We start from the raw sequence: 56,883 nt of genomic DNA on the forward strand, positions 1-56,883 counted from the left end.
CCAGTGCGATAGCGATATTCGCCCTGATCTGGCTGCTTTCCAAGCCTGGCATGCAGCTCTTCGAAGCCAGCCGGCTATCGGTGATCAGCGTCTGGACGGGCGCGCTTGCCATACTTTGCCTGGTCTACATCAAGCGCTACGCGCTGGCGATCTGGCTGCACGGCGCCCTGGCCGCGTGCTTCTGGACCCGCATCTTCGCCGGCGCAGACCGCGAACGTGCGCGGGCGTTCGGACCGTATGGCCTGGGCGAGCAACTGAGCTGGATCATCACCGACGACCTCTTCCCGCTTTTCTGCATCGCGACGCTGACGAGCCTGATGCTGGTCGCGGCCAGCATCGGCAGCGTAAAGCTGTCTCGCCGGGCGAGCAGGGGGACGCCGTGATGCTTACAGGATTCACGTTCTATCACTACTGGATGGTGGCCGGTTACGCGCTGCTGTTCGTGGCGGTGCATTTGCTGCTGGTCTTGGCGGCGTTGCGCTATGCCGGCCGACGCACGCCGGCTTGGCCTTTTGGCGCGGGCGCTGCGATGCTGGCGGTAGCGATCGCCGGCTTGTCCTTCAGCAGCATGCAGCGCGACGGCTTGGCGGCCGGACTGGAAGAGCGCATCGGCCCGGAGCTGGGAGGCGTCTGCCGGCAAGCCGAACAACTGATCGCGGACATGGGCGGCGACGCCTCGCCCGACGACGAACCGCTGCGCGAGAAAATCCAGCAGGCCCTGCGAGCCCATTTTTCACAATCGGCCCGACAGCGTTTTGAAGACGACCGGTTTGCCCCCGCGTCGGTGGTGGAGTCTGGACAGGATCCGAAATGGGGCGATCTGGTCATTGCACTGCGAACGCATGGCGCCGGCCGCGACCCCGTGCATGTCGGTTGCTACAACCAGTACGAGCATCGCTACAGCGGCTTTTCGGGCGCCACCAAGCCGTATTGGCGCTGGGACGCCGATCCGATCCCGTTCGAGAACATCGTGTTTTTCCGTCAGGACCCGCGTAGCCAGCCTGTAGTGAGCTATGAGGCCGCGGGGCAATAAGGGGATGCAAATGAATCGGCAAGACTATCAAGCCGCGCTGCGGCGCGTGCTGGACCGGCATTCCGAGAAGGCGCAAGCGCGCTTGGCCGCGCTGATCGCGGCCCTGCCTGAGAAGGCCCGCGAAATCCGTGTCGGCATCTTCCCGGACCAGGACGGCGAGGGCACGTTCTCTGTCGTCGTCAGCCTTGAAGGCCCCGATCTTTATGTGCTGAACAAGGCGGTGGATGCGCATCGCATCTTGTTCGACGTCCGCCACACCGCCAGCGGGGTAACCCCGGCCGTGCCGACGTTCGGCTTGGACGAGCCCGACTTTGTCGTACAGGACGCCATCGTCGATACGGCGGCGGACTGGATCGAAGTGCTGTGGGCAAACGTCGGGCGGGGCAAATCGCCGTTGCCCGGACTCATCTATGGCGATGAAGACGCCGGCACGTCGATGCCGCGCGAACTGCCTGTTTGAGGCAAGCTCCAGCGCGCCGGCACGCCACACAAGGGTGATGCGGTGGCTGGGGTATAACGAAACCCGTAGTTCAGAGCAAAGGAATCTCGTGTCGAGCAAACTCGGGGCAGGTCGCTTTTTCGCCGCGACAGCTGGGCTCATCCGACAACAGGGCCGGTCCATGCTGGCCGCCGCGCCGTGGTCGCTTGCCGTGTTCACGCTGTCGCTGCCGTTCGCCTTGGCGGACACCCCGCTATATCAGCTGACGGATCTGGTGTTTGTCGCGCTCACGCTGATCAACCTGATCGCGTTCGCGCGCATGACGTTCGCCTGGCATCGGGTCGTCGTCCTGGGGAACGTCCCGCGCGACACCACCGCGCGCGGCGGCACTGCAGAGGCCAAGCACCTGGTGTTGCTCGGCGCGCTCACCATCGCCGTCGCGGCCCTGGGTCGTGCGACCGGCGATTTGCCGTTTGTGGTCTATGTGCTGCTGAACGGCGCGGAAGACATCCGATTCTGGGGCGCGTTGATCGCGTCCGCGGCGATTATCTGGCTGCCTGTCTTGTACGCGCTTGCGACGTATGGGCTGAGCCTGTCGCGCGTCGCGACGACGGGAGAATATGGCTTTGGCCACATTCGCGCGGCCATGCCCTACCCGCGTTGGCCGCTGATGCTCATGCTGCTGGCGCTGGTCGTCGTGGCCGGCTTCACCGCGAGTGTGCTGTCCCCGCTGACGTACACGTTCGTGACGGGCGCTGATGTGGCCTATGCCGCGTTGGGCGTCGTGCTTAGTGTCCTGGCTACGTTCGTCGCGACGGCTATGTATGCGGTCGCGTATCGCGATGCGACGGGCAGGGCGGGCGAAAGCGCGTGACGGCTTCGGGCCCGCAGCGGCCCGATCAGGTTTCCTGGAATTTTTTGCGCAGTGTGCAAGGTCCGCAACAGGCGCCTTGCCTCATTGCCCGGCGGCACCATGGAAACACTCCCATGCGGCCTCCTCGATGCCCTGAATCACGTTGCCGTCTTCATCCGTGATCGTGAACGCCTGCTGGCTGTCCCCGATGCTGGCCTCCCCGTCCAGACCCAGCAGCAACGCAACCATCGTGTCTCTGACGACGGCGTCGAGGACGCCCTGCATCTGAACGGATTGCCCGGCTGACAACCCCATTGCCCGGACTTTGGCGGCGACCTCGCTGGTTGCCTCCGGCGCCGTAAAGGCCGCCAGCAACTCCGCCCTTAGCGCATTCCAGTTGGCGACGAATTCCTTTGCGTCCATTCCGCTTCCATTCAAATCTTAGTCCGTCCCCACGGCCCGGATCTGATTCGGCGTCGCCTCGGACGCAGGCTTGTAGTACAGCGTGGGCGCCCGGTACCTCAGGTCACGCAGCGCCGCATCCAGCTTGGGCAAATTGAAGCTACCCGCGCTCGGCGCCTGCCGGAAATCTTCCAGGCTGGCGGGCAGGCGCGTCAAGGTCAGCGAATCCATCGTGCAGGTGGGGCCGAGGGAAGTCTCTTCGCACGAATCCGGCGTCATGACCGGCTGATCGACGGGCAACACGAAACCATCCGTCAGCACGGCCTCGCCCGCTTCGAGTTTGATGGCGGCGATCGGCGAAAAAATCAGTTCGGCGTCGATGCCGGGCGTCGGCGCGGCATCGGCCTGGCCCGCATTGAATGCGATCTCTCCGTTGATGCGCCAGCGCACCTCGCGCGCCGCTTCGTCGCAACCGCCGCCGGCCCGCAGCACCACCTCGCAACCCTTGCCCAGGCCGTCTTCGTCCTCTTTCCCGGATGGCGGTTTTGGCGTGGTCATCTTGAACTCGCGATCCACCGCGTAATCCAGCGTCGCGATGCCGATCTTCTTCAACCGCTCCATGGCGCTTTGCGGCGGTACCGTTGCGGGCAGCTCGGTGCGGGGCTGGTGATAGGTGATGCGGTTGAGCCTGTATTCGCCCGGCCACACCGGAATCACCTGATACAGCAGCTTGCCGCGCACCGTCTGGAACTGCGGCCCGGGGTCGCCCGAATTCATCTTGTGATCCCCCGCGCCGGCGCTGATCGCGGTGTCCTTCTCCGACTGGTGGTTCCAGTGCACGAACGTGCTGCGCTGACGCACAAAGCGATCGCGCGTCGCGTCATCCTCGAAATCGCGCTGGGGTCCGACGTCCAGGTTCAGGGTTGGAATCACCAGCAGCGCCATTCCCTCCTGCCGTGCGTTGCCCAGCAAATCATCCACATTCACGCGATGGCGCTCCACCAACGCGGCGGTGCGCGCGGCGAAATCCGGCTCGACAGGCTGGGCAAGCGCCAGCGCCGGGGCGAGAAGGGCAAGCAGGCTAACGCGGGCAAGCGTGGGGAAAAGCGGCATCGTTCTGGGTTCCTGTGTCCGAGGCGGGAAGGAACGGGGCATTGCACGCGGCAGAGCCAGGCAACACCCCGACGGGGAAAGGCCAGGCCATGATATCGCGTCGGCCCCGCCGCTTGCTTAACTGCCGGTCTGCGTGGCCAGCCACACCGTCGCGCCGCCGCACGCCGGATCTTCCTGCAGATGCCGGACCATCAATCTCGCACGGCACATTCGTCTATACCAAAGACCGAAGGCGCAACCTTCCTTTCTGCAAGGATGCGCGCATCCTCGATCAGTTCGAAACCGCGCGCACGCCGCCTGCGACGCTGAGACCGATTGCGCCCTGGGCGCGGCAAGTTGCGTTGTCACCAGGAACGTACCTGCGAACAGACTGATCACTAGAAATCCAGCCAAACTGATCCGGTCGATTGGCGAATAGCGCAGGTACGATTGGGAGCGTATTGCCCGGCCACGAGTCGTAAATGAAGCTGCTGAAGCGGCGTTTTGAGGAAATAATGAATTTTTGGGTCCCTGTAATCTTCGGTACATTCAAGCTCCTCGTGTTGGGCACGGGCATGTTTCTCGCCATCAAATCTCACTACGATGGAGAGAAAAAGGAGAAGCAAGAAAAGGAGGAGAAGAGGAAGGCACCCTGATGAAAGGGGTCAGCGCACTATCGAAAGCACCGCGCAAGCCAGAACCCCGCCGCAATACTTATCCCCACCCACAGCAACACGATCATCGCCGCCCCGCCCAGACTGCGCGGCGTCTTGCCCTGCGACTGCATCCAGGCATCCGCCTGGCCCCGGCATTCCTTCAGCACGTCCGGCGGCAACAGCTTGATGGCCAGCCAGATCAGGCCGGGCAATAGCAACACATCGTCGAGGTATCCCAACACAGGGATAAAGTCGGGAATCAGATCAATGGGACTGAGCGCGTAGGCCACGACAAACAGCCCCAGCGCCTTGGCGTCCCAAGGCGTGCGGGCGTGCTTGCTGGCAAACCATAGCGTCAGGCCGTCGCGCTTAATGCGCTTGGCCCAGGCTTTTAGGCGGTCGCTGACGTTCATGGTGCGCGGTAAGCGGATCTTGTGCGGGAAGATCCACAAATTCTAGAACGGACGGCCGCCCGACTAGAACCGCCCGCGCAACGTCAACGTCACGCTGCGCGGCGCGCCGTAGTTGTTGCGGTTCTCGACATAGCCCGGATACTCGTAATACACCTTGTCGAACAGATTGTTCACGTTCAACGCCGCCGTCCAATTCGACGTCACGTCATACGCGACCCGGGTGTTCCACACGCTGTAAGACGGCCGGCGCACCTTCGAAATGCTGTTGGTCAGCGCGCTCTGCCAGTTCACGCCCGCGCCCACGCTCAGGCGGTTCAACTGGCCGGGCAAGCGGTATTCGCTCCACAGACGCAACAGGTGCCGCGGCGTTTCCTCGCTGAAAGTCTGGCCTTCGCGGTCCGGGTCGCTCAGGTACTTGTTGCTGTTGAAGGTATAGCCCGCCGCCACTTGCAGGCCCCGCATCAGCTCGCCGCTCATCTCCGTCTCGAAGCCCTGGCTGCGCACCTTGCCCGCGGCGCGCGAGCAGTAGCCGCCGTTGCACACCGGCCCGGCCTCGTAGTCCTGCACCGCGCGGTTCTTCTGGTCGATGCGGTACAGGGCGAACGACGTGTTCAGCTTGCCGTCCATCAGCTCGCCCTTCACGCCCACTTCGTAGTTCGCGCCGACGATGGGCTTCAAGATGCTGCCGTCCAGCGTGGTGGCCGTTTGCGGCTCGAAGATATCCGCATAGCTGGCGTAGGCCGACCATTGCGGCGTCAGCGCGTAGACCAGCCCCACCATGGGCGTGAACTCCGCGCTGGCCTTGGCGGTGCTGACGTCGTCCCACGTCGCGGCCTGCGTGGTGTAGCGGCTTTCAAACCAGCTGAAACGCCCGCCCGACACCAGCGTCAGGTCTTCCGTCAGGCTGCTGCGCAGCTGCGCATAAATGCCTTTCTGCACATGGGGTTCATAGCGCGACGTGCGCTGAGAATCCGGAAAGCTGTCTGGCTTGGGCACATGCGGATTGGGGTGGAACACATCCAGCGGCAGATAGTTGGACGCGTACTCGATGCGGTCCGTCGACGTCAGCCGCGACAGGCTCACGCCCACCGTCAGGTCCTGCGCCATGCCCAGCACCGTGAAGCGCCCGTTCACATTCGCATCAAAACCGATGTGCTCCGCCGACTTGTCGTAATTCCACGCGTTGCGCATCGGCCCCATCAAGGTCACCGGGTCCACCGCGCCCGTCGCGTCCAGCGCCGAAGTCAGGCTCGTCTCCTTCACGTAGGTGGCCGCCACGTTCACGCGCCAATCGCTGTTGAAACGATGCGTCACGTCCGCAAACAGCTGCGTCTCGTCCCGGTCCCACTGGTTCCAGTCCGCGCCTAGAAAGGTCGACCGCTTCAGCCCCAGCGAACTGCCATCGCTATAACGCGGCAGCCCGCCGAAGAACGGCGTGGACCGCAGGCGCGACACCAGCACGCCCGCGCCCACCGTCGTGCTGGGCGACAGGTCGTAATCCAACGCAAAGTACAGATTGGTGTTGCGCTCCTTCACCACATCAATGAACGACCCCTTGGAATCCAGATCCAGCACCGCCCGCGCCCGCAGGCTGCCATCCGCGTTCAAGGCCCCGCCCGCATCCAGCATGCCGCCCACGTGGTCCCACGAGCCCGCGCGCGCCTCCAGCAACACCTGCGTCTCGGCGGTAGGGCGCTTGCGCACCAGGTTCACCGAGCCGCCAGGCTGCCCCGCGCCTTCGAACAGCCCCTGCGCGCCGCGGAACACCTCCACCCGGTCCAGATACGCCGTGCTGCCGGTAAAGCTATTGCCCACGGCATAGAAACTGCGCGACAGCGGCACGCCGTCGTACTGGATATTCGTGATCTTGAACCCGCGAGAGTAGAAATTGCGCCCGCCGTCGGCCACCTCGCTGATCGTCACGCCCGTGGTGTTCTCCAACACCTCGCTGATCGTCGACAGGTTCTGGTCATCCAACCGCTTGCGCGTCACCACCGTGACCGACTGCGGAATGTCCTTCAGCGCTTGCTCGGTCTTGCCGATGGTCGCCATGCTGGAACCGTAAGACTGCGTGCCCTCGGTCTGCGCATGATAGGCGCCCGTCACCAGCACCGGCGCCAGCGTGCTGGTGACGGACGGCGGCTCAGCCTCCACACGGATGCCGCCGTCCACATTCACCGCGCGATAGCCCGTGCCCGCCAACAGCGCGCGCAAGCCCTCCGCCACGCCGTACTGGCCATTCAGGCCCGCGCTGCGCGCCCCGCTCAATTGCGACGAGGAATACCCCAGCGAAATCCCCGCCTGCCGCGCAAACGCGGCCAGCGCGTCATTCAACGGCCCCGGCGCAATCGCGTACACGCGGGCAGCATCGGACTGCGCCGCCCTGGCCGGCGCGGCCTGGGCGTAGGAGGGCGGCGGCGCCGACAAGGCGGCCAAGGCCGCCGCCAACGGCAGCAGCACGGTAAAGAAGGGATGGGGGCAAGCGCGCAAGCAAGCCCGCGCGCCGGACGACGGCGTCGCGGCCCGGAGACGATGGGTCTTCACGAAAGGGATACTCCAATGAGGGTCGGTCGGTGCTGGGCAGTGCGCACTGCTACAACCGGTATGACGAACGAATTCGCCCATCCCCTCAGATTTTTTTGTTGCCGGGCCGCCCCAAGACAAAAAGCGCCCCCTCGGGGGGCAGCAAGCCGCAGGCGCAGCGTGGGGGCATTTTTTGTTTGTTCAGCCCCGTGCCCGTTCCGGCGCCCGTGCGCGTGCCCGAACCCGCGTCACCCGCCCGCCCCACCACAAGCGCCCCGCCTGCGGCTCCACCGGCAGAATCTGACGCAGCAGCGCCAGCACCTTGCGCGTATCGTCCAACTGGAACACGCCCGACACCGGCAACCGCGCCACCGCCGTATCGCACTCGATCGCCCCGTGATAGCGCGACAGCTCCTGCAAGAAGGCGTCCAGCGGCATATCGCGCACCGACAAAGCCCCCTCGACCCAGGCCCCGCCATCCATCACGCGCCCCTCCACCGGCGCCAGCGCCCGCACGCCTTGCGGCGTCATCCGCGCAGACTCCCCGGCCCGCAGCGTCGCACCCGCCGCCTCGCCCGCGCCATCGCGCGGCAGCAACGCCACCGCGCCTTCATCCACTGCCACCTCGCTGCCGTCGTCCCACTGCCGCACCCGATACCGCGTACCCAGCGCCTGCGCCCGCCCGTCGCGCGTCTCCACGAACAGCGGCCGCGACAGCGGGTCTTGCCCGGAGATCAAATACACCTCGCCCGCCAGCAAACGAATGCGCCGCACCGGCCCGCCATAATCGATATCGACCGCCGTCTCCGTATTCAGCACCAGCGTGCCGCCATCCGGCAGCGTGACGCGGCGCCGCTCGCCGCGCGACGTGGACACATCGGCCAACGCGTGCCGCACCGCAGGCGCATCCCCCGCCCGCCACGCCACCCAACCGCCCGCCGCCAATGCCCCCAGCGACATCAAGGCCTTGCGGCGCGACCGCCGCGCCTGCGCCGCCTCTGTCTGCCGCAGAATCTGCGCAGCCGCCTCGCCCGGCATCTCCGCCGCCGGCCGCTGCAAACGCGCGCCCAGCGCCTGCAAGCGCTCCCACACCAACGCATGCGCCGGCTGCGCCCGCAGCCAGGCATCGAACGCTTGCCACGCCGACGCGTCCGCCGTGTTGTATTGCAGCTTGATGCGCCAACGGATGGCCTCGTCCAACACCGCCCGATCCGCCGCGCCCTCCGCGCCGTCCTCGGCGCCGTTCTCCGCACGGGCGCCTGGCGCCCCGGGCGACACGCCCGCCCGATCAAACCCCATAGACCAGCCGATAGCAGTGCTGCAACGCCTGCGCCAGATAACGCTCCACCGTCGCCACCGACTTCCCCACCTGCCGCGCAATCTGCGGGCACGTATGCCCCTCCATCTGCGCCAACAGAAATACCTCGCGCACCTCTGGCTTCAAGCGGCCCAGCATCTGCGCCACCTGCTCCAGCGACTCCAGAATCAACAGCCGCGATTCTTCCGAGGGCCAATGGCTCTGCGGATAAGTCTGCAACACCGCCAGATAACTGCGCTCGATCTCCAGCCGCCGCCAATGGTCCACCAGCAAGCGGTTCGCAATGGTGCGCAGGTAGGCCCGCGGCTCGCGCAGCGCGGTGTCAGAAGGGGAGGTGGAGTTTGCCGACAGCAGGCGCACGAACGTGTCCTGCGCCAGATCCGCCGCGCGATGCGCATCGCCCAGCTTCAGCCGCAGCCAGCCGTGCAGCCAGGAATGATGGTCGCGGTACAGCGTCGCGATACCGGCGTCGGAACTGGCGCTGGGGGTGGCGGGCATGGGATATTTTGGGAATGGGAATTGTTTCCATTATATCCAGACGAATACTGGCCCAAGCCCAGCGTTCGTCCCCCATGCCCGCCGGCGCGGGCGGGGCTTTGTCTTCGGGCGGGCGCCTACTGCAACGACGCCGGCGCGTCGTGCAACACGCCGCAAGGGTCCGCATCCGCGCCGCAAGCCCGCGCCTGCTCCAGCATGGCGTCCGCCAAGGTCCCCAAGTGATCGCACAAGCCTTCTACCCCACCCATCAACGCCGCCACCGTCCACGCGTCTAGCGGCTGCCCGCCGGTTGCGTCGGGCTCGGATGCGCTGTTGCCGACCATGCGTGCCATGGCCGCGATGGCGTAGCGGGCTCGGTCGATTTGGTAGAGAGGGGATAGGGGGACCAGGCCGTACTCGGGATCGGTGTCGACGGACCAGGGGTTTTGGGTGAGGGGGTGGGATTGCATGGACTTCCTCCGACGATGTGGGAAATCCCGCTACCCCACTTCCAAATGGGGTGGGCGGGCACAGGACAAGGTTGGAAGACCGGAATCGTCGGAAACCGGCGTGCGGCTAGCGCACCCCTGCCAAGGCCCGCCCATTGGGCGTGCAAAGGCATGCGGACCCAAGGTCCGCACCGACGAATTTACCGGCTTCCAAACCGGGCTACCGTTGTGAGGTAGTGGGGGGAGTATACGGCGATGGCGGAGCCCTTAGCGGTCAGGAGAGACAATTTGGCGACAGTCAGTGCCGAATGCTCATTAAGGCTGGTCTGCTATCGACTGTGCATTCAACCGGTCGTAAGTAGTCTATTGCCGTAGACTGCTTCCGGCCAATAACGGTCGTCTATTAACTTTAATTGCACAGCCTCCCTATTTATTTTCAAATCGAATTGGCAAGATTTTTTGGAGCATTGCGTGAACGAGCATTTCCCTCCCTCGGACTTACATGCCTTCTTTGATGCAATGAGCGAACAAACTACTTGGGCAAATCTCGAGCGCTCGTTTGATGATATAGCGAAGGACAACGCTATGGTTGTCGCCGAGCTTGCCAACTTTGAGCGAGACAGCACGGTGGCTTTGCTCGCTAGCCTTCTCACTCTCCCTGCACACCAATCCGAGTGCTTGCGCTTCGAGTTCCTAGCGGCCCTTGCCCTTATCTACTGCCAAGGCAAGCAGATTGCCACGGTTGATGACGCGCGGCGCTGGCATGGTGCCGTCGGCGAATCGAGCAGTGCCATTGGAGAAGATCCAGCAGAAGACGTATTCGTTTCCCTAGTCGGAAACGCGAGAGGTGATTACCGCGTACTGGAAGGGGTGTGGGAGGCCGCGGGTTTTTATACCCAGCTGATGGTCAATATTGTCAGCGACATGCCGAATACCCGTCGATATCATTCACTTAAGCGCGCTATACAGGCGCTTCTTCGCCTCTCAGACGTCGTTTGCGCACGCTCAGGGCTACATCGCTTTCAGTCCGGAGGGGACGACACCCCTATCTCGCTTGACACTGGTGGGCTTGATGCGGACGAGCTCTGTTCACGTGTCCTGTTGCCCGATCGTTTGCTTCGAGCAGAGGGGATAGTAGTTGCAGACCTTGCACTTTTCATGCTTGATCCGTCACAGATAAGCAAGCTTGGCAGTCAAACACCTGGGGCCGGAATACTTGAGGAGCGACCGCTGCTTCGCACGCCAGGTGGCCTTGTAGTTGTGTTCCCTACGGCTATCACCATTGCCCTTCGCCACGCTGTGATTGCGTTCGCCAATCGAACAGGCGAATTGAGTAGTTTGGACCAAGCGCTGGCAAACACCTATGCGCGAACCTTCTTCGAGATGCCGGTCTTCGGCAGTGGCGGGCGGTTGAGATTGTCTTGGCAGAAGTACAGGACGATCCGAACAGCGATTGCTATCTCCTCCGTCGATGTCGGCCACCTTATGGTGCTCCAGTTTGTCCTGCCCTCTACACAGCAGCACACGGACACAGGTTTCAGCAGCATGCTTCAGCTCGACGAGGTGACCGCGCAATTCCTAGACTCTTCTGTCATGAACGCCACAGTTAGCCTCGCCAAACAACCCGGCTTCCAGCGTGGCATGGTTGTGCGCGTGGGCTGCGGATGGGGTGCGGGTTTTGCAGGTATGGCTCCCAAATTGTCCGATGGCTGGCAGTTTGAGGGGATGTCTGGCGCGGATTTTGTCCGGCTAGGGTCGTTGTCCGAGATGTCACCGCTTGTCTTTTGGCGTGTGCAGGATGCGGAAGAGAGAGTCGCGCAAGCCGGGGTGCGACTCGTCAACATGAACGGAACCCTCAACCTTGTTGGCTGGATACGTGCCAATGAGGGCCACATGATTCCTCACGACCAATTGCCAGAGGAGCGCATTACGCCCGAGCGCCCGCTGATGCTGATGATTCCGACGAATTTACTCCGTGACGTGCGGATAGCGGCAGACATAGGATACGACCGACATCGCACTAGGGACAACAATGGCAAATGGCACCGAGTGATGAGGCCTTCAGCAGAGGATTTTTTCCCGACCGAACGGGAGAGCAAGTGCTACGTATCCATTGACGAACTTGATGCGCAACGTCTGACCTGCGTGTATGAGGGGCAGATCAATCCTTGGGTGACGATTGAAGCTCCCGACATGCAAGATCGCGGGCTCGTCATCGAACTTGCCAAAATGGTTCAAACATGGCTTGGGCGGATTGGTGAAGCGCTGGAAGCCATGAGTGAGCAGTCAACAAGGAAGTCACTAAAAGTCTATCTGCATTTTGCAGGTAGTGACGACATTGGCCGCTTCGAAGGGCAGAAGCCGCTTGAGGATCTGAATACCTTTTGGCAACTTGAACGTATCCGTGAGCACAGAACAATTCGGGTAGTTTTCAAAGATGGGTATCTTGCCGGCTTTCGTGCGCCGGACAACCGTGCAGAGCGCGCTCTGGTGCGCGCACTCGGCACCGCGTTTGCCACGCTTCTTCGGATGGATGCGCCGGTCGAAAAAGGGGTCATTGTCGAACAGATGGCAGTGCCCAATGACGCAGCGCGGAGCTTCCACCTCATGTTGACATTTGACTTCAGTGTCTATCTGCGCAGTTCGCTGACCCGGCGCCTTTTGACCATTGAAGACATCGATTCGGCTGCAGCACGAATCGAGCTCGGATGGCGGGCAGTTGCTGCAGACGCGCCCGCACGGTATGAAGGAAAGAAAGCGGTTGGAAAGCTCCTCAATGACGTGGTTGATGTGCTCCTCCAAGACATGCAGAGCGAGCTCTCCCGCTTTGATCGCAAGCAGACTGTGCTGCGTCTTCTCGAAAATTTCGCACGGGCACGCAGCGACGAGAACCACTGGTATCGTACGGCAGCAGCCGTCCTCGGCCTGCATGCAGGGGAGGATGGTGTTGAGGCGACGATTGCTAGGCAAATGGCCCGCTATGCGGGTGCAGCGCTGACTTCCCGGCTAGTCATTGAACTGGCTCTCTGCGCATGTCCCATAAGCGACGGAATTGAGCCCTCAGATATGGCACTCGGTCGGCTCCTTGCACGTGCATCATTGCTCTTCCGCATCGGTGGCATGTCGGATGCAGTGCGTTTCGGTGCTTTGCCTGCCGATGTCCGCATCTCTCCCTTAGGAGACCTTCTCTTTCGCGATGAGCTCGGAGAAATGGTGCTTGAGCCACTGCTGTCAAAAGCAACCAACGAACAGTTTGAGGCGCAAGCCGCACGATTCGAACAGAACTACTTTAAGGCTAGCGAAGTGGAAGATGTGGCCGCCAAAGAAGACCTAGCAGGTGTCGCAAAGGTCGGCAGCGACACCGAAACTTTCCTTGCATTCTGGAAGGCAGAGATGGGCTTTGTTATCGAGGATGGCATGCGATTTGTCCAAGCCCTCGAGTCAATCGGAATAGAGCAGCATTCGATGATCTTCGAGATGAATCGGAGCCAACTAGAATATGTCGGTAAATCGGCCGGCCTCGACGAGGACGTCATTGCAGCGTTTATCAATCAATTCGTGCTCAGAACGCGCCCGAAATGGAATGACGTTCCGGATGGGTTTGATCTTTCTGATATCTATCCCTGGCGGTATGGTCGGCGCCTTTCTGTTGCGGCTCGGCCCTTGTTGCAGATTGACGAGAGTCACGATCCATTGATTGTCGTCGCACCCGGACTGCTGAATATGTCCCTGAAATATATTTTCGAAGGGGCGTATACTGGACAGTTAAAACGCGACTTTTTCCGCACAGAAGGTATGCGAGATACCTGGCTGGGGGAGGCACGGGAAGGACACACGTTCGAGAAAACCTTGGAAATAGAACTCCGTGAAGCAGGCTGGACGGTTCGACGCGGAATCGGTTTCCCTGAAATCCTTCGCAGAAATCTACCAAACAACCCTGGTGACATTGATCTTCTCGCTTGGCGATCGGATCGTGATCAGATACTCATCATCGAATGCAAGGATCTGTCTCTTGCTCGGAACTACTCGGAAGTCGCTTCGCAGCTCTCCGAATATCAAGGTGATCACATAAAGGGCAAACCAGACAAACTAAGAAAGCATCTGATGCGCGTGACGCTCGCAAAGGAGAACATCGCCGATATGGCTCGGTTCACATCCGTGGACAGTCCTCAGCTTACGTCATGGCTTGTCTTCAGTGGTGTCTCCCCCGTCGCTTACGCCCAGTCGCAGATTGAGGCACTAGAAGGCACCTATGTCGGGCGCCCAGCCGATCTTCTGAAATTTTGATGATGGATGTCGGATAATAGCTATGCGACTAAACCTCTTGAATATCGCACCTATGGATTCTCTCGTTGAAGGCCAGTACGCCCACGATGTCGATAAAGCAGATCGCTTGGAACGCCAAACCCTTTGAGGGTTAGACCACCTTGGTCAGTGATAAATAGACAGCCATCGGGAGTGGGGTATTGCTTGCCATTAAACAACCTTCGGACTCCGATCACCAGCAACCACTAAGCGGGCGTTCAAATTCTTACCACGGACGGCACTGCGTACTGAAAGGGATACCAGGCTTTCACTTCAGAGAATTTGCCTGCCAAAACCATATTCTGAGGTCCGTTCTTTAGAGCGCGAAAGCCCTCACTCAGGACTATGTAACTCCGCCGCACGGGCTTCCTCCTGAATCGCTCTCAGATCCACATAGGAACGATTCGCCCAACCGGCGTATCGACCGTCCAGGAACGCTGCCTCACCCAATAAGCCTGCTAGCTTCCTTTGCAGCAACAGCCGTTGCTGCACATCTGCAGGTGCATGCTTGGCGATCGCCGATGCGATGGCCCTTGCCTTCAAAAATCGAGCATGTGGAACTTTTATTTCATTATCTGAAATAACAATACCGGTTACATGTTTGACTTGATTGCTTCGAAAAAATCGAGTCTTCTCCTGAGCAAGGGTATGCCCGCATGACTCCACCATTTTTGTCACAAACTGCGAAAGTCCTCGAGGGAGCAAAGCTCCCGAAAACGTCAGATCATCCACATAACAGGTAAAGACTAATTTGTGGCGTCCAGCATAATGATACAGTGCATCAAAGAGTGGTTTATTTGCGTATAGCGACAACAAGGGGCTCAACGGGCTTCCTGTAGGTAACCCGAGAAGTGAGCTCGCCTCTTTGACATTCCTATAGCAACACAACCGAGCAAGTATGTCTGCTACATCAGGCGCACAGCACAACTGATCGGCAAAGAAGTTCCTGACGGCGGAGAGTGAGGTGGAAGGATAAAATCGCCGCACATCAAATGTCGCGACACGGCGGCCGTTAATATGGGCCTCGGCGTTCGAACGGTAGGAACGACCTCTAACAGCTGCATGCCCATATTCAGGAGGACGTACACGAGAGAGCAGCTTGTGAATGCGCTCATGGACTCGACGCAATTCAGGCTTTGGTTCCTGCACTAACCGCTCTTTTCTAACCTTGCCCGTAAATTGGCACACTTCCTGTGGCAAGGGAAAAACCCTGTAGTTCTCCAAACTATTAACCAGAGCGAGCAACTTAGATTTCGGCACTCCAATAAGTATAGAGAGTCTGGTCTTGGAACCTAGTCTATACAGCGCACACTGATTAATGTCATACAGTTCACGCTTGGCCATAGCCTATTCTTCTCTAGATATTGGACTTTGGTTTCTTTTGCTCCACCCATTGCAAAAGTGACACCACTTTACGAGCAACCCCAACGCGCAGTCTATCCGTTACTTTCTTACTATCCAGTGACTCAGAGAAGAACATTAGAGAAGACACTGGCACGTCAAATCTAACGCTGTACTTATTCAACAAGTCTAATGAAGGTGATTTTTTACCTGATTCGATTTCGGACAAATAAGAATTCGAAATGCCTAACTCCGAGCACAGTTGGCTCTGAGACAGATCATGATAGGCACGTATAAGACGTAGGGCTTCGTTAAGCATAACGATCTCCCAAAGGAGTAATAAGGGCGGGGTAAGCCCCTACGAAAACAAGTCCGCGACAAAGCTCCTCAAAGGCTCACTCTTTTGCCAGAGTTTTTCAACCCAATCAAATAGAATGACACACCATTTGACCAACTTCAGTGCAGACTTCAGCACTCCCAATAGGGAGCGCTCCTTTTTCGCACTAGGCGAACGCAATTCAGCGGGTTGTTTATTTGACATATTTACTGCTCCGGTTGCGACCCAAAATTAGGCCATCTCGCATACAACCAGGACTGTCAAATACGGAGCGAATTGCGTCTTTCCCCCTACCTAATCACCCGTTTTCGGTTCTCGCCGAAAACGGCTTATCCCCTCGCCTCTGCAGCATGTCGTCATCCATGACGGAGCACCGCCAGCTGCCAGACGCGGGAATGGGCAGAAGCCGAAGCCTCCACGGGGCCGAAACCCCCACAACCGCGAGAAAAAATCTCCGTTTACCGCTGAGTGGATAATATGGCATCTTTCGCTCAATAGTCAAATTTTTTCGCTACCAGCGAAAAAAAGCCATCACCCGTCCCTAAATTTTTCATGATCACGACCAATTACCGCCTACTTCTGATCAGGAGGGTCCGACGTATGTTGTCGTACTACAACTTTGGCATGATCAGAGCGGCCAACTAACATGACATTTCGCTCCCATAGAAATCCGGTTCCCACTACCGCAACACCCCAACATCCATCACCTCCGCCCCACACCCCTCCACCAACTCCCCATCATGGCTCGCAAACAACACTACCCGATCCTTCCCCCAAGCCTTAAATAGCTCCGCCAGCACCGCCCGCCCCCGCGCATCGAACCCATTGCTAGGCCCATCCCCGATCACCACCGCCGGATCGCCCAAGGCCGCCGCCGTCACGAACACCTTGCGCCGCGTGCCGGTCGACATCTGTTCAAAGCGCTTGTCCAGATGCGGTTCCAGGCCCAGGTCATAGGCCAGCTCCAGGGTGGCCTCATCCAGCGCCACGTTCTTTTCCGCCGCGACCTGTTCCAGCAGCCCGCGCCCCGTCTGCGTGGGGAACGCGAGGCAGTTGTCGGGCACGTAGGCCAGGCGGGCCTTGGCTTGTTGGGGCGCGTGGGTCAGGGAATGCCCGTCTATCCACACGTCTCCGCTATCGGGCGCGATGACTCCGGCGATGAGGTTCAGGAGGGTGGATTTGCCGGTGCTGTCTTCTTCGCATAGGGCCACGCACCCGGGCGTGAAACGGTGGGTGGGGCCCTGGAAGACGAGGTAGTCGCCGTAGCGTTTGCTGAGATTGTCGAGTCGTAGCATGGCGGGGGGTTTACGTAGGAACAGGGTGGACTAGAAGCGGGGGGTGGGACTAGAAGCGGCCGCGCTCGCTATGCAATAATTGATAACGATTCCCATTCATTGATAGCGCACGCCGTGGACTCGACACGCGATAGCCGGTTTTCCACCATTTATAAGAATGACCACCCGTGGCTGGAGCGGCGGCTGCGCAATGGGTTGCGCAACCGCGAGGACGCGGAGGATGTGGCGGGCGAGACGTTTACGCAGTTGCTGTGCCTGCCGGCGCTGGAGCAGTTGAACGAGCCGCGGGCCATGCTGGTCACTATCGCCCGGCGCATCACGTGGCGGCTGTGGCGGCGGCGCGAGCTGGAGCAGGCCTGGCTGGAGGTGTTGCGCTTGCAGCCGGAGCCGCTGGAGCCGTCGGCCGAGGAACGGGTGCAGACCTTGCAGGCCTTGCAGGCGCTGGATACGGCGCTGGACGTGCTGTCTGCCAAGGCGAGGATGGCGTTTCTGTATAGCCAGCTTGATGGGATGACTCATGTGGAGATTGCGGCGCGGCTGAAGGTGTCGCCGACCATGGTGCGCAAGTACATCGTGCAGGCTTTGCGCCGTTGCTGCGAGGTGTTTGGGATATGACGGCCTTGGATGCGCGCACCCGCGAGGCGGCGATTGAATGGCAGGTCTGTTTGTCCAGCGGGCAGGCCAGCGATGCGGACCGCGCGGCGTTTGATCGGTGGCTGGCGGAGAGCCCGAACCATGGCGCGGCGTGGCAGCGGCTGAATGCGGCGCTGAACGGTACGTTGCATGCGTTGCGGCCGGGGCTGCTGGCCGATGGCGATGCGCTGCGGCGTTCGCTGGTGGGGCCGCAGCTGGCGCAGCGCCGGCGGCTGGGGAAGCTGGCGCTGGCGGGCGGGGCGCTGCTGCTGGGCGCGGGCGTGGCGGACCGCTATGTGCCGTTGCAATCCCTGGCGGCGGGCTATGTGACCCGCACCGGCGAGCGCCGATCGGTGGCCTTGCCGGACGGCAACACGATGGAGCTGGATGCGCGCAGCGCGGCGTCGTGGGAGGGGCCGCAGGTGGTGCGGGTGTCGGCGGGCGCGGCGATTTTTGAGGTCGAGGGCAGCCAGGGGCTGCAGGTGCGGCTGCCGCAAGGCGAGGTCAGGCTCGGCCAGGGGCGCGCCATGGTGCGCTGCGGGGCTGGGCGCAGCTTCTGTCTGGCCTTGAGCGGGGCCGCCAAGGTCACCACGCTGGCGGGCGTGCGCCAGCCCTTGGCGCCGGGGCAGAGCGTGTGGTTCGATGCGCGGCAGGTGGATGCGGTGCAGAACGGCCAGGAACACGCCGCCGCTTGGCAGAACGGCGAATTGGAAGTCCATGACGAGCCGCTGCAAACCGTGGTGGATGCGCTGGCCCGGTACCGGCCGGGCTGGTTGCGGATGTCGCCGCAGGCGGCGCGGCTGCGTGTGACGGGGCTGTTTCCGCTGGACGATGGCGACCGGGCACTGGAGGCGCTGAGGAATACCTTGCCGATCCGGGTGCAGCGGTTGAGCGGCTGGTACGTGATGATCGATCTGGCCTGAACTTTTTTACGCGCCGGGTGTTTTTTTGATGGCGCCGATGCACATACAGGGAACGCGTGCTCACGCATCCACGGAGTGTTCCATGCTTTCCCTGAGGTTTCCGGCCGCCTGCGTCATCGCAGCCGCCGCCTGCACCGCCCATGCCCAGGCGCTGCGCCAATACGATTTGCCCGCGGGCCGGCTGGATGTGGCGCTGACCCAGATCGCGCGCATCGCGGGCGCGGTGATCTCGTTTCGGGCGGATCTGGTGGCGGGCAAGTCCGCGCCGGCCGTCTCCGGCCAGTTGTCCTTGGAAGAGGCCACCGCTCGCGCGCTGGCCGGCAGCGGGCTGGAGCTGCGGCGCACGCCGGACGGCAGCCTGACGGTGGCGCCGGCCAGCACGACGACGCTGGCGCCGGTGACGGTGGAAGCGGCCACGCTGGGCGTGACCGAAGGCACCCATTCCTACACCACGCCGGTCATGTCCACGGCCACCAAGTTCGCGCTGTCTCCGCGCGAGACGCCGCAGTCGGTCAGCGTGGTGACGCGCCAGCAGATCGAGGACCGGGGGTTTCAGTCGCTGGACGATGTGGCGCGTGATACGACCGGGCTGACCACGCGCCAGATCGGCGGCGGGGAACGCACGCAGTTCTTCTCTCGCGGTTTCGAGATCAGTTCGTTCCTGGCTGACGGGGTGCCGCTGGGCTACGACTACGACACGCAGGGCGTGGCGACGCTGGCCATGTACGATCACGTCGAGGTGCTGCGCGGCGCGGCCGGCATGATGACGGGGGCCGGCAACCCCTCGGGCACGATCAACCTGGTGCGCAAGCGCGCCACGGCGGTGCCGCAGTTCTCGGTGACGGCCAGCGCCGGCAGTTGGGACAATTACCGGGGCGAGGTCGACGGCTCGGGCCCGCTGAACGAGGCCGGCACCCTGCGCGCCCGGGGCGTGGTGGCCTATCAGGATTCGAATACCTTCAAGAAGGCCTACGAGCACCAGCGCCAGCTTTTCTACGGCACCATCGAAGCCGATCTCACGGCCAACACCACGCTCAGCATCGGCGGTTACTACAACCGGGAAGACAACCCGGGCGCGGACTGGAATGGGCTGCCTACGCGCCGGGACGGCAGCTTCTATGACTTCAATCGTTCGATCCGCTTGTCGCCGGACTGGGCCTATTGGAACAAGGAAAACACCAGCTTTTTCGCCGAGCTCGACCACCGTTTCGAGAACGGCTGGTCCGGCAAACTGACCGCCCGCACGCTGCGCGCCAAGATGAACATGCTGGGCAGCTATCTGTACCCCCTGGAAGACTCGACGTTCTTCGGGCAGGGGCTGGGCCAGTATGCCTATGACAAGACGCAGTACAGCGTGGACGGTTATCTGAGCGGCCCCTTCACGCTGCTGGGCCGCACGCATGAGCTGGTGCTGGGCGGCAGCTTCCTGAAGAACAAGGACGACGACGGCCCCGGCGGCTGGCCCTTGGACTACAACATGACGGTCGACCCGGAACACTGGGACTCCAGCGCCGTCGAGAAGCCCGCGTTCGTCTACCCCTGGTCGCGCAAGGGATACCAGCGCCAGATGAGCGGCTACGCCACCACCCGCCTGAGCCTTGCCGACCCGCTGACGCTGATGCTGGGCGCCCGGCTGGACTGGTATGAGTACGACATGACGCTGAAGTCCGGCGACTACGTCAGCCCGCCCGCGGACTATAAGGTCAAGCACGAGCTGACGCCCTACGCGGGCCTGATCTACGACCTGGACCGCCAGCATTCCGTCTACACCAGCTGGACCAGCGTGTTCCAGCCGCAGAGCAGCCAGTCAACCAGCGGCGCGCCGCTGGACCCGGTCATCGGCACCAATCTGGAGGCCGGGATCAAAGGGGAGTATTACGACGGCCGGCTCAACGCCAGCGCGGCGGTGTTCCAGATCCGCCAACGCAACCGTCCGGTTGCGCTGGCCACGTCCGAGTGCGGCCCGGGGGTAATCGAATGCTATGCGCCATCGGGCAAGGTGCAAAGCCGGGGGGTGGAGTTCGAAGTGGCGGGCGCGATCACGCCGGGTTGGCAGGTGTCGGCCGGCTATACGTACAACCAGTCCAAGTACCTGGAGGATTCGGGCAGCCTGCGGGCGGGCGCGGCCTACGACACGCAAACCCCGCGCCATCTGTTCAAGCTCTCGACCATGTACACCTTGCCGGGCGCGCTGAATGCGTGGCGCGTAGGCGGGGCGGTGCGCGTGCAGAGCGCGATCAGCTTGCCCGCCTACAACGTGCGCCAGCCCGGCTACAGCGTGTGGGATGCGGTGGTGGCATATCGGGCGTCGCCGAATCTGGATCTGCGCTTGAACGTGTACAACCTGTTCGACAAGTATTACTACCAGGCGATCGGCAGCAACCAGGACAATAATCACTTCGGCGCGCCGCGGTCGTTTTTGTTGACGGCGAAGTACGCGTTCTAGGCCTTGTTCAGGGACCCGGGATGCAGGTCCATTGCCCGAAAAGCACAAGGGCCGCATAGGCATGCGGCCCTTGTTGCCACAAACCCCTCAATTCGGCTTCAACTCAATATCCCGAGCCACCTTCCCCAGAAGCTCATAGTCCGTGCGTGCCCGTTCAGTGGCCTGCTGCGACGTATTCCCGACGATCACCCAGCCCAGCTCCTTCAACTTGCGCTGCATCTCGGCATCCTTAAGGCTCGCAACCGCCGCCCCCTGTATCTTTTCAACGACCGCAGGCGGCGTGTCCTTGGGCGCAGCCAAACCAAACCAGCCGGTCGGAACCAGCCCCGTGATGCCCAGCTCCTTCGCCGTGGGCACTTGGGGATAACCGTCGAACCGATAATCGCTGGTGACGAACAACGCAGTCGTCTTGCCCGACGTGACATACGGGATTTGCGAGGCGGCGTTGTCCATCATGGAATCCACGTGCCCGCCCAGAATGTCGTTGACGGCGGGCGCGGCCCCTTTGTAGCCCAGGATGCTCAGGTTCACTCCCGCCAGCTTGGCGAAGGCCGCCTGCGTCAGGTGCGCCTGGGTGCCGAGCCCGGCGTTCGCCGACGAGAGGCCGCCGGGCTTGGTGCTGCTTAACGCCTTGAACGCCGCATAATCCTGCGCCGGAAACTGCTTGCCCACGACAAACACGAACGGGACTTCCACGGCGATCGATATCTGCGCCAGGTCCTCGACGGGGTTGTAGCGCAGCTTGTAGATGTGCGGATTGACGGCGATGGTGCCGCTTGCGCTGAGCAGTAGCGTATAGCCGTCGGGCGCGGCGCGCACGACGTGCTCGGTGGCGATCGAGCCGCCCGCGCCGGGTTTGCCGTCGACGATCACGGGCTGCCCCAGGCGCTTGGACATGGCTTCCGCCAGCAGGCGGGTCATCGTGTCGGACGCCGATCCCGGCGCGTAGGGGTAGATGATCGTGATCGGTTTGGCAGGGTAGGCGTCTGCGGCATGAGCCGGCGTCAGTCCCACCGAGAGCAGCAATGCGGTGATAGCGGTGCAAAGGCGTGTCATCGTTTTCTCTCCCTACGGGCGGGTGGTATGAATGATCTTTTGAATGAGGGGAATGGCCATCGCGGCGTACCCGCTCAGTTCCGGCAGCATGTCCTGGCGATACCAGCCGGCCTCGTGCAGCAGATTCAGCGATGCGATGGTCTGACCGTCCCATCGAACCGGCACGTTCACGGCGCTCTCGCAGCCGAGTGAATGGATGAGTTCATGGTCTGGAAATGCGCGCGCGCATTCCGCGCGGTCGACGCAGATCCGCGCTTTTCCCTCAAGCACGACCGTGGCGTAGAACTCGCTGTTTTCGCGGATGGGCTTGGCGCCGCCTGGCGGGTAGGCCTCGGGCTGGCTTGAGAAATACCGCCGGCTCTGCTCTGCCTCTCGATCCAGCACCAATACCGTGAACAGTCGATAGCCGATCCGCGCGGCCAGCGCGCGGGCCAGTGCCTGCAGTCCGCACTCGGGTTGGGGCGCGGCGGCCAGGGCCTGCGCCATGTCGCTTATCGCCCGCGCCTGGGCCATGCTTTCTGTTGCATTCGTCACCGCTTGCCCTCGTCTATCGGGAAAGGCATTTTGGCTGCCAATGCCATACGAGGCTAATGAATAAACCTGAGAGTTCCATTACCATTTCCGCATGGACGCCACCTCGATCGACCCGCCCTGGACCCGCCGGCTCAAGCTTCGGCACTTGCAGGTGCTGGCCGCCCTGGAAACCGCTCGCAGCGTTACCGGCGCCGCCAAAGCCATGCACATGACGCAGCCCGCGCTCTCGCACTGGCTGAGCGACATGGAAGACCTGGTCGGCACGCCGCTGTTCCTGCGCGGCCGGTCGCTTGAACTGACGGAAGCCGGGCGGGCGCTTTGGCGCTACGCATGCCGCGTGCTGGGCGACACTGCGCGCACCGGCGAGGAGATCGAAGCGGTCAAGGGCGGGGTGGCCGGCCATCTGCATATCGGCACCATTCTTTCCGCCGCGCCGGTCTTGCTGCCGCGCGCCATCGCCGCGCTGCACCAGCGTTCGCCCAATGTGCAGATCGAACTGGTCGAGGGCCTGCTTGAACCGCTGATTGAACGCGTGGAACGCCGCGAGATCGACCTCATCATCGGGCCGTTGGACGTGCGCGCCAGCCGCTCCGGCCTGTGCACCGAATGGCTGATGACCGACACCTTCAGCGTGGTGGCCCGGCGCGGACATCCGCTGGCGGAACTGGATGCGCCCTCCTGGGAGGACGCCCAGCGTTATCCGTGGATCTTGCCGCCGCTGGGCACGCTGTCACGCGCACGGCTGGATCAGGCCGTGGTGGATGCGGGCATGCCGCCCCCGAAGCCATCCGTCGAGACCAGTTCGCTGGTTGCGCTGTTGTCGATGCTGCAGGACCGCGACTACATCGCCACCTTGGCCAGTTCCGTCGCGCACATGTACGAACGGCTTCAGTTGATCAGCATCGTGCGCGCGCCGTCCCGCCTGGAGTTCGGTCCCATCGGCATGTTGTGGGCGGCCGACTCGCCCAGCATCGTGTTGCCGGCCTTGCGTGAAACGCTGCGCCAGGAGGCGCAGCGCACCTCCCAGGGCAGCGCCGCCAGCGACGCGGCTACTTGACGGTCGCGTACTCCAGCGTCTTGGGCGTGTGGGTCAGCACGCGTGGCGTGCTTCCGACCACGACCGTGTCGTCCAGACGGAAGCCGCCGATGCCGTAGGCGTAGATGCCCGGCTCGGCCGAATACACCTCGTTGTCCAGCAAGGGGCGCTGGTTGAAGGCCATGTCTTCCGGGTACTCGTGGTGAATGATGCCCACGGCATGCCCGGTGCGATGGCGGATGAAGTCCGCGTACCCGGCCTTCTCGATCTCGGCCTGCGCGGCCGCGTCGATCGCGCAGACGGGGTTGCCCGTGCGCGCAGCGGCGATGCCCGCCTCGTTGGCCGCCTTGGCCGCGGACCACAGCCGCACCTGCTCGGCAGAGGGCGTGCCGCAGAACCAGGTGCGCTCGTTCTCGATCGTCAGGCCGTTCAAGCGCGGAATGACGATGTTCACCAACACGTCGCCTTCCTGGATCCGCGCGCCGCATGACGCGCCATCGCCATGCGGCGAGGCCGATGCGGGGCCACTCAAGGTCCAGCAGCGGATCACCTCGAAATGCTCGCCCGGAAAGCGCTCGGCGGCCTCTTGCACAAACAGCGACGCCATGGCGAAGTCCAGTTCCTGCACCAGCCGGCCGGGCCGGATGTTCTCGCGGTAGCGGTCTTGAATCCAATCGGAGATGGACGCGGCGGCCGCCATCACGGCAAGCTCTTCGTCGTGCTTCTGCCAACGCAAGGCGCGGCACTCGGGCGTGGCGTTGCGCAAGACGATGTCGGGCAGGAAGCGCGCCAACTGCGCCAGCACCGGGCTGCCGCCTTCGACAGCGATACGCGACCGCGCCAGGCCTGCCGCTTTCAACCTGGCCGCCAGCACCTCGGGCAATTGGGTAATCAACGGCAGCCGGTTCTGCACGCGCGGATGCTCGGCGTAGTAGCTGATGTCGGTGATCCAGACCTTGCCCTGTTCCTGCGAGAACTGCATGTGATGCGTGGACAGCTCGTTCATCACCAGGAAGGGCGTGCCGTTGCGGGGCACGACGGCAAAGATCGGCCGTTCCCAGGGCAAGACGTCGGTGTGAAAATTGGTGGCGAACTGGAAGAAGTCCGCCGACGTGAAGATGACGGCATCGACCGCCAGCTCGTCCATCATGGACGTCATCTTGTCGAACCGGTATTGCCAGACAGCCTGGGTGAGTTTGGGCATGGTGTGTCCTTTGTCGTGGTGTTCAGTCGTTGCTCAAGCCCAGCTGGCGAATCAGCGGGCCCCAGGTGGCGCTATCGCGCGCGGTCCATTCGGCTACGGTCTCGGGTGACGAGGGCAGGGGCTCAAGCTGAAGCTCCTGCAGACGCGCCTTGACCGCGGGATCGTCGAAGAAGCGCCGGGTCTCGGCGTTGAGGCGCGCAATGGCCTGCGGCGGCGTGCCCTTGGGCGCCACCAGCGCATACCAGCCCGGCATCGGAAAATCCTTGAAGCCCAGTTCGGCCAGCGTGGGCACGTCCGGCACGCTTGCCGCGCGCTTGTTGCCCACCACGGCCAACGGCACCACCTTGCCCGCATTGGCCTGCACGGCGCCCGTGTTCAGCACGTCGGCCATCACCTGGGTCTGGTTGGCCATCACGCTGGTCAGCCCGGCAGCCGCGCCGTTGTACGGGACATGCGTGAGCTTCATGCCCGTCTTCTGCGCCAGCATCTCCACGACCAGATGCGTGGAATTGCCCTTACCCGCCGATGCGAAATTCAGCGACTCGGGTTCGGCCTTGGCGCGGGCGACCAGTTCGTCCAGCGACCGGATCCCCGTCTGCGTACCGGCGACCAGCAAGAAGGGCGTATTCACCAAGAGGCTGACGCCGTCGAAATCCCGCGCCGGCTCATACGGCATGTTCTTGTACATATGCGGGTTGAAGGCCAGGTACGACACCCCGCTGACCAGCACCGTGTACCCGTCGGCCGGCTGCTTGGCGACGTAGCTGGATGCCAGGATGCCGTTGGCGCCCGGCCGGTTCTCAACGACCACCGGCGTCTTGAGCTGCCGTGCCAGGTAGTCCGCCCACAAGCGGCCGATCACATCCGTGCCGCCGCCGGCGGCCTGCGGCACGACCAGCTTGATAGGCTTGTCCGGATAATCGGCGGCGGCGCCTGCGCTGACGCCTGCGAAAAGCAAGAGCGCGATCCCTGCTGCTACGCAGCGGGTGCGTCCCGGTACTGTCCTCAACATGTCATCCCCATGAATCATCAACTGCGTCGCGACTGGACGGCGGCTTTTGAAGCCTGCGAGAGGATTATGGGGAGATCGGGCATGTCAGCCCAATGAATAAACCTGAGGTTTCCATAAGCGTTTTGGCATGATGGGACGCCGTGGGCGCCGCAGCGTCGCGACCGTTGCAGGCTTGAAGGCGACCGATAGGGCATCAGGCGATGCGTCCTGCGGGCTAGGCCGAAATCAGCTCAGAATCAGACCGTTTCAGCTCAATCCGCTTCGAAATCAGCTCAATATTGAGCTGATTCCTGATAAATTGAGCTGATTCAGTCGCCGCCAACGCCCCATGACCACCCGCGATCACCTCCTTCAGTTGCTCCGCGCCCAATGTCAGGAAAATCTGCCCTGGCTGAGTTCCAGCGAATTGGCCTGCCGAACCGGCGCCAGCTGGTCCACGGTGAAGCGCCAGCTGGACGCGCTGCGCAAAGCCGGCCTCGTGCTGCGCGAAGGGCAAGGCCGGGCAACGCGCTACCGGGTCACGGACAAGGTTCCCGCCTGGACATCCGCCACGACCCACGTCGCCACGCGGCTGGCGGAACCGACGCCTGACTTCGGCGCAATGATCTGGTCCGAACAGGGGGCGGAATTGCTGGCCCAACTTCGGCAACCGCTAGCATCGCGCGCACCGGTGGGCTATCAGCGCAGCTTCGTGGACACCTACGTCCCGAACCAGAGCTCCCTATTGCCTCCTGCTTTGGCCCAGACCTTGGCCGACGAAGGGCGCATGCAAGGCCAGCAACCCGCCGGCACTTACGCGCGCCGCGTGCTGGAACCGCTGTTGCTGGATCTGTCTTGGTCGTCTTCGCGGTTGGAAGGCAATCGGTATTCGCTGCTGGCCACGCAAGAACTCTTCAAGCGCGGCGCGGCGGGAACGGATCTGGACGCGGTCATGCTGCTTAACCACAAGGCCGCCATCGAGTTCATGATCGATGCGGTGCCCATGCATGGACTCACGCCCGCGGTCATCGGCAACCTGCACGCGATCCTGATGCAGCACCTGTTGCCCAACACCAAAAGCCTGGGTCATATCCGCCAGACCGTGATCAACATCGGCGGCACGACCTATCTGCCCATCCAGGCGCCCGCGCTGCTGCAGGAAATTTTCGATCACATCGTGGACAAAGCGCGGCTGATCAAGAACCCCGTGGAAGCGGCATTCTTTCTCTGGGTGAACCTCGCCTATCTACAGCCATTCGAGGACGGCAACAAGCGCACCAGCCGCCTGTCGGCCAACATTCCGCTGATGCTCTACAACTGCGCGCCGCTGTCATTTCTGGACGTGGAGGCGCAAGACTATGCCTACGCCATGATGGGCGTCTACGAACGCGGCGATGTGACGCTGGCGGTGGACCTGTTCACGTGGTCCTATCGGCGCTCGATCCGAAAGTACGCCATCCAGCTCGACGCGGCGGGTGTGCCGGATCCCATTCGCCTGCGCTTCCGGGAAAAACTGAACGAAGCGATCAGCCGGGTGGTGCGCGCACGGCAGACGGCCGATGCGGCGGTAGCGGCGCTGGCCCTATCGGAGGACGATGCGCATGTGTTGCGTCCGATGTTGGCAGAGGAACTGCTCTTGCTGGATCTGTACAACTGCGCCCGGTACCGGTTGCCGATGGAACAGGTGCAAGAGTGGCTTGAGGCGGGACGGCCGCAGTAGCGTCGCCTGATTAATGAAAAAAAAGCTGCGGTTCACACCGCAGCTTCTTTTCAACAGACTACCGATCGAATCGAATCACGCCTTGCGCACTTGCGCGATCAGCTTGTCCAGTTCGCTCAACATCAGGTCGATTTCTTCGGCCGTCACGTTCAGCGCCGGCATGAAGCGCAGCAGGTTCGGACGCGGGGCGTTCAGCAGCAGGCCTTGCGGCTCCAGCTTGCGGGCGGCTTCGACAATGGCCGGGCCGTCGTCGCGGTCCATGATCAATGCGCGCAACAGGCCCAGGCCGCGTTCGCCCTTCATGCCGTACTTGGCCGACAGCGCCAAGAGGCCTTCGGACAGCTGCTTGGAACGCGCGTTGACGGCGTCCATGAAGCCCGGGGCGGCCAGTGCGTCAAACACGGCCACGCCGACGGCGGTCGTCAGCGGGTTGCCGTTGTAAGTGCCGCCCTGGTCGCCGTGCGAGAACACGCAGACGTCCTGGCGCGCCAGCAGGGCGGCCAGCGGCACGCCGCCGCCGATGCCCTTGGCCAGCGTCATGATGTCGGGGACGACGTCGGAGTGCTGGTAGGCGAACATCTTGCCGGTGCGGCCCATGCCGGTCTGCACTTCGTCGACGATCAGCAGCAACTGGTTCTCGTCGGCCAGGCGGCGCAAACCTTGCATGAATTCCTTGGTGGCCGGAATCACGCCGCCTTCGCCTTGCACCGGTTCCAGCATGATGGCGACGGTCTTGTCGTCGATCAGCTTCTTCACCGATTCCAGGTCGTTCAGTTCGGCCTTGGGGAAGCCTTCCACTTGCGGGGCGAACATCTTGTCCCAGCCCGGCTTGCCGGACGCGGACATGGTTGCCAGCGTGCGTCCGTGGAAGCCGTGGTTCATCGTGATGATCTTGTAGGCGCCGTTCTTCTTGACCTGGCCCCACTTGCGCGCCAGCTTGATGGCGCCTTCGTTGGCTTCGCCGCCGCTGTTGGCGAAGAAGACGCGGTCAAAGCAGGACGCGCCGGTCAGGCGCTCGGCCAGCTCGATCGAGGGGATGTTGTAGAACGCCGGCGACGGGTTCATCAGCTTTTGCGATTGTTCCACCAGCGCGCGCTGCATTTCCGGCGCGGAGTGGCCCAGCGTGTTCACCGCCCAGCCTTGCACGAAGTCCAGATATCGCTTGCCCGCGTGATCCTCCAGCCAGGATCCCTTGCCGCTCACGAACACGAGGTCCGGGCGGGAGGTGATCTCCATGAGGGTGTTGACGTTGAACTGGCTGAATTCCATGGCGGTTCCTGCGGGGTAAAAGGACAGGGATGAAGGGGAAACTTCAAGGGGGGAAGCGCGAAAACGCAAATGTAGCACCGACAGAGGGATGCTATCGTGACGCACCCCCGCCGATCCGCCCCGGGCCGCCTCAAAAGGGCCGACTGCTCGGGCGCTCTATTTTATGCAAGTGGCGCGCCCCCGCGCGTCGCCCGTCGTCGCTTTTTACTGACCAATCATGAAACGTATCCTTTCCAGTCTTGCCGCCGGCCTGGCGCTGGCGGCGGCCGGCGCCCCGGCGCATGCCGACTACCCCGAACGCCCCATCCGCCTGATCGTGCCGTTCCCGCCCGGACAGGCCACCGACATCTTCGCCCGCGCCCTGGCTGAAAAGCTGGGCGCCGCCGTCAAGCAGCCCATCGTCGTGGAAAACCGCGCGGGCGCCGGCAGCAACATTGGCATGGAACAGGCCATGCGCGCCGCGCCCGACGGCTACACGCTGGTCATCGCGGGCAGTGCCGCCGCGGTCAACCAGACGCTGTACAAGACCATCAACTACAGCCTGACCAAGGATTTCGCGCCGGTGTCGGGCGTGTTCTCGGTGCCGCTGATGTTCCTGGCCACGCCGGCGTCCGGCATCACGTCGCTTAAGCAATTGGTGACGCAAGCGCGCGCCAATCCGGGCGAACTGGCCTACGCCAGCGCCGGCATCGGCGGTACGCAGCACCTGTCGGCCGAAATGTTCAAGGCCGCGGCCGATATCGACATCCGCCACATCCCGTACAAGGGCAGTGGCCCGGCCCAGGCCGATTTCCTGGGCCATCAGGTGCCGCTGATGGTGGATTCCGTCACGGCCGGCCTGCCGCACGTGCAAAGCAAGAAGGCCGTGGCGTTGGCCGTGACGACCGCCAAGCGCTTGCCGCAGCTGCCCGACGTGCCGACCGTGGCTGAATCCGGCTACCCGGGCTTCGAAGCCATCGGCTGGGCCGCCGTGCTGGCCCCGCGCGACACGCCGCCGGCGGTCACCGATTACCTGAGCAAGCAGATCGGCCATGCGCTGGGCACGCCGGAAATGCAGAAGTTCCTGCGCGACCGCGGCGCCGAACCCATGCCGTTGACGCCCGAAGGCACCGGCGCGTTCATCGCCAGCGAAGTCGACAAGTGGGGCAAAGCCGTCAAGCAGTCCGGCGCGCAGGTGGATTGAAGATTCAGGAGTCGGGTTTGCGCCGCCCGTCGCACCGGGCGGCCGCTTGCCGCAAAAGCCGTCCCCGTAAAAAGGGGACGGCTTTTTTCATGGCGATTGGGACGATTTTCTGGATGATCCATCCAGCCCCGGGTGGTTTATCCCGGGGATGCGCTTGCCTAAGCTCGAAGCTCCATCGATTCATGAAGGGGTTTTTCCATGGCAGACCATTCCATCAAGGGCAAAGTCGTACTGATTGCCGGCGGCGCCAAGAACCTGGGCGGCCTGATCGCGCGCGACCTGGCCGAGCAGGGCGCCCGCGCGGTGGCGATCCACTACAACAGCGCCGCGTCCAAAGACGAAGCGGATGCGACCGTTGCCGCGATCCAGGCGGCCGGCGCTAAAGCGGTCGCGCTGCAAGCAGACCTGACCACCGCCGCCGCCGTGGAAAAGTTGTTTACCGACGCTGTCGCCGCCGTGGGCCGGCCCGACATTGCCATCAACACCGTCGGTAAAGTGTTGAAGAAGCCCTTCACCGAAATCAGCGAAGCCGAATACGACGAGATGACGGCGGTGAACTCCAAGACCGCCTTCTTCTTCCTGCGCGAAGCAGGCCGCCATGTGAACGACAACGGCAAGGTCTGCACGCTGGTGACCTCCCTGCTGGGCGCGTTCACGCCGTTCTACGCTGCCTACGCCGGCACCAAGGCGCCGGTCGAGCACTACACCCGCGCCGCGTCCAAGGAATTCGGCGCGCGCGGCATTTCGGTGACCGCCGTCGGGCCCGGCCCGATGGACACGCCGTTCTTCTACCCGGCCGAAGGCGCCGATGCGGTGGCGTATCACAAGACCGCCGCCGCGCTGTCGCCGTTCAGCAAGACGGGGCTGACGGACATCGAAGACGTGGTGCCCTTCATCCGCCACCTGGTCAGCGACGGCTGGTGGATCACGGGCCAGACGATCCTGATCAACGGCGGCTATACGACGAAGTAGGCGGCCACGGCCTGCGCAAGGTTCCTTGTCGCGCTGACAGGCTACTCTCTCTTCTGCCGTTATCCACAGGGCGATCCGCCCGTGGACGGCAGGGGACGCCGACGCATGGACCGATTCGACCAGTACCGCGTGTTCGCCCAGGTCGCCGACATGGGCAGCTTCATCAAGGCCGCCAATGCGCTGGAGGTGCCGCGCGCCTCGGTGTCGGCGGCCATCCAGCAACTGGAGACGCAGTTGGGCGTGCGCCTGCTGCATCGGACGACCCGCCAGGTGCGGCTGACGGCCGATGGCGAACAGCTGCTGGAGCGCGTGCGGCCGCTGCTGGCGGAAGTGGAAGACATCGACCAGCTGTTCCACGCCGGCCAGCGCCAGGTGTCGGGGCGGCTCAGCATCGATGCGCCCAGCCGCGTTGCACGCCGGCTGATCGCACCGGCGCTGCCCGGTCTGCTGCGCCGCCATCCCCGCCTGGAACTCGTGCTCAGCTCAACCGACCGCGCCATCGACCTGGTGCAGGAAGGGGTCGACTGCGCGGTGCGCATCGGCACGCTGGACGACAGCAGCCTGGTCGTGCGGCCGCTGGGGCATATCGCCCTGATCAACTGCGCAAGCCCCGACTACCTGCGCGAACAGGGCGAACCGCGCCGGCCCGGCGACCTGCCGGCGGGGCATTGGACCGTCGGCTATGCGTCGCCGAAGACCGGCCGCGAACTGCCCTGGGAGTCCCTGTCGGAAGACGGCGCCGGGCAGTTGACGCAAGTGCCCGCCCGCGTGGTCGTGAACAATGCCGAAAGCTACATCGCCTGCTGCCTGGCCGGGCTGGGGCTTATCCAGATTCCGCGCTTCGACGTGCAGCACCTGCTGGACGCCGGCAAGCTGGTCGAGGTGATGCCTGCTTTTCGCGCCGCCGCCATGCCGGTATCGCTGCTGTACCCGCACCGTCGCCAGCGCTCGCGCCGCCTGGCCGTTTTCCATGACTGGTTCGCGGCCCTGATGCAGCCCCATCTGGACAGCTGACGCGGCACTGTCGGGCGACCCAAACCGGTGCCGGACATGCCCGCATCCAGCGCATCCGCCGCACCACAACAGGGCATGCAATCCGTCCCCGGCGTCACCCGCGTAGCGGCCGCGAAATGGCACGGAACTTGCTTTTCCAGGTTTGTATACCGAATTGGTGTGCAACGCATCCGACCCGCTCCGGGCGGTGCGCGCCCTGGAGAGTCCCTCATGAACCGCAGAACCCTGTTGTTGTCCCTTTGCACCGCCGCCAGCCTGCTGGCCGCGCCGCTGACGCACGCCGACACGCTGGACGATATCGTCAAGTCAGGCACCATCAAGATCGCCGTGCCGCAGGATTTCCCGCCCTTCGGTTCTGTGGGCGCCGACATGAAGCCCCTGGGCTATGACATCGACACCGCGCAGCTCATCGCCAAGCAGCTGGGCGTAAAACTGGAACTGGTGCCGGTCACCAGCGCCAACCGCGTGCCTTACCTGCAGACGCGCAAGGTGGACCTGGTGATCTCCAGCCTGGGCAAGAACGCCGAACGCGAAAAGGCCATCGATTTCTCGGACGCGTACGCGCCGTTTTTCAACGGCGTGTTCGGCCCGGCCGACCTGAAGGTGGCCTCCGCAGCCGATTTGGCCGGCAAGACCATCGGCGTGACGCGCGGCGCGGTGGAAGACATCGAGCTGTCGAAGATCGCCCCCGAAACCGCCACGCTCAAGCGCTACGAAGACAACAACGGCACCATCACCGCCTTCCTGTCGGGCCAGGTGCCGATGATTGCCACGGGCAACGTGGTCGCCGCCGCCATCCTGGCGCGCAATCCGGCCAAGAAGCCCGAGACCAAGTTCCTGATCAAGAATTCGCCGTGCTACATCGGCCTGAACAAGGACGAGCCCAAGCTGCGCGCCAAGGTCAACGACATCCTGGCTGCCGCGAAGCGCGACGGTTCCCTGTCGGCGATTTCGCAGAAGTGGCTGGGCGCCGAACTGCCCAAGGACCTGTAAGTCCCGAAGGCGGCCATCATGGCTTATCAATACGATTTCGGCGCGGTTTTCGACTACACGCCGGTGCTGGTGAAAGGCATCGGCGTCACGGTCGAGCTGATCGCATTTGGCGCGGTAGCCGGCGTGGCGCTGGGCATCGCGTGCGCCTGGGTCCGCACGCAGGGCCCGGCGTGGCTGCGCGCGCCGGTGGCGGCCTATGTGGAGGTGATCCGTAACACGCCGTTTTTGATCCAGCTGTTCTTCGTGTTCTTCGGCCTGCCGTCGCTGGGTGTGCAACTGGGCGAGATGCAGGCCGCCTGCCTGGCGATGGCGCTGAACCTGGGCGCCTACAGCGCCGAGATCATCCGCGCCGGCATCGACGCCACGCCTAAGGGCCAGTACGAGGCCGGCGCCAGCCTGGCGATGACGCGCTTCCAGGTGTTCCGGCACGTCGTGCTGAAACCGGCGCTCAAGCGCATCTGGCCCGCGCTGTCGTCGCAGATCGTGATCGTGATGCTGGGGTCGGCGGTGTGTTCACAAATCGCCGCCGAAGACCTGACGTTTGCCGCCAACTTCATCCAGTCGCGCAACTTCCGCGCGTTCGAGGTGTATCTGGTGACCACCGGCATCTACCTGGCGCTGGCCATCCTGCTGCGCCAGTTGCTGCGCCTGGCCGGACGGCGCCTGTTCCGCAAGGCGGCAAGATGATTGAATTCTCGACCTGGGACATCGTCCGCAACCTGCTCTTGGCCGCGCGCTGGACCGTGGTGCTGTCGCTGGTGGCGTTCGCCGGCGGCGCGCTGATGGGCGTGCTGGCGCTGATGATGCGGACGTCCCGCGTGGCCGTGATGCGGCGCGCCACCTGGGCCTATATCGAACTGTTCCAGGGCACGCCGCTCTTGATGCAGCTGTTCCTGGCGTTTTTCGGCTTATCGCTGCTGGGTGTGGAAGTGCCGCCCTGGCTGGCCGCCGGCGCGGCGCTGACGTTGTGGTCGGGCGCGTTCCTGGCCGAGATCTGGCGCGGCTGCGTGGAAGCCATTCCCAAGGGGCAATGGGAAGCGTCAGCCAGCCTGGCGCTGGGTTATGTGCAGCAGATGCGTTATGTAGTGCTGCCGCAGGCGTTGCGCATCGCGATCGCGCCCACCGTGGGTTTTGCGGTGCAGATCGTCAAGAGCACCGCGCTGACCTCCATCATTGGATTCACGGAGCTGTCCAAGGCCAGCACCGTCATCACCAACGCCACCTTCAGCCCCTTCACCGTCTACGCCTGCGCCGCGCTGATCTATTTCGCGCTGTGCTGGCCCCTGTCGCGCCTCAGCCTCCGGCTGGAAAGGAAGTTGCATGCCCCTCATCGCCCTTGAAGACGTCCGCAAGAAATTCGGCGACAACGAAGTCCTGAAGGGGGTGACGCTACGCGTCGAACCCGGCGAGGTCATCGCCATCATCGGCAAGAGCGGCTCGGGCAAGAGCACGCTGCTGCGCTGCGTGAATGGACTGGAGCAAATCGACGGCGGCGCCATCATGGTGGCCGACGCCCAACTGGGCGACGACGAATTGCGGCTGCGCGCGCTGCGGCTGAAGGTGGGCATGATCTTCCAGCAGTTCAACCTGTTCCCGCACCTGACGGTGGGGCGCAACGTGATGCTCTCGCCCATGGTGGCCAAGCGCATGCCGGAAGCGCAAGCGGCCGACCTGGCGCGCGCCATGCTGACCCGCGTGGGCTTGGCGCATAAATTCGACGCATGGCCGGAAGAGCTGTCCGGCGGCCAGCAGCAGCGCGTGGCCATCGCCCGCGCGCTGGCGATGCAGCCGCTGGCGCTCTTGTGCGACGAAATCACGTCGGCGTTGGATCCGGAACTCGTCAACGAAGTGCTGGCGGTGGTGCGCGAGCTGGCGGCCGACGGCATGACTCTGCTGATGGTCACGCACGAAATGCGCTTTGCGCGCGAAGTGTGCGACCGCGTCGTGTTCATGCATCAGGGCCGCGTGCACGAGATCGGGCCGCCCGAGGAATTGTTCTCGGCGCCCGCCACCCCCGAGCTGCGGCAATTCCTGGGAATGACGAACCTGGCGGACTAAACGGTCAGCGCGAGAAGCCGCGCGCCGCGATCTCCCACACATCCTGCACCACGCCGTCGCGCACCACGACCAGCCCGTCGTGCAGGTTGAAGGTGGGATCCACGTGCGAAGGCACCAGGCGCAGCACGTCGCCCAATGCGGGCGGCTGCGCCCCCGGCGCCACACGCACCACGCCGTGCTCGTCGTTGATGGCCGCGTAGGTCAGGCCATCGGCCTTGAACACCGCGGGCGGGCCGCATTCGGCGGTGGTGGATTTCAGCCCGGCATCCAGGATCACGCGGTCGGCGGCGGGCACGCTCATCACGGTGGACAGCACGAACAGGCTGTTCTGGAACGTCAATGGACCATCCCACTCATTGGCGCCGTAATCGCCATCCATGAAGGCGTAAGAGCCTGCCTGCAGCTCGGTGAAAACGTCGCTTGCCGCGTCGAATTCCGCGCTGCCCGTGCCGCCGCCCGTGATGACGTCGCACGCGATGCCGCTTTCCCGCAGCAACTGCGCATACGACGCGGCGATACGCGCCGTCTGCCGGCAGACCTGCGACCGCTCTTCGCGCGTGCGAAAGTGCTGCATCGACCCGTGATAGGCCTGCAGCCCCACGAAATTCACGCCCGGCAGATCACGCGCCTGTTGCGCCAGCGCCAGCACCAGCGCGTCGTCCGACACGCCGCAGCGGCCTTGGCCCACGTCCACCTCCACCAGCACGTCGATCTCGGCCCCGGCCTGCGCCATGGCCTGGGAAATCTGCGCCAGGTTCTGCGCGTTGTCCACGCAGACGCTCATTTTGGCGGTGCGCGCCAATTGCGCCAGCATGGCCAGTTTGGCGGGTCCGACGACTTCGTTGCTGATGTGGATGTCGCGGATGCCGGCGGCCACGAAAGGCAGGGCTTCACTGACTTTCTGGCAGCAGATGCCGCGCGCGCCCAGCGCCAGCTGGCGCAACGCGATTTCCGGGCATTTGTGCGCCTTGGCGTGCGGGCGCAAGGCCACGTCGTGGCGGTCGGCCCAGGCCTGCATGGCGCGCAGGTTGGCCTCGAAGGGCGCCAGGTCCAGCACCAGGCTGGGCGTGTCAACGCGCGCCAAAGGGTCGCCCGGTTGCGCGGGTGGAGGCAGCGCTATGCCGCGTATGACTTCCTGGGACATCGGGTGACTCCGTTATCAGCACTGCATGGATGGCACGGCACGCCATAACCAAAGCGCGACCAGCCATAACCAAAGGGGCGGGCGACCCCCTGGTAAACGATAGCCCCGTAACCATTGGCTACGCATGGCCTACATGCCAGAATTTCATCATAGAAATGGCCCCCAGGGGGAGGCCCGTTTTTGCGCTGGCGAACGCCCGCGGCAGAAACGACCCGACGCAAGACGTCACGTTGATAAACCCGTCACAAAGTCCCGGAGAAGCTCGCATGAAACTCAAGCACTGGATCACCGCCCTGACCGTCGCGGTCGCCGCGGTCGGCACCGTGGGTTCCGCACAGGCCCAGCAGTTCTTCCGCATCGGCACGGGCGGCACCGCCGGCACGTACTACCCGATAGGCGGCATCATCGGCAACGCGGTCTCGCAGCCCGGCAAGCTCATCGCCACGGCGGTGGCCTCCAACGGTTCGGTGGCCAACATCAACGGCATCATCGGCGGTTCGTTCGAAGCGGGTTTCACGCAATCCGACGTGGCGTACTGGGCGTATAGCGGCACCGGCACCTTCGAAGGCAAGCCCAAGGCGCAGGACTTGCGCCTGATTGCCACCCTGTATCCGGAAAGCATCCATCTGGTGACGCGCAAGGGCGCCGGCATCAAGAGCGTGGCCGATCTGAAGGGCAAGCGCGTGTCCATGGACGAGCCGGGCTCCGGCACGCTGGTCGACGTGCGCCTGATCCTGGGCGCCTACGGCATGGCCGACAAGGACATCAAGGCCGAATACCTGAAGCCCAACCAGGCAGGCGACAAGCTCAAGGACGGCGGACTGGACGCATTCTTCTTCGTGGGCGGGGCCCCTGCCGGCGCCATCGCCGAACTGGCGTCCACGGGCAACATCGAACTGGTGCCGCTGGTGGGCCCCGAGATCGACGCGCTGCGTGCCAAGCAAGAGTTCTTCACGCCCGACGTGATCGCGGCCAATACGTACCAGAACCTGCCGGAAGTGAAGACCATCTCGGTCAACGCGCAGATGGTCACGTCAGCCAAGATCCCTGAACAGACGGTCTACGACGTCACCAAGGCGCTGTACAGCGACGCCACGCGCAAGACGCTGGATTCGGGCCACGCCAAGGGCAAGCTGATCACCCGCGACAACGCCATCAAGGGCGCGGGCATCCCGTTCCATCCCGGCGCCGAGAAGTTCTACAAGGAAATCGGCCTGCTGAAGTAGGCCTGAAGTAGGCCCCCCCTAGCGCCTGCGGCGCCTCCCCCAGGGGCGCCGCAGCGGACCGGCAAAGCCGGCTCCGCGCGGCCCGGAATGGCGGCGGCGGTGTTGTGCGGCGGGCGTGCCGTTTTGCTGCAAGGGGCCGGGCACATTTCATCTACCTGCGGCGCGTTTGCGCCGCGCTTAGTAGGGCCGCCGTGCGCGGCCCTGCTTGTTGAATTTTCCTGAGAATCACAGCGATGGAAATAGATCACGAGAAAACCCAGAAGCTGGCGGAGAAATACGACTCCGAGATCCGCTTCCGGCCGCTGGACAAGACGGCGACCTGGATCGTGTCGGGCCTGCTTGTCACGCTGTCGCTCTTTCACTACTACACGGCGGGCTTCGGCCTGTTGCGCGAGGCCACCCATCGCGGTGTGCACCTGGCCTTCGTGCTGAGCCTGATCTTCCTGGTGTTCGGCTTTTCCAAGTCGCACTACCAGCGCGAGCCCAAGTCGACCTGGCTGTCGCCCGGCGGCATTCCGCTGTACGACTGGATCATCGCCATCGCGCTGGCCTTGTCGGTGCTCTACATCCCCTACATTTTCGAAGACCTGGCATTCCGCGTCGGCAACCCGATGCCGATGGACGTCTTCATGGGCTCGGTCCTCTTGATCGGCCTGCTGGAAGCCACGCGCCGCGCCATGGGATGGCCGCTGCCCATCATCGCGCTGGTCTTCATGGCCTACGCGATGTTCGGCCCGTACTTTCCGGGCCTGCTCAAGCATGCGGGCAACACCTGGCCGCAGATCGTCAACCACATGTACCTGACCAGCCAGGGCGTGTACGGTGTGGCGGTGGGCGTGGTGGCGACCTACGTGTTCCACTTCGTGCTGTTCGGCGTGCTGGCCACCCGCATCGGGCTGGGCCAGCTATTCCTGGACGTGGCCTCCACCGTGGCCGGCCGCTATGCCGGCGGCCCCGCCAAGGTGTCCGTGTTCGGTTCGGCCATGTTCGGCATGCTGTCGGGGTCGTCGGTGGCCAACGCGGTGACCGTGGGGTCGCTGACCATTCCCGCCATGATCCGGGTCGGTTATCCGCGGCACTTCGCGGCAGGCGTCGAAGCGGCCAGCAGCACGGGCGGGCAGATCACGCCGCCCATCATGGGCGCGGCCGCGTTCCTGATGATCGAGTTCCTGGGCATCCCGTACCAGCAGATCGCGATTGCCGGCATCTTCCCGGCCTTCCTGTACTTCTTCGGCATGTTCATGCAGGTGCACTTCGAAGCCAAGCGCGAAGGCCTGCGCGGCCTGACGGCCGAAGAAATGCCCAAGCTCAAGCAATCGTTCAAGATGCGCTGGCCGACGCTGATCCCGCTGGTCCTGCTGGTGGGCGTGCTGGCCAGCGGCCGTACGCCGTATCTGGCGGCGTTCGCGGGCATCACGGGCTGCATCCTGGTGGGCCTGTTGAATCCGTATCAGCGCCTGCGCTGGCGCGATCTGTACGAAGCCTTCGAGACCGGCGCCAAGTACGCGCTGGCAGTCGGCGCGGCGGCAGGCGCAGTGGGCATCGTGATCGGGGTGGTGACCTTGACCGGCGTGGGCTTCAAGATCTCGTACATCGTGATCTCGGCGTCGCAGGCGCTGGCCGGCGGCGCGGCCATGTTCATTCCCGACGCCATGGCCAACTTGCAGACGCTGACCTTGCTGGCCGCGCTGATCATGACGGGCATCGTCTGCATCCTGATGGGCTGCGGCGTGCCCACCACCGCGAACTACCTGATCATGGTCGCCGTGGCCGCCCCCACGCTGGTGCAACTGGGCGTGCAGCCGATCGCGGCGCACTTCTTCGTGTTCTATTTCGGCATCCTGGCGGACATCACGCCGCCGGTGGCGCTGGCCGCCTATGCGGCGGCGGGCATGGCGGGCAGCGACCCGTTCAAGACCGGGAACACGGCGTTCAGGCTGGGCATCACCAAGCTGATCGTGCCTTTCGTGTTCGTGTTTTCGCCGTCGCTGCTGATCTCGGTGCAGGGCTTCACCTGGTATGACTTCTGGGTGACCCTGTTCGGCTGCATGGTGGGCCTGGTGCTGCTGTCGGCGGCGTTCTCGCGCTACATGCTGGTCGGCATGAAGAGCTGGGAACGGTGGCTGTGCACCGTCGGCGCATTGCTCACGATCATCCCCGGCCTGACGAGCGGCCTGATCGGCCTGGCCATCTGCATCCCCGTCTTCATCCGCCAGTTGGCGGAACTGAAACTGGAGACGGCGGCCAAGGCGGCCTGACCTGGATGGCGCGGAATTAACAGGGGCGGGCTTCGGTCCGCCCCTTTTTTATTTCGCCCAATCTCGGATTTTGGCAGCAAATACCGGCAAAATAGGGGCCTGGATCCACAGGGTGACGACATACAACATTCCGCCTTTTCGCCGGTTGCCCGGCTAAATAAATCAGCGTAAAGTAAAATTCATGTTTGCTGGTCTGCCGATCTGCGGGCCGACTGTGCAAACAGGCACAAAACTGCGCCATATGTTCGATATCCTGGTTTATCTGTTCGAGAATTACTACACGCCGCAAGCCTGTCCTGCGGCCGATGTGCTCGCTAAGCGGCTTGCCGCCGCCGGTTTCGAGCACGAAGACATCGACGACGCGCTCGGCTGGCTGTACGGTTTGGCCGAGACCACGGAACGATGCGTCGACCTCGCTCAGGCTCCCACCTCGGGAACCCGGATCTACACCGACAACGAATACAGCCAGCTCGGCACCGAATCCATCGGCTTCATCGCCTTCCTGGAATCGGCCGGCGTATTGCCGGCGCCGTTGCGCGAAATCGTCATCGACCGGGGCCTGGCTTCGCCGGAAACGCCCGTGCCGCTGTCCAAGATCAAGATCATCGCCCTCATGGTTCTCTGGAGCCAGGAAGCCGAGATCGACAACCTGGTCCTGGAAGAGCTGCTGGACGAAGAAGGCGTACGGTTGCTGCATTGATGACCCTGCGCCCCGGCCCCATGCATTGGGGCCGCTTGCCGTTGCTGTGACCTACGTAGGCCGATTCGCCCCCAGCCCCAGCGGCCCGCTGCATGCGGGCTCGCTCGTGGCTGCCCTGGCCAGCTGGCTGGATGCGCGCGCCCACGGCGGGCGCTGGCTGCTGCGCATGGAAGACGTGGACACGCCCCGCACCGTCGCGGGCGCCGCCGACGCCATCATGGCGCAACTGGACGCGCTGGGCCTGCACTGGGACGGCGACGTCATGTGGCAGTCGCAGCGCCACGCCGCCTACCAATCCGCCTTCGACACGCTGGCCGCGCGCGGCCTGATCTACGGCTGCGGCTGCACCCGGCGCGAAATCGCCGATTCGGCATTGCGTGGCCAGACCGTGCCCGGCGCGGACGGCGAACGGCCTTATCCCGGCACGTGCCGCCACGGTTTACCGGCAGGCCGCCAGGCGCGCGCCTGGCGCCTGCGCATCCCGGACGGCGTCGAACACTTTGAAGACCGCTGGCTGGGCCCGCAAGCACAGGACGTGGCGCAGGCGGTGGGCGACTTCGCCCTGCGGCGCGCGGACGGGCTATGGGCCTATCAACTTGCGGTGGTGGTGGACGATGCCGAACAGGGCGTGACGGACGTGGTGCGCGGCGCCGACCTGCTGAGCTCCACGGCGCGCCAACGCGTGCTGGGCCGCTTGCTGGGCCTGCCCCCCGTGCGCTATCTGCATGTGCCGCTGATCCTGGACGCCGCCAGCGGCCTGAAACTGTCCAAGCAGAATGGTGCCCCCGCCATTGACACCCAAGCGCCTCTGGCGGCGCTACAGGGCGCCTGGCGGGCCTTGGGCTTTGCGCCGCTTGCCGCCGACGCCGACTGTGGGCAGTTTCTGAGCGAAGCCACCGCGCACTGGGCGCGGCGCTTCCCCTGACGCGGGGCCCCGTGCCGTTATAGCGGCTGCAGGTCCGCGCCCAACATCCGCACCAGCAGGGCTTCGCCGTTGTCGCCCACGCGCAGCTCGCCATAGCGGGCGACCTCGAAACGCTTGGCTTCGCCTTCCTGGAAGAACCAGGCATTGGTCACGATGCGCACGCCGCGGTCGCGCACCCGGTAGCGCAGCGGCACCTCGCCGTCGGCATGCGGATGCACGTCGGGCTGTATGCGCAACGGCGTGGCCACGCCGCGCGCGTCGGTCTTGAGCATCACATAGCCGTCCGGCTCGAAGCCGGGCAGGGTCTCGTCGTCAACCGGACGGTCGCCGCCCAGGCGCAGGCGCGTAATGTCGCGGCTGGCGGCGAAGTTCAGCGCCATATAGTCGCCCTGCATCAGCGACCGCGGGTCCACCGGCGCCAGTTCCAGGATGACGACCTTGCCCGAGGCTAGCAGCGTTTCACGCTGCCAGATGCCGCCGTTGGCCACCACCAGCACCAGCGCCAGGCCGCCCAGGATGGCCAGCGTGCGCCAGCGCAAGGGCGCCGACACCGGCGGCAGCGGCGCGCGGCGGTCGGGCGACTGCGTGCGCATCAGCCGCGGCACCAGCCAGACCAAGCCGCGCAAGACGAACAGCAGCAACGCGCCGCCGCCCAGCCACAGCGCCTTTTGCAGCAGCGGCACATCAAGTTGGTAGTAGTAGACGCCCAGATAGGCCAGCAGGCTGATCACGCCGAAGACGACCAGGCGCAGTTGGTTCAGCCCAAAACCCAACAGCAGCCACGCCAGCGCGAAACCCACGCCCGGGCTGGGCAGCCAGAAGCCAGCCAGGATCAGCAGCGCAATCGGCACGCCCCAGGTGACGCCGGCGGTCAACACATGGCGGCGGGGCCACAGCACCGCCATCGCGGCCGCCGCCGGCAGCAACGCGCCGGCGGTGACGAACAGGGCGCCCTGCGGATTCAGTTGCCACATGGCGGGCAGATGCAGGACGGAGATGCCGCCCGCCAGCCACACCATGCCCTGCACCGACAGCAGGAACGCCCAGGCCAGCGGCTGCAAGGCATGGTCGCGCTTCGCGCCCCCGCGATGGCCCACGGTCAGGATCACGGCGGTGGCCCAGGCGCCGATCACGGCGATGGGCAGCCACACGACGCTGGACAAGGCGGGGTCGAAATCCAGCCACGCCTCCAGCAGGTCATCGCGCATCATCTGGGGCGACAGGCCGCGCCAGATCAGGCTGGCGCCGGCTCCCGCAATCAGAACGCCGGACAGGAAACGCAGGATCACATCGGGACCCAGCACGTAGATGGCCGTGGCCATCAGCAGCACGAATACGCAAGCGCTGGTGAACGAAGTGGAATCGGACAAACCGTAAATGATCAGCAACTGCCCGGCGAAAGCCATGGCCGTGCCGCATTGCCGCCAGAAGGGGCCCGCGTCGCTGCGCAGCACCGCCACGCCCGCACCGCACAGGACCAGCCCGGCCACCAGCGCGCCTTCTTCGGACGTGACGATGCCCGAGAAGCCCACGAAAACCAGCAGCAGCAGGGTGGCCAGCCAGGCGCTCAGGCCCAGCAGGCATTGCACGTACCAGGGCGGTTCGGCGTGCGGGGCGGCGGCAGGCGCCAGCTGCGCCACGGGCGCGCCCGATTCCGCCGGCTCCACGGCATTGCCGGCCGATGCCGAGGCCGGCTCGGCGTCCGCCGCGGCAGGCCCCGAGACCTGAGGTTCGGCCGCCAGCTTGCGCAGCCAGCGCGCAGCCAGCACGGCTTCGGCCATCAGCAACGCCGCCAGGGGCAGCGCGGCCCAGACGCCGGGCTCCAGGCGCAGCAGCCATTCGCCCACGAAGCGCAGCGACACGCAGATGACGCCAGCCGCCAAAATGGCCAGGATGATCAGGTCACGCCGGACCCGCTGATAATAAAAGCCCAGCCCCACCGTCACGGCAAGCCACGCAATGCCGCTCTGCCCTTGCTCGCGGCCGAAGAAGAAGCCGACGAACATCAGGGACATGACCAGCGCGCTGACGACCAGGGCCGCCAGGATGCGGGGGCCGATCAGCGTGCTGGCGCGCCAGCGGTGCGCGGCCAGCTCCCAGCCCAGCAGCAACACCAGGTTCAGCCCTGCCATGACGAGGGTGATGGTGTCTGATCCGCCAAACACCGACAGCCACGAGAACATCCGCTCGCCCAGCCAGAGCGCGGCCGCCACGTTCAGCACCAGGATCCACAGCAGCCACACGGCCTGGCTGGCCGCGGCCAGTGCCCAGGGCAGCAGCAACAGCGCCCACCAGGCGAACAATTCCCAGGTATCGGCGCCAGTCTGGTAAGTTTGGCCTAATAACGCGAGCAGGGCGCCCAACAGGATGCCGGCCAACGCCAGGAGCGCGCCAGGGATGCTGCGCCGCACGCCAGGGGTGCCCCGAAGGCGCAGCCCGGCCCAGGCGGCGGCCAGTGCGGCAATCGCCAGCAGGCCTTGCGTGCCGGCGAAGCGCTGCACTTTTGTCATGTCTTGCCAATTGGCGGCGACCCAGCAAATCGCGGCGCTGCCCAGCAGCAAAACGCCTAGCCAAAGGGTGCTTCGCGCCAGGAATTGGCGCCAAGCGTGCAGTTCGGATCCCGCTTGTCTTTCAGTGCCGACTTGCATCTGGCGAATCTCCGATCTTATTATCCGCGCTACTAAGGCGGGACTACCGCCACTGGATACACATGAATAAAACGCTGATTATTGCCGAGAAGCCCTCGGTGGCCCTTGATATATCACGCGCCTTGGGAGGCTTTGCGCGCGAGGGCGACTATTTTGAAAGCGAACGTTACGTACTCGCGTCCAGCATCGGCCATCTGCTGAGCTTGGTCGCGCCCAACGATCCGGTCAAGGGAAAGTGGAGCTTCACGCACCTGCCCGTGATTCCGCCGGAATTCGAACTGGGCCCCACCGACAAGAAGTCCGCCGAACGCCTGAAGCTGCTGGTCCGCCTGGCCAAGCGCAAGGATGTGGACGCCATCATCAATGCCTGTGACGCAGGACGCGAAGGCGAACTGATCTTCCGCTACATCATTCAGTATGCGGGCGTGAAGAAGCCGATCCAGCGTCTGTGGCTGCAATCCATGACGCAGGCCGCCATCCGCGAGGCCTTCGCCAACCTGCGCGACGACGCCCAGTTAAAGCCGCTGGAAGCGGCCGCCCGCTCCCGCGCCGAAGCCGACTGGCTGGTCGGGATCAACGGCACGCGCGCCATGACCGCCTTCAACAGCAAGGACGGCGGCTTCTTCAAGACGCCGGTCGGCCGGGTGCAGACCCCCACGCTGGCGATCGTGGCCGAACGCGAAGAGCGGATCCGCCGCTTCGTGCCGCGCGACTACTGGGAAGTGCGCGCCACCTTCATCGCGGCCGCCGGCCTGTATGAAGGCCGCTGGATCGACCCCCAATTCAAGAAAGACGACCGCGACCCTGAAAAGCGCGAATCGCGCCTGTGGTCGGCCGCCGCCGCCCAAAGCGTGGTGGCCGCCTGCCGCGACCAGCCAGGCAACGTCACCGAAGAATCCAAGCCGTCGACCCAGATGTCGCCGGCGCTGTACGACCTGACCTCGCTGCAGCGCGAGGCCAACGGCCGGTTCGGCTTTTCGGCCAAGACCACCCTGGCGCTGGCCCAGACCCTGTACGAACGCCACAAGGCGCTGACCTACCCGCGTACCGATTCCCGTTATCTGCCCGAGGACTACATCACCACGGTGCAGGAAACGATGCGCGCGCTGGCCAAGGGCGGCTCGAACGCCGTGGGCGGCCTGGCCCGCCACGCGGACACGGTCGTCACCCAGCAGTGGGTCAAGCCCAACCGCCGCATCTTCGACAATAAGAAGGTGTCGGATCACTTTGCCATCATCCCCACGCTGCAGATCCCGCACGACCTGAGCGAAGCCGAGGCCAAGCTGTACGACCTGGTGCTCAAGCGCTTTTTGGCCGTGTTCTTCCCGGCAGCCGAATACCGCGTCACCACCCGCCTGACCGAAGTGCAGGGCCATCGCTTCCGCACTGACGGCAAGGTGCTGGTCACCCCGGGCTGGCTGGCCGTCTACGGCAAGGAAGCCCAGGGCGAAGACGCCAACCTGGTGCCCGTGGCGGACGGCGAGACCGTGCGCACGGAAGACGTCGAAGCCGTAGGCCTGTCGACCAAGCCGCCGGCCCGCTTCAACGAAGGCACCTTGCTGTCCGCCATGGAAGGCGCCGGCAAGCTGGTCGACGACGAAGAGCTGCGCGAAGCCATGTCCGAGCGCGGCCTGGGCACGCCGGCCACGCGCGCCGCCATCATCGAAGGCCTGCTGAACGAGGTCTACCTGCGCCGCGAAGGCCGCGACCTGGTGCCCACCGCCAAGGCGCGCCAGCTGATGACGCTGCTGTCCGGCCTGGACGTCACCGAACTGACCTCGCCCGAACTCACGGGCGAATGGGAGCACAAGCTTAAGCAGATCGAGCAGGGCGGGCTGGGCCGCGAGGCCTTCATGCGTGAAATCGCGCAGATGACGCAAGTCATCGTCAAGCGCGCCAAGGAATACGAGCGCGACACGGTGCCGGGCGACTACGCCACGCTGCAGACGCCGTGCCCCAAGTGCGGCGCCGTGGTGAAGGAAAACTATCGCCGCTTCGCCTGCACGGCTTGCGATTTCTCGATCGGCAAGCACCCGGGCGGCCGCACGTTCGAACTGCCGGAAGTCGAAGAACTGCTGGCCAAGCGCGAGATCGGTCCGCTACAGGGGTTCATCAGCAAGATGGGCCGGCCGTTTGCCGCCATCCTGCGCATCAGCGATGAATACAAGCTGGAGTTCGATTTCGGCCAGAACGACGAAGACGACACCGAAGCCGTGGACTTCTCCGGCCACACGCCGGTGGGCCCGTGCCCGAAGTGCCAGTCGCGCGTGTTCGAGCACGGCATGAGCTACGTCTGCGAAAAGTCCGTCGGCCCCGAAAAGAGCTGCGAATTCCGCTCGGGCAAGGTCATCCTGCAGCAGGAGATTTCGGCCCAGCAGATGGGCAAGCTCTTGACCGACGGCCGCACCGACCTGCTGGACGGCTTCGTGTCCAGCCGCACCAACCGCAAGTTCAAGGCGTTCCTGGTGCGCCAGCCGGACGGCAAGGTGGGCTTCGAGTTCGAGCCGCGTCCTGAAAAGCCGGGCCGCGCGCCGGGCAAGACGGCGGCAAAGACGGCCACCAAGACGGCTGCGAAGAAGGCGCCGGCCAAAAAGGCCGCAGTGAAGAAGACCGCCACGAAGACGGCAACCAAGACGGCAACGAAAACCGCCGCCAAGAAAGCCGTGAAGAAGGCGGCGCCGAAGAAAACGGCGTCGTAGGATGGGTGAAGCGCGAGGATGTGCCAACAAGAACACCGGCACATATCGCGCGCAACCCATCAAGCAGCGGTGATGTCTTAACCGCTCCCGCCATAATTGACCAACGCCCGGGCAACCGGGCGTTTTCCATTGTTGGACGGCAGACGCTGGGGTATTGTTTACGCCAAACAGCTGCAACCCAATCAAATCCCGAGGACGACATGACCCACAGCCCCGATTTCACTACCCGCCGCCGCGTGCTGGCCGCTGCCGGGGCGCTGGCCGGCGTCAGCCTGCTCAATGGGCGCGTCGCGTTCGCGCAGCCCAAGCTGGGCCGCGTCGTCTACGGCCAGGGCAGCATCGACCCCTTTTTCGCGGCCGGCTACGTGGCGTTGAAGAAGGGCTATTTCAGCGAAGGCGGACTGGACGTCGAATACCTGAATTCGCAAAGCGGCCCGCGCACCAACCAGTTGCTGGCGGCCGGCCAGATCGTGTTCGGCGCCACGGCGGCCACCGCCGCCCCCGCGCTGACCATCGCCGGCAAGCCCGCGACGCTTGTGTTCGGCTTTGACCGCAAGCTCACCTACGCCAACGTCATCGTGCGCCGCGAAGACTTCGACAGCGGCAAGATCAAGTCGCTGAAGGACCTGGCCGGCAAGCGCGTGGGCGCCACCCAGCCGCAGTCCAGCACCTGGCTGATGGCGCTGTACCTGATGCAGAAGGCCGGCGTGGCCGACAAGGTGGACATCCGCCCGCTGGGCGACCTTGCCACCATGCTGGGCGCGCTCAAGACCGGGTCGGTGTCGGCCAGCATGGCCACCATGTCCATGATGGAGCAGGCCCGCCAGGAAGGCTGGGGGGTGCCCATTTTCGACGCCACCACCGAAAGTTCGTGGAATGAATTCATGGGCGGCGACGTCCCCGGCATCGCGGCGCTGACGCTGGAAGACACCATCCAGAAACGCCCCGAAGTGGTGCAGGCCTTTGTGACCGCGATGGTCAAGGCGCAGGACTTCATCACCGCCAACACCGCCGCCGGCATCACCGACGTCATCTACGACGACTACCTCAACGCCTTCCCGCGCGCCGCCATCGAGAAGACGCTGGGTGTCTACAAGGACACCGTGTTCCTGAAGGACAACCTCATCACCGAAGACGCGTACAACCGCATGACGGCCATCATGGGCGACGGCCGCCAGTTCTCCAACGACGAGATCAAGACGGTGCCCTACGCCAAATGCGTGAACATGGCCTTCGTGCGGAAAGCGCGGGGCCTCTGATGATCACGCTGGACAAAGTCGGCAAGGCGTACCAGTCGCGCCAGGGCACGACGCATGCGGTGGGCGAGGTCAGCCTGACGATCGAACAAGGCGAATTCGTGTCCGTCGTCGGCCCCTCGGGCTGCGGCAAGAGCACGCTGCTGAACATGATCGCCGGCTTTTTGCGGCCCACCACCGGCACCATCCACGTGGACGGCCAGGTGGTGGACGGGCAGGTGCCGCCCGCGCTGGGCTACATCTTCCAGAAAGACACCTTGCTGCCCTGGTTCAGCGTCAAGAAGAACGTGGCGCTGGGCCTGAAGTTCCAGGGCGTGGCCGCCGACAAGATCGACCGCCGCGTGGCCGAACTGCTGGAACTGGGCCACCTGGGCGCCTTTGCCGACGCCTTCCCGCACCAGTTGTCGGGCGGCATGCGCCGGCGCGTGGCGCTCTTGATGAGCCTGGCCGTCGAACCCCGCATCCTGCTGCTGGACGAGCCGTTCGGCGCACTGGATACCCACACCAAGACGCACCTGCACCGCGAACTGATGGAGATCTGGCGCAAGCTGGGCCAGACCATCGTCATGGTCACGCACGACCTGGACGAAGCCATCCTGCTGTCGGACCGCGTGGTGGTGCTGTCCGGCCCGCCCAGCCGCGTGCTGCTGGACGAACGCATCCGCATCCCGCATCCGCGTGACGTCTTTACGCTGCGTGAAACGCCGCAGTTCGTCGCCCACGTGCAAAGCCTCTGGAGCGTGCTGGGCCAGCAGTTCCGCGCCGCCGCCTGAATCCCCCCGCGTCATGATCCCGACTGAAACCTCTGATTCCCTGCAGGACCAGCTGCGGCTGGACCGCCGCGCCGGCATTGCCCGCCGCGTGCGCATCACCTTGTGGCAAGTGCTGATCCTTGCCGTCATCCTGGGCTCGTGGGAGACGCTGACGCGCATCCCGTGGTTCACCCAGAACACGCTGTTTGACCCCTTCTTCATCAGCCAGCCGTCGCGCGTGGCGGTACGGCTGTGGGAATGGATGCAGCCCGGGCCGCGCTCGGTCTGGCCGCACTTGTGGCTGACGCTGCAGGCCACGATGGTAGGGCTGATCGTGGGTGTGGGCAGCGGCTTCATCGTCGGCATGACGCTCAGCCGCAGCCGCTTCCTGGCAGACGTATTCAACCCGTTCATCGTGGCATTCAACTCGATGCCGCGCATCGCGTTTGTGCCGCTCATCACCATGTTCTTCGGCCTGGGGCTGGCCTCCAAGGTGGTGACGTCCTGGTTCGTGGTGTTCTTCCTGGTGTTCTTCAACACCTACAAGGGCGGCCGCAGCGTCGAACGCGAACTGGTGGACTTCTGCCGCACGCTGGGCGGATCGCCGCGCCAGATCCTGTGGCGGGTGCGCATCCCGACGGCAGCGGCATGGACGTTCGCCGCCTTGCCCAACGCCATCAGCTTCGCGCTGATCGGCGTGGTGCTGGCCGAATTCGTGGGATCCACCACCGGCATGGGCTACCTGATGATCACCGCGCTGGCCACGCTGAACGCCACCGACATGTTCGCCGCCGTGACGCTGTTGTCCATCGTCGGCATCGCGCTGGTTTATTGTGTGACGTGGCTGGAGCGGCGCCTGCTGCACTGGGCGCCCGAGTTCAGGGAATAGCAAGGCTCGCCCCCAACGCGCAGGGCGATGGAGAATTGATTTGAAGACACTACCTTATCTGCGCAACTTCGATCTGACCGGGCAGGTTGCGCTGGTCACCGGGTCCGCGCGCGGACTGGGCTTTTGCATTGCGCGGGCGCTGGCGGGCTGTGGCGCGCGCGTGCTGATCAACGGGCGCAACGCCGCGGCCGTGGATGCCGCCGTGGCCGATCTGACGGCCGCCGGGCTGGACGCGCATCCCTTGCCGTTCGATGTCAGCGACGACGCCGACATGGCGCGCGCGTTCCAGCGCATCGACGACGAGCATGGACGCCTGGACGTGCTGGTGAACAACGTGGGCGCCCGCAACCGCAAGACCTTGCGCGACACCAGCCCCGCCGAAATCCGCGAGCTGATCGACACGGATCTGGTCGCCGGCATGCTGCTGGCCAAGTTCGCGGCCGAACGCATGGTGCGCCAAGGTGGCGGCCGGCTGATCGCGATCACGTCGGTGGTGGGCGAACTGGCGCGCGCGGGCGACGCCGTGTATCCGGCGGCCAAGCAGGGGCTCACCGGCATGGTGCGCGCCCTGGCCGCGGAATTCGGCGGCCACCACATCACCAGCAACGCGATCGCGCCCGGCACCTTCGCAACCGAAACCAATGCGGAAATGGTGGCGGACCCCGAAGTCGGCCCGCGCATCGCGGCCCGCAATCCGACGGGGCGGTGGGGCGAACCGGAAGAAATCGCCGGCGCGGCAGTATTCCTGGCATCCCCGGCCGCGTCTTACGTGAACGGACACGTCCTGGTCGTGGACGGCGGGCTGTCGATTCAGTTTTAAGGCGGGCCAGCGGCCTGCGCGATGGGTTTCGCGCCGCCGCGACCGTCCCGGAACAGGAAGGGCTGGCCGCGCTCCACCCATCCTACGAATGACATGCCGGCCATGGATGATGCACCACCCCCGTAGGATGGGTGAAGCGCGAGACACGCTCGCCGCGCACGGCAGCGCCTGCCGCGCGCAACCCATCATCCGCAGTCCGCCAGAATCAGGTCGTCTCGTCCTGATACCAGACGCCTTCGGCCAGCATCATCTTCTGATGGCCGTGGCCTGCGGGCATCATCGGGAAGCAATTTTCCTGCGCTGACACCGCCACGTCCAGGAAGTAGGGGCCGTCATGCGCCAGGCATTCGGCCAGCGCGGCCTCCAGCTTTGCCGGGTCGTCCACCCGCGCCGCGCCCCAGCCGAACGCCCGTGCCAGCGCCACGAAATCGGGCAGCGACGCGTTGTAGCTGTGGCTGTAGCGGCCGCCGTGGATCAGTTCCTGCCACTGGCGCACCATGCCCATGTAGCCGTTGTTGCACAGCACGACCTTCACGGGCGTCTGGTGCTGCATGGCCGTGGACAGTTCCTGGATATTCATCAGCACCGAGGCGTCGCCGCTGACGCAGACCACCGTCTTGTCCGGATGCGCCACCTGCGCGCCGATCGCGGCGGGCACGCCATAGCCCATGGTGCCGGCGCCGCCCGAGGTCAGCCAGCGGTTCGGTTTGTCGAAACGCAGGTACTGCGCGGCCCACATCTGGTGCTGGCCCACGTCGGTGGACACGATGGCGTCACGGTCGGCCAGCGCGGCATTCAGGCTGGCCATCAAATGCTGCGGCAGGATCGCGTCGGCGGCGGGCGTGAAACCCAGGCAATCCTGGCTGCGCCACGTATCGATGCGCTTGAACCAGGGCGCCAGGCGCGCCGCATCCATCGGCTCGTCGCCCAGCTCGGCACGCAGCGCCCGCACCAGCGGCAGGCAGTCGCCCACCAGCGCCACGTCCACCCGCACCACCTTGTTGATCGACGCCGGGTCGATGTCGATATGGATCTTGCGCGCATGCGGGCAGAATTCCGAGATCTTGCCGGTGATGCGGTCGTCAAAACGGGCGCCGATGCAGACGACGAGGTCGGCGTTGTGCATGGCCAGGTTGGCCTCGACCGTACCATGCATGCCCAGCATGCCCACGAACTGCGGGCTGGACGCGGGGAAGGCCCCCAGGCCCATCAGCGTCAGGGTGCACGGCGCGCCGGTGTGGCGGACCAGGTCGGCGAACGCCTCGCAAGCTTCCGGGCCGGCATTCACCAGCCCGCCGCCGCCGTAGAAGATGGGACGCTTGGCCTGCGCGATCAGCGCGGCGGCGCGGCGCACGGCCGACTGCGGCAACTTGGGCGCCAGCTTGCCCGACTGGCGGCGCGCACGCAGCGCGGCCAGCTTTTGCTGCGAGGGCAGGCCGGGCACGTCGTCATCCGCATCGCGCGGCACGGCCAACTGCACGTCTTTCGGAAAGTCCACCAGCACGGGGCCCGGACGGCCCTGGCGGGTCAGCTCGAACGCCCGGGACACCACATTGGCCACGTCGTCCACGGCGCGGATCTGGGTGTTCCACTTGGTCACGGAACGCGAAATGCCGATGGCGTCGCATTCCTGGAAAGCGTCGGTGCCGATGGCCGCGGTGGACACTTGGCCGCTGACGCACAGCACCGGGATCGAATCGCACATGGCGTCCAGCAAGCCCGAGGTGGTGTTGGCCATCCCCGGGCCGGAGGTCACGAACACCACGCCGGTGCGACCGGTGCTGCGGGCGTACCCTTCGGCGGCATGCACGGCCGCCTGTTCGTGGCGCACCAGCACATGGCGCAGGCGCGGCTCGGCATACAGCGCGTCGTACAACGGCAGGACCGCCCCGCCGGGGTAGCCGAACACGGTGTCCACACCGTGCGCAATCAGCGTATCGAGCAGAATCTTCGCGCCGTTCGAAACGGCGGGTTCAGTGGCGGCAAGCGCGGCGGCGGCGGTGGGGTGCAGGCGATCGTTCATGCTATCTATCTTATTCGTAGGCTTGAAGAATTTTTATCTTCTTTTCCACGATTACCGGCCGAACGGAGTAAATTTATCTTCGATTTAGAGGAATCAAAGAAAATGAACCTGGACAAGTTTGATCTGGCCATTCTGAAGGTGCTGCAAGAGAACGCGCGCGCCAGCCTGAACGACATCGGCGCGGCAGTGGGCCTGTCGTCCACGCCGTGCTGGAACCGCATCAAGCGCATGGAAAGCGCCGGGGTGATCCGCGGTTACACCGTGGACATCGATCCGGCCAGCCTGGGCTTCATGGACACGGTGATCGTGCACGTCACGCTGGAAAGCCACAGCGAGGAAACGCTGTACGAGTTCGGCCGCGCGCTGGCGGCCATCCCCGAAGTGCTGGAGGCCTTTCTGGTGTCGGGCGACTACGACTACTACATCCGCATCGCCGTGCGCGACACCCGCGACTACGAACGCCTGCTGCGCGAACAGCTCTACCGCATCCCCGGCATCCGCCACAGCAAATCCTGCTTCGTGCTGCGCCGCCTGAAGGAAACCATGCTGCCGCTGACCGGGCCGGCGGGGTAAACCGCCCTCAACGCAGCACGAACCCCACCGGTTCGGCCGCTTCGGGCAGCGGACGCACGCCCAGGCCCTCCAGGAGGTCGATCTCGATCACGCGGGCCAGCGCCGACAGCGGCAGGTCGTTCTCTTCCAGGCCGAAGGGGTCTTCCAGCTCGTCGCCCAGCGCGTCCAGCCCGAAGAAGGTGTAGGCGATGATGATGACCGCCACCGGGGTCAGGTATTCCAGCGTGCCCACCAGGCCGAACGGCAGCAACAGGCAGAACAGCCATGCCGTGCGATGCAGCAGCAGCGAATAGGCGAACGGACAGGGCGTGAACTTGATGCGTTCGCAGGCGGCCTGGATGGCGGCGCACTGCGCCACGCGCTGGGTCAGGCCCTGATAGAGAATGTCGCTGAGTTCGCCGCGCCGCAGACAGGCCGCCAGGTCGCGGTTGATCGCCATGAGCAGCGCGTCCGGCACATTGCGGCAACCGGCCAGCGTGTCCAGTTCGTCTTGCTGCACCCAGGGGCGTACGGCCTCCACCATGTCCTGGCCGCGCAAGCGCGCCGCCAGCCCGTACCCGAAACCGATACAGCGCCGCACCAGCCGTTCCTGCACCGGGTTGGCCGTGCTGGCCGCCAGCAGCACCGCGCTTTCCCGCGCCAGGCTGCGCGCCTGCACGATCAGGTCGCCCCACTGCTTGCGGGCTTCCCACCAGCGGTCATAACAGACGTTGTTGCGAAAGCCCATGAAGACCGACAGCGCCAGGCCGAAAAGCGAGAAGGGCACCGCGGTCAGGTGCGCGGGCGAAAACAGCTGGCGGTGGTACATCCACACCACCACGCAGGACAGCAGCGTGATGACGAGAATCCGGCTGAATATGCGCGGGATGATGGAGCCGCGCATGATAAAGAACAAGGCCAGCGCAGAGGGACGCGGACGGACGATCATGATGAATATCAAGTAAGGACAAGGCGCGCTCACTATACGCCTGTCGTCCTGTCAAAGACGCGTCGATATAATTCTGTTTCGTCTCACCGCTTTCACCAGGCCTCCATGACCTCCGAAGACACCCCGATCAAGCCCTGGCATGTCGTCCGCCGCTCCAAGCTGCACGGCAACGGCGTCTTCGCCGCCCGCAAGATCCCCGCGGGCACACGCATCATCGAATACGGCGGCGCGCGCATCAGCGCCAAGGAAGCCGACCGCCGCCACCCGACCAACCCCGACGATCCCTTCCACACCTTCTTCTTCGCGCTCAGCTCCGGCCGCGTGATCGACGGCGGCGACGAAGGCAACGACGCCCGCTGGATCAACCATTCCTGTGAGCCCAACTGCGAGGCCCAGGAAGGCAAGCACGGCAAGCGCGTCTACATCGTCGCCTTGCGCGACCTGCCGCGCGGCACGGAACTGTCGTACGACTACGGCCTGGTCCTGGACGGCCGCATCACCAAGGCGCTGAAGGAAGGCTACCGCTGCCTGTGCGGCACCCCCCCGTGCCGCGGCACGATGCTGGCGCTGCCGAAAAAGAAAAAGAAGAAAGCAGAAACGCCCGCAACGGCAAACGTCGTGGAAGCGGCCGAAACCGCCGAATCGGCAACCGCGGCAAAAACACCCGCCACGGCAAAGTAAAGACAGTCCCACCTCCAGCTGACGCGTCCCCAACCGCGCGCAGCGCCCCCCGCACCCGCAAGACACCCCAATGCCAAAAACGGCCGCCCGCGCGGCCTTTTTTGGCGACCCCGCAAGATCCTCCATCTCCACACCGCCCGGCAGAAAAATGCCAAGCACACCCCCCGCCCCAGAGGCGGTGAAGTGTCGAAACCAGAGCCTGGCGCGGGGGCGGGCCGGGGGGCGAGGGGAGTCGATGCGCCCAAGGGAATCTGAAGGAACTGCCAAAGGCAGTGACGAAGATGACGCAGGGGCAGTCCGGAGCGAAGGCTCCGGACCGCAATCGTTGACCCGCGCCCCCCGGCCCCCCCCCCCCCCCGGCGCCCCAAGAACCCACCCATCCCCCGTCCCAAAAAGAACAAACCCCCACCCGCAATAAGCATATTCCGACACAAAATCCCGACAGGCGTACAATCCAGAAAGTCGTTAACACGACATGCAGTACGTCTTCAGGGCGGGGTGCGATTCCCCACCGGCGGTATGCCATGCAATGTGGTGAGCCCGCGAGCGCCCGGCGTCCTTCACGGACATCGGGGTCAGCAGATCTGGTGAGATGCCAGAGCCGACGGTCATAGTCCGGATGAGAGAAGATGTGCCGGCACATTCCCGATTGCCCGGGCGCACCTGCGCCCGGACGACCGTATTGCGTTCGGCTGTCGATTAGCCCTGAAACGTTTTTCGCCCCCTTCATTTGCGAGAGCGTTTCAATGTCCACCCTCAATACCCAGCAGTCCCTCCCCAGCCTGGCTTCACAGCCCTTCGCCGCTCGTCTGCAGCGCGCCCTGCATCATTTGCGCCTGGGCCGCCCCGTCATCCTCATGGACGACTTCGACCGCGAAAACGAGGCCGACCTGATCGTCGCCGCCGACAAGCTGACCGTGCCCGTCATGGCCCAGCTGATCCGCGACGGCAGCGGCATCGTCTGCCTGTGCCTGCCCGGCGAAACCCTCGACCGCCTGGAACTGCCCCCGATGGTCCAGCGCAACCAGAGCCGCTTCGCCACCGCCTTCACCGTTTCCATCGAAGCGCGCGAAGGCGTCAGCACCGGCGTATCCGCCGTTGACCGCGTCACCACCATCCGCGCCGCCATCTCGCCTTCGGCCCAAAGCGAAGACATCGTCAGCCCCGGCCACGTGTTCCCGCTGCGCGCCCAGCCCGGCGGCGTACTGACCCGCCGCGGCCACACTGAGGGCTCGGTCGACCTGGCCGTGCTGGCCGGCCTGCGCCCGGCCGGCGTGCTGTGCGAACTGATGAACGCCGACGGCACCATGATGCGCGGCGCGTCGCTTGAGCGCTACGCCGCCCAGCACGGCCTGGTGGCGCTGACCATCGCCGAACTGGCCGACCATCTGCAAAAGCTCAAGGACGGCCAGGCCGAAACCGTGGACGACGAAGTCCTGGAAATGGCTGCAACCGTCTAAGTCCGGCAAACGCATCAGGGCCGTGGCAAACCACGGCCCTGATGCATGAACACCCGATGCGTCATGCCCGGGCAGGGCGCCTCAACGCCAAGGCCACGACAACGGCGGCCAACGCGCACGTCCCGCCCATCAGATACACCGCGCCATATCCTTGCGCACCCGCGAGCCAACCCGCCGCCGGGCCGCTGATGCCCAGCGCCACGTCCAGGAACGCCACATACGCCCCCATGGCTGCGCCCCGGCTTGCCGCCGGCACGCGGCGCACGGCTTCCACCCCAAACGACGGAAACGCCAGCGAATAGCCTGCGCCGGTCAGCAGCGCGCCGCCATACGCCCACAGCGGCGTGGCGCCCGACCAGATCAGCCACTGGCCCACGGCCTCGACCACCACGCATACCAGCGCCACGCGCGCGCCGCCCAGCTTGTCCGGCAGGCCGGCAAAGAACACCCGGGCCAGGATGAAGCCGACCCCGAACGCGCTGAACATCCACGCCGCGCCATCCCAGCCGCGCTCCGCGAAGAACAGGCTGACGAATGCGGTGATGACGCCGAACCCCACACTCGTCAACGCCAGGCCCATGCCCGGCAACAGCACCATGCCCAGCACGCGGTAGAAGGGCGTGCGCACGCCGCCTACGGCCGCCACCCCGCGCTGCGGCAGCACCAGCGCCAAGGCCGCCAGCGGAATCAGGACCGTCGCCCACGCAATGCCCGCGAATCCCGCCGCGTCATACAACCGCATGCCGGCGGGCGCGCCCAGCGCATACGCGGCGTAGATGGCCACGCCCACCCAGGCCATCACGCGCCCGGCATTCTGCGGCCCCACGCGGCCCACGCCCCAGCTGAGCGCGCCGGTGGCGATCAGGCTTTCCGCGCATCCCATCAGCGCGCGGCCCGCCAGCAAGACGGCCAGCGCCGCCTGCGGCTGCGACGAGA

The 56,883-nt window shown here is 64.4% G+C and carries 50 protein-coding genes and 1 riboswitch (2 of these 51 cut by a window edge); of the genes, 30 read left to right on the forward strand and 20 right to left on the reverse strand.

Annotated features, from left to right (window positions below):
- The 4 genes from CEY09_RS18715 to CEY09_RS18730 all read left to right on the forward strand — a co-directional run.
- Positions 1–383, forward strand: partial view of a hypothetical protein gene (locus tag CEY09_RS18715; protein ID WP_143219567.1) — the 3' portion only. Its footprint begins 49 nt before the window's first position; only the last 383 of its 432 coding nucleotides appear in the window; the start codon falls outside the window, past its left edge; the stop codon is at positions 381–383.
- Positions 383–1,033 (forward strand): hypothetical protein, encoded by a 651-nt coding sequence (locus tag CEY09_RS18720; RefSeq protein WP_143219568.1) that lies wholly within the window; start codon positions 383–385, stop codon positions 1,031–1,033. The genes CEY09_RS18715 and CEY09_RS18720 overlap by 1 nt, the downstream gene beginning before the upstream one ends.
- Positions 1,034–1,043: 10 nt before the next feature.
- Positions 1,044–1,493 carry a DUF6389 family protein gene (locus CEY09_RS18725; protein WP_167390111.1) on the forward strand — a complete coding sequence of 150 codons (450 nt, stop codon included), beginning with the start codon at positions 1,044–1,046 and terminating at the stop codon, positions 1,491–1,493.
- Positions 1,494–1,653: 160 nt separating this feature from the next.
- The gene (locus tag CEY09_RS18730) at positions 1,654–2,346 is read left to right on the forward strand and encodes a hypothetical protein (protein ID WP_088589814.1); all 693 of its coding nucleotides are present in this window, start codon (positions 1,654–1,656) and stop codon (positions 2,344–2,346) included.
- 81 nt (positions 2,347–2,427) lie between these two features.
- Here the strand turns inward: CEY09_RS18730 and CEY09_RS18735 are convergent, their stop codons facing one another.
- A complete protein-coding gene (locus CEY09_RS18735; protein ID WP_088589815.1) occupies positions 2,428–2,748 on the reverse strand; it encodes a hypothetical protein in 321 nt (106 codons plus the stop codon).
- A gap of 18 nt (positions 2,749–2,766) precedes the next feature.
- A complete protein-coding gene (locus CEY09_RS18740) occupies positions 2,767–3,840 on the reverse strand; it encodes a hypothetical protein (protein ID WP_088589816.1) in 1,074 nt (357 codons plus the stop codon).
- A gap of 461 nt (positions 3,841–4,301) precedes the next feature.
- Here CEY09_RS18740 and CEY09_RS32320 point away from each other — a divergent pair, with 461 nt between their 5' ends.
- Complete coding sequence (locus CEY09_RS32320; RefSeq protein ID WP_167390112.1) at positions 4,302–4,475, forward strand: hypothetical protein; 174 nt, start codon at positions 4,302–4,304, stop codon at positions 4,473–4,475.
- 17 nt (positions 4,476–4,492) lie between these two features.
- Here the strand turns inward: CEY09_RS32320 and CEY09_RS18745 are convergent, their stop codons facing one another.
- From CEY09_RS18745 to CEY09_RS18765, 5 genes are all read right to left on the reverse strand, one after another.
- Positions 4,493–4,888, reverse strand: coding sequence for a YkvA family protein (locus tag CEY09_RS18745; protein WP_088589817.1), 396 nt, complete (start codon positions 4,886–4,888; stop codon positions 4,493–4,495).
- Positions 4,889–4,951: 63 nt separating this feature from the next.
- Complete coding sequence (locus CEY09_RS18750; RefSeq protein WP_234818341.1) at positions 4,952–7,432, reverse strand: TonB-dependent siderophore receptor; 2,481 nt, start codon at positions 7,430–7,432, stop codon at positions 4,952–4,954.
- Positions 7,433–7,612: 180 nt separating this feature from the next.
- Positions 7,613–8,710, reverse strand: coding sequence for a FecR domain-containing protein (locus tag CEY09_RS32700; protein ID WP_088589819.1), 1,098 nt, complete (start codon positions 8,708–8,710; stop codon positions 7,613–7,615).
- On the reverse strand, positions 8,700–9,227 hold the full coding sequence (locus CEY09_RS18760) for a sigma-70 family RNA polymerase sigma factor (protein WP_088589820.1): 528 nt from the start codon (positions 9,225–9,227) through the stop codon (positions 8,700–8,702). Before CEY09_RS18760 ends, CEY09_RS32700 begins: the two co-directional genes overlap by 11 nt.
- A gap of 116 nt (positions 9,228–9,343) precedes the next feature.
- On the reverse strand, positions 9,344–9,676 hold the full coding sequence (locus CEY09_RS18765; RefSeq protein ID WP_088589821.1) for a hypothetical protein: 333 nt from the start codon (positions 9,674–9,676) through the stop codon (positions 9,344–9,346).
- Between the two features lie 450 nt (positions 9,677–10,126).
- Between CEY09_RS18765 and upx the strand changes: the two genes are divergently transcribed.
- The gene (gene upx / locus CEY09_RS18770; protein ID WP_088589926.1) at positions 10,127–13,942 is read left to right on the forward strand and encodes an anti-phage protein Upx; all 3,816 of its coding nucleotides are present in this window, start codon (positions 10,127–10,129) and stop codon (positions 13,940–13,942) included.
- 351 nt (positions 13,943–14,293) lie between these two features.
- Here upx and CEY09_RS18775 read toward each other — a convergent pair whose 3' ends face one another.
- The 3 genes from CEY09_RS18775 to CEY09_RS18785 form a co-directional block, all read right to left on the reverse strand.
- Positions 14,294–15,304: a reverse transcriptase family protein gene (locus tag CEY09_RS18775; protein WP_088589822.1), complete on the reverse strand. Its 1,011-nt coding sequence runs from the start codon at positions 15,302–15,304 to the stop codon at positions 14,294–14,296.
- Between the two features lie 13 nt (positions 15,305–15,317).
- Positions 15,318–15,620, reverse strand: coding sequence for a helix-turn-helix domain-containing protein (locus CEY09_RS18780; RefSeq protein WP_088589823.1), 303 nt, complete (start codon positions 15,618–15,620; stop codon positions 15,318–15,320).
- Positions 15,621–16,318: 698 nt separating this feature from the next.
- Positions 16,319–16,933 carry an ABC transporter ATP-binding protein gene (locus CEY09_RS18785; protein WP_088589824.1) on the reverse strand — a complete coding sequence of 205 codons (615 nt, stop codon included), beginning with the start codon at positions 16,931–16,933 and terminating at the stop codon, positions 16,319–16,321.
- A gap of 114 nt (positions 16,934–17,047) precedes the next feature.
- On the opposite strand from CEY09_RS18785, the gene CEY09_RS18790 reads away from it, so the two are divergent.
- The 3 genes from CEY09_RS18790 (at position 17,048) to CEY09_RS18800 (ending at position 20,935) form a co-directional block, all read left to right on the forward strand.
- Complete coding sequence (locus CEY09_RS18790; protein ID WP_167390113.1) at positions 17,048–17,548, forward strand: sigma-70 family RNA polymerase sigma factor; 501 nt, start codon at positions 17,048–17,050, stop codon at positions 17,546–17,548.
- A complete protein-coding gene (locus CEY09_RS18795) occupies positions 17,545–18,489 on the forward strand; it encodes a FecR family protein (protein ID WP_088589826.1) in 945 nt (314 codons plus the stop codon). Before CEY09_RS18790 ends, CEY09_RS18795 begins: the two co-directional genes overlap by 4 nt.
- 82 nt (positions 18,490–18,571) lie before the next feature.
- Complete coding sequence (locus CEY09_RS18800) at positions 18,572–20,935, forward strand: TonB-dependent siderophore receptor (protein ID WP_088589827.1); 2,364 nt, start codon at positions 18,572–18,574, stop codon at positions 20,933–20,935.
- Positions 20,936–21,022: 87 nt separating this feature from the next.
- Here the strand turns inward: CEY09_RS18800 and CEY09_RS18805 are convergent, their stop codons facing one another.
- Both CEY09_RS18805 and CEY09_RS18810 read right to left on the reverse strand, forming a co-directional pair.
- The gene (locus CEY09_RS18805) at positions 21,023–21,991 is read right to left on the reverse strand and encodes a Bug family tripartite tricarboxylate transporter substrate binding protein (RefSeq protein WP_088589828.1); all 969 of its coding nucleotides are present in this window, start codon (positions 21,989–21,991) and stop codon (positions 21,023–21,025) included.
- A gap of 12 nt (positions 21,992–22,003) precedes the next feature.
- Complete coding sequence (locus CEY09_RS18810) at positions 22,004–22,477, reverse strand: GAF domain-containing protein (protein WP_234818342.1); 474 nt, start codon at positions 22,475–22,477, stop codon at positions 22,004–22,006.
- 139 nt (positions 22,478–22,616) lie between these two features.
- Between CEY09_RS18810 and CEY09_RS18815 the strand changes: the two genes are divergently transcribed.
- Complete coding sequence (locus tag CEY09_RS18815) at positions 22,617–23,582, forward strand: LysR substrate-binding domain-containing protein (protein ID WP_088589829.1); 966 nt, start codon at positions 22,617–22,619, stop codon at positions 23,580–23,582.
- Here CEY09_RS18815 and CEY09_RS18820 read toward each other — a convergent pair.
- Together CEY09_RS18820 and CEY09_RS18825 are read right to left on the reverse strand one after the other, a co-directional pair.
- On the reverse strand, positions 23,575–24,765 hold the full coding sequence (locus CEY09_RS18820) for a M24 family metallopeptidase (protein ID WP_088589830.1): 1,191 nt from the start codon (positions 24,763–24,765) through the stop codon (positions 23,575–23,577). The genes CEY09_RS18815 and CEY09_RS18820 overlap by 8 nt on opposite strands.
- 22 nt (positions 24,766–24,787) lie before the next feature.
- The gene (locus CEY09_RS18825; protein WP_228468369.1) at positions 24,788–25,723 is read right to left on the reverse strand and encodes a Bug family tripartite tricarboxylate transporter substrate binding protein; all 936 of its coding nucleotides are present in this window, start codon (positions 25,721–25,723) and stop codon (positions 24,788–24,790) included.
- 382 nt (positions 25,724–26,105) lie between these two features.
- Here CEY09_RS18825 and CEY09_RS18830 point away from each other — a divergent pair, with 382 nt between their 5' ends.
- The gene (locus tag CEY09_RS18830; protein ID WP_088589831.1) at positions 26,106–27,476 is read left to right on the forward strand and encodes a Fic family protein; all 1,371 of its coding nucleotides are present in this window, start codon (positions 26,106–26,108) and stop codon (positions 27,474–27,476) included.
- Between the two features lie 75 nt (positions 27,477–27,551).
- Here the strand turns inward: CEY09_RS18830 and CEY09_RS18835 are convergent, their stop codons facing one another.
- Positions 27,552–28,745: an acetylornithine transaminase gene (locus tag CEY09_RS18835; protein ID WP_088589832.1), complete on the reverse strand. Its 1,194-nt coding sequence runs from the start codon at positions 28,743–28,745 to the stop codon at positions 27,552–27,554.
- Positions 28,746–28,962: 217 nt separating this feature from the next.
- Between CEY09_RS18835 and CEY09_RS18840 the strand changes: the two genes are divergently transcribed.
- The 7 genes from CEY09_RS18840 (at position 28,963) to CEY09_RS18870 (ending at position 34,965) form a co-directional block, all read left to right on the forward strand.
- On the forward strand, positions 28,963–29,928 hold the full coding sequence (locus CEY09_RS18840) for a Bug family tripartite tricarboxylate transporter substrate binding protein (RefSeq protein ID WP_088589833.1): 966 nt from the start codon (positions 28,963–28,965) through the stop codon (positions 29,926–29,928).
- A gap of 198 nt (positions 29,929–30,126) precedes the next feature.
- Positions 30,127–30,900: an SDR family oxidoreductase gene (locus CEY09_RS18845; RefSeq protein WP_088589834.1), complete on the forward strand. Its 774-nt coding sequence runs from the start codon at positions 30,127–30,129 to the stop codon at positions 30,898–30,900.
- 105 nt (positions 30,901–31,005) lie between these two features.
- Positions 31,006–31,914 (forward strand): LysR family transcriptional regulator, encoded by a 909-nt coding sequence (locus CEY09_RS18850; protein WP_088589835.1) that lies wholly within the window; start codon positions 31,006–31,008, stop codon positions 31,912–31,914.
- A gap of 210 nt (positions 31,915–32,124) precedes the next feature.
- A complete protein-coding gene (locus CEY09_RS18855; protein ID WP_088589836.1) occupies positions 32,125–32,907 on the forward strand; it encodes a transporter substrate-binding domain-containing protein in 783 nt (260 codons plus the stop codon).
- 18 nt (positions 32,908–32,925) lie between these two features.
- Positions 32,926–33,594 carry an amino acid ABC transporter permease gene (locus CEY09_RS18860; RefSeq protein ID WP_088589837.1) on the forward strand — a complete coding sequence of 223 codons (669 nt, stop codon included), beginning with the start codon at positions 32,926–32,928 and terminating at the stop codon, positions 33,592–33,594.
- On the forward strand, positions 33,591–34,247 hold the full coding sequence (locus tag CEY09_RS18865; protein ID WP_088589838.1) for an amino acid ABC transporter permease: 657 nt from the start codon (positions 33,591–33,593) through the stop codon (positions 34,245–34,247). Before CEY09_RS18860 ends, CEY09_RS18865 begins: the two co-directional genes overlap by 4 nt.
- Positions 34,228–34,965, forward strand: coding sequence for an amino acid ABC transporter ATP-binding protein (locus CEY09_RS18870; protein WP_088589839.1), 738 nt, complete (start codon positions 34,228–34,230; stop codon positions 34,963–34,965). Before CEY09_RS18865 ends, CEY09_RS18870 begins: the two co-directional genes overlap by 20 nt.
- Before the next feature lie 4 nt (positions 34,966–34,969).
- Here the strand turns inward: CEY09_RS18870 and CEY09_RS18875 are convergent, their stop codons facing one another.
- Positions 34,970–36,109, reverse strand: a complete 1,140-nt coding sequence (locus CEY09_RS18875) for a DSD1 family PLP-dependent enzyme (protein ID WP_088589840.1) — start codon at positions 36,107–36,109, stop codon at positions 34,970–34,972.
- Positions 36,110–36,375: 266 nt separating this feature from the next.
- On the opposite strand from CEY09_RS18875, the gene CEY09_RS18880 reads away from it, so the two are divergent.
- The 4 genes from CEY09_RS18880 to gluQRS all read left to right on the forward strand — a co-directional run bounded on the left by CEY09_RS18880 (position 36,376) and on the right by gluQRS (position 41,218).
- On the forward strand, positions 36,376–37,335 hold the full coding sequence (locus CEY09_RS18880; RefSeq protein ID WP_088589841.1) for a TAXI family TRAP transporter solute-binding subunit: 960 nt from the start codon (positions 36,376–36,378) through the stop codon (positions 37,333–37,335).
- 233 nt (positions 37,336–37,568) lie between these two features.
- Positions 37,569–39,593, forward strand: coding sequence for a TRAP transporter permease (locus CEY09_RS18885; protein WP_088589842.1), 2,025 nt, complete (start codon positions 37,569–37,571; stop codon positions 39,591–39,593).
- Between the two features lie 241 nt (positions 39,594–39,834).
- The gene (locus tag CEY09_RS18890; RefSeq protein WP_006227779.1) at positions 39,835–40,293 is read left to right on the forward strand and encodes a Smg family protein; all 459 of its coding nucleotides are present in this window, start codon (positions 39,835–39,837) and stop codon (positions 40,291–40,293) included.
- Positions 40,294–40,339: 46 nt separating this feature from the next.
- Positions 40,340–41,218 (forward strand): tRNA glutamyl-Q(34) synthetase GluQRS, encoded by an 879-nt coding sequence (gene gluQRS, locus CEY09_RS18895; RefSeq protein ID WP_167390114.1) that lies wholly within the window; start codon positions 40,340–40,342, stop codon positions 41,216–41,218.
- A 17-nt stretch (positions 41,219–41,235) separates the two neighbouring features.
- On the opposite strand, the gene CEY09_RS18900 is transcribed toward gluQRS, so the two are convergent.
- Positions 41,236–43,866: a GDYXXLXY domain-containing protein gene (locus tag CEY09_RS18900; protein ID WP_088589843.1), complete on the reverse strand. Its 2,631-nt coding sequence runs from the start codon at positions 43,864–43,866 to the stop codon at positions 41,236–41,238.
- 62 nt (positions 43,867–43,928) lie between these two features.
- On the opposite strand from CEY09_RS18900, the gene CEY09_RS18905 reads away from it, so the two are divergent.
- The 5 genes from CEY09_RS18905 (at position 43,929) to CEY09_RS18925 (ending at position 50,282) form a co-directional block, all read left to right on the forward strand.
- On the forward strand, positions 43,929–46,565 hold the full coding sequence (locus tag CEY09_RS18905; RefSeq protein WP_088589844.1) for a DNA topoisomerase III: 2,637 nt from the start codon (positions 43,929–43,931) through the stop codon (positions 46,563–46,565).
- 200 nt (positions 46,566–46,765) lie between these two features.
- Complete coding sequence (locus CEY09_RS18910; protein WP_088589845.1) at positions 46,766–47,824, forward strand: ABC transporter substrate-binding protein; 1,059 nt, start codon at positions 46,766–46,768, stop codon at positions 47,822–47,824.
- A complete protein-coding gene (locus tag CEY09_RS18915; RefSeq protein ID WP_167390115.1) occupies positions 47,824–48,594 on the forward strand; it encodes an ABC transporter ATP-binding protein in 771 nt (256 codons plus the stop codon). The genes CEY09_RS18910 and CEY09_RS18915 overlap by 1 nt, the downstream gene beginning before the upstream one ends.
- 13 nt (positions 48,595–48,607) lie before the next feature.
- Positions 48,608–49,462 (forward strand): ABC transporter permease, encoded by an 855-nt coding sequence (locus CEY09_RS18920; protein WP_088589846.1) that lies wholly within the window; start codon positions 48,608–48,610, stop codon positions 49,460–49,462.
- A 40-nt stretch (positions 49,463–49,502) separates the two neighbouring features.
- Positions 49,503–50,282, forward strand: a complete 780-nt coding sequence (locus CEY09_RS18925; protein ID WP_006227772.1) for an SDR family oxidoreductase — start codon at positions 49,503–49,505, stop codon at positions 50,280–50,282.
- A gap of 205 nt (positions 50,283–50,487) precedes the next feature.
- Here the strand turns inward: CEY09_RS18925 and ilvB are convergent, their stop codons facing one another.
- Positions 50,488–52,314: a biosynthetic-type acetolactate synthase large subunit gene (gene ilvB, locus CEY09_RS18930; RefSeq protein ID WP_085946995.1), complete on the reverse strand. Its 1,827-nt coding sequence runs from the start codon at positions 52,312–52,314 to the stop codon at positions 50,488–50,490.
- A 93-nt stretch (positions 52,315–52,407) separates the two neighbouring features.
- Here ilvB and CEY09_RS18935 point away from each other — a divergent pair, with 93 nt between their 5' ends.
- A complete protein-coding gene (locus CEY09_RS18935; RefSeq protein WP_006227770.1) occupies positions 52,408–52,878 on the forward strand; it encodes an Lrp/AsnC family transcriptional regulator in 471 nt (156 codons plus the stop codon).
- Positions 52,879–52,885: 7 nt separating this feature from the next.
- Here CEY09_RS18935 and CEY09_RS18940 read toward each other — a convergent pair whose 3' ends face one another.
- A complete protein-coding gene (locus tag CEY09_RS18940; RefSeq protein WP_006227769.1) occupies positions 52,886–53,806 on the reverse strand; it encodes a bestrophin family protein in 921 nt (306 codons plus the stop codon).
- A gap of 105 nt (positions 53,807–53,911) precedes the next feature.
- Between CEY09_RS18940 and CEY09_RS18945 the strand changes: the two genes are divergently transcribed.
- Entirely contained in the window at positions 53,912–54,487 is a 576-nt protein-coding gene (locus CEY09_RS18945) for an SET domain-containing protein (protein WP_088589847.1), read from the forward strand.
- Between the two features lie 480 nt (positions 54,488–54,967).
- Positions 54,968–55,122: riboswitch (FMN riboswitch) on the forward strand.
- 111 nt (positions 55,123–55,233) lie between these two features.
- Positions 55,234–55,947, forward strand: coding sequence for a 3,4-dihydroxy-2-butanone-4-phosphate synthase (gene ribB, locus CEY09_RS18950; RefSeq protein WP_006227767.1), 714 nt, complete (start codon positions 55,234–55,236; stop codon positions 55,945–55,947).
- A gap of 61 nt (positions 55,948–56,008) precedes the next feature.
- Here ribB and CEY09_RS18955 read toward each other — a convergent pair whose 3' ends face one another.
- A protein-coding gene (locus tag CEY09_RS18955) for an MFS transporter (protein ID WP_088589848.1) crosses the window boundary here: on the reverse strand, positions 56,009–56,883 show its 3' portion. It continues 331 nt past the right edge of the window; 875 of the gene's 1,206 nt are visible here — the last part of the coding sequence; its start codon lies beyond the right edge, outside the window; the stop codon is at positions 56,009–56,011.

It is taken from the genome of Achromobacter marplatensis (assembly GCF_002209535.1).
Taxonomy (GTDB): Bacteria; Pseudomonadota; Gammaproteobacteria; order Burkholderiales; family Burkholderiaceae_B; genus Achromobacter; species Achromobacter marplatensis.

What these genes read in the sequence shown, in the direction of transcription:
- CEY09_RS18720 (WP_143219568.1), top strand. Translation starts at nt 383, where the DNA reads ATGCTTACAGGATTCACGTTCTATCACTACTGGATGGTGGCCGGTTAC.
- CEY09_RS18725 (WP_167390111.1), top strand. Translation starts at nt 1,044, where the DNA reads ATGAATCGGCAAGACTATCAAGCCGCGCTGCGGCGCGTGCTGGACCGG.
- CEY09_RS18730 (WP_088589814.1), top strand. Translation starts at nt 1,654, where the DNA reads ATGCTGGCCGCCGCGCCGTGGTCGCTTGCCGTGTTCACGCTGTCGCTG.
- CEY09_RS18735 (WP_088589815.1), bottom strand. Translation starts at nt 2,748, where the DNA reads ATGGACGCAAAGGAATTCGTCGCCAACTGGAATGCGCTAAGGGCGGAG.
- CEY09_RS18740 (WP_088589816.1), bottom strand. Translation starts at nt 3,840, where the DNA reads ATGCCGCTTTTCCCCACGCTTGCCCGCGTTAGCCTGCTTGCCCTTCTC.
- CEY09_RS32320 (WP_167390112.1), top strand. Translation starts at nt 4,302, where the DNA reads ATGAAGCTGCTGAAGCGGCGTTTTGAGGAAATAATGAATTTTTGGGTC.
- CEY09_RS18745 (WP_088589817.1), bottom strand. Translation starts at nt 4,888, where the DNA reads ATGAACGTCAGCGACCGCCTAAAAGCCTGGGCCAAGCGCATTAAGCGC.
- CEY09_RS32700 (WP_088589819.1), bottom strand. Translation starts at nt 8,710, where the DNA reads ATGGGGTTTGATCGGGCGGGCGTGTCGCCCGGGGCGCCAGGCGCCCGT.
- CEY09_RS18760 (WP_088589820.1), bottom strand. Translation starts at nt 9,227, where the DNA reads ATGCCCGCCACCCCCAGCGCCAGTTCCGACGCCGGTATCGCGACGCTG.
- CEY09_RS18765 (WP_088589821.1), bottom strand. Translation starts at nt 9,676, where the DNA reads ATGCAATCCCACCCCCTCACCCAAAACCCCTGGTCCGTCGACACCGAT.
- CEY09_RS18775 (WP_088589822.1), bottom strand. Translation starts at nt 15,304, where the DNA reads ATGGCCAAGCGTGAACTGTATGACATTAATCAGTGTGCGCTGTATAGA.
- CEY09_RS18780 (WP_088589823.1), bottom strand. Translation starts at nt 15,620, where the DNA reads ATGCTTAACGAAGCCCTACGTCTTATACGTGCCTATCATGATCTGTCT.
- CEY09_RS18785 (WP_088589824.1), bottom strand. Translation starts at nt 16,933, where the DNA reads ATGCTACGACTCGACAATCTCAGCAAACGCTACGGCGACTACCTCGTC.
- CEY09_RS18795 (WP_088589826.1), top strand. Translation starts at nt 17,545, where the DNA reads ATGACGGCCTTGGATGCGCGCACCCGCGAGGCGGCGATTGAATGGCAG.
- CEY09_RS18800 (WP_088589827.1), top strand. Translation starts at nt 18,572, where the DNA reads ATGCTTTCCCTGAGGTTTCCGGCCGCCTGCGTCATCGCAGCCGCCGCC.
- CEY09_RS18805 (WP_088589828.1), bottom strand. Translation starts at nt 21,991, where the DNA reads ATGACACGCCTTTGCACCGCTATCACCGCATTGCTGCTCTCGGTGGGA.
- CEY09_RS18810 (WP_234818342.1), bottom strand. Translation starts at nt 22,477, where the DNA reads ATGGCGCAGGCCCTGGCCGCCGCGCCCCAACCCGAGTGCGGACTGCAG.
- CEY09_RS18815 (WP_088589829.1), top strand. Translation starts at nt 22,617, where the DNA reads ATGGACGCCACCTCGATCGACCCGCCCTGGACCCGCCGGCTCAAGCTT.
- CEY09_RS18820 (WP_088589830.1), bottom strand. Translation starts at nt 24,765, where the DNA reads ATGCCCAAACTCACCCAGGCTGTCTGGCAATACCGGTTCGACAAGATG.
- CEY09_RS18830 (WP_088589831.1), top strand. Translation starts at nt 26,106, where the DNA reads ATGACCACCCGCGATCACCTCCTTCAGTTGCTCCGCGCCCAATGTCAG.
- CEY09_RS18835 (WP_088589832.1), bottom strand. Translation starts at nt 28,745, where the DNA reads ATGGAATTCAGCCAGTTCAACGTCAACACCCTCATGGAGATCACCTCC.
- CEY09_RS18840 (WP_088589833.1), top strand. Translation starts at nt 28,963, where the DNA reads ATGAAACGTATCCTTTCCAGTCTTGCCGCCGGCCTGGCGCTGGCGGCG.
- CEY09_RS18845 (WP_088589834.1), top strand. Translation starts at nt 30,127, where the DNA reads ATGGCAGACCATTCCATCAAGGGCAAAGTCGTACTGATTGCCGGCGGC.
- CEY09_RS18850 (WP_088589835.1), top strand. Translation starts at nt 31,006, where the DNA reads ATGGACCGATTCGACCAGTACCGCGTGTTCGCCCAGGTCGCCGACATG.
- CEY09_RS18855 (WP_088589836.1), top strand. Translation starts at nt 32,125, where the DNA reads ATGAACCGCAGAACCCTGTTGTTGTCCCTTTGCACCGCCGCCAGCCTG.
- CEY09_RS18860 (WP_088589837.1), top strand. Translation starts at nt 32,926, where the DNA reads ATGGCTTATCAATACGATTTCGGCGCGGTTTTCGACTACACGCCGGTG.
- CEY09_RS18865 (WP_088589838.1), top strand. Translation starts at nt 33,591, where the DNA reads ATGATTGAATTCTCGACCTGGGACATCGTCCGCAACCTGCTCTTGGCC.
- CEY09_RS18870 (WP_088589839.1), top strand. Translation starts at nt 34,228, where the DNA reads ATGCCCCTCATCGCCCTTGAAGACGTCCGCAAGAAATTCGGCGACAAC.
- CEY09_RS18875 (WP_088589840.1), bottom strand. Translation starts at nt 36,109, where the DNA reads ATGTCCCAGGAAGTCATACGCGGCATAGCGCTGCCTCCACCCGCGCAA.
- CEY09_RS18880 (WP_088589841.1), top strand. Translation starts at nt 36,376, where the DNA reads ATGAAACTCAAGCACTGGATCACCGCCCTGACCGTCGCGGTCGCCGCG.
- CEY09_RS18885 (WP_088589842.1), top strand. Translation starts at nt 37,569, where the DNA reads ATGGAAATAGATCACGAGAAAACCCAGAAGCTGGCGGAGAAATACGAC.
- CEY09_RS18890 (WP_006227779.1), top strand. Translation starts at nt 39,835, where the DNA reads ATGTTCGATATCCTGGTTTATCTGTTCGAGAATTACTACACGCCGCAA.
- CEY09_RS18900 (WP_088589843.1), bottom strand. Translation starts at nt 43,866, where the DNA reads ATGCAAGTCGGCACTGAAAGACAAGCGGGATCCGAACTGCACGCTTGG.
- CEY09_RS18905 (WP_088589844.1), top strand. Translation starts at nt 43,929, where the DNA reads ATGAATAAAACGCTGATTATTGCCGAGAAGCCCTCGGTGGCCCTTGAT.
- CEY09_RS18910 (WP_088589845.1), top strand. Translation starts at nt 46,766, where the DNA reads ATGACCCACAGCCCCGATTTCACTACCCGCCGCCGCGTGCTGGCCGCT.
- CEY09_RS18915 (WP_167390115.1), top strand. Translation starts at nt 47,824, where the DNA reads ATGATCACGCTGGACAAAGTCGGCAAGGCGTACCAGTCGCGCCAGGGC.
- CEY09_RS18920 (WP_088589846.1), top strand. Translation starts at nt 48,608, where the DNA reads ATGATCCCGACTGAAACCTCTGATTCCCTGCAGGACCAGCTGCGGCTG.
- CEY09_RS18935 (WP_006227770.1), top strand. Translation starts at nt 52,408, where the DNA reads ATGAACCTGGACAAGTTTGATCTGGCCATTCTGAAGGTGCTGCAAGAG.
- CEY09_RS18940 (WP_006227769.1), bottom strand. Translation starts at nt 53,806, where the DNA reads ATGATCGTCCGTCCGCGTCCCTCTGCGCTGGCCTTGTTCTTTATCATG.
- CEY09_RS18945 (WP_088589847.1), top strand. Translation starts at nt 53,912, where the DNA reads ATGACCTCCGAAGACACCCCGATCAAGCCCTGGCATGTCGTCCGCCGC.
- ribB (WP_006227767.1), top strand. Translation starts at nt 55,234, where the DNA reads ATGTCCACCCTCAATACCCAGCAGTCCCTCCCCAGCCTGGCTTCACAG.